The following is a 45,873-nucleotide window of genomic DNA, read 5'->3' as shown; positions in this document are numbered from 1 at the left end:
TTGATGCCCTCGGGGCTTTCGTAGCCGTAGGCAAGGCCGCCGATGGTGGTGGCCTCGCCGATGCCTTCGACGCCGTCGCTGCAGCGCAGGCGCAGCACCACCAGGGTTTGCTGCTGCATGGTGTGCATCGCCAGCTTGTGCGGGCGGATGGTTGGCAGGTCGACAATGATTGCGTCCAGCCGTTCGATGATCGGGCTTGTCATGCAAAAGCTCCAGTTCAGTCAGTAGAAGAGTCAAGCCGTCGCCACTTGCGCCTGGCGCCGGCCGCTGGCCAGGTGCACGGCCATGGCCAGCGCGGCGATCGCACCGGGGATGGCGAAGGCGATGAAATTGAGTTGCAGCGGCAGGTTGATGCCCATCAGCGCACCGCCGAGCAGCGGGCCGACGATGGCGCCGTTACGGCCTATTCCGGAGGCCCAGCCAAGGCCGGTGGAACGCACCGACAGGCCGTAGAGCTGGGCAGCACCGGCATACAGCAGGATCTGCGTACCGATGGTGGTGGCCCCGGCGATGAAGATCAGCAGGTAGAGAATGGGCATCGGGCTGTTGACGCCGAGCAGGCTGATCGACAGCGCCGCCGCGATGAAGAAGGCCACCTTGACCTTGACCAGGTTGTAGCGATCACCCAGCCAGCCGCCGAGAATTGCCCCGGCCATGCCGCCGAAGTTCAACGCCAGCAGGAACGACAGGCTCGACCCCAGGCTGTAGCCCGCGTTGGCCATCAGCTTTGGCAGCCATGAACTCAAGGCGTAGACCATCAGCAGGCAGCAGAAGAACGCCAGCCACAGGGCCAGGGTGCGGATCGCCAAGCCATTGCGGAACAATTCCAGCACCGAGGTGCCGCCACCTTTGCGATCGGTTGCCTGCAGCAGGTCGTCCGCTTGCACATCGCAGCCTGGGTCCAGGCGCTTGAGCAACTTGCGGGCGTCACCGGTCCGTCCCTGTCGCACCAGAAAGCCAATGGACTCTGGCAGGTAATAAAGGATGACCGGCAACAGCAGCAGCGGTACCGCCGCGGCAAAGAACATCGATTCCCAGCCAAAACGCGGCAGCATGAAGATACCGACACCTGCCGAGAGCATGCCGCCCAGGGAATAGCCGCTGAACATGATCGCCACCAGCGTGCTGCGCAGGCGTTTGGGTGCGTATTCGTTCATCAGCGCCACGGCATTGGGCATCAGGCCGCCGCAGCCGAGGCCGGCGATGAAGCGGTAGATGCCGAACTCACCGGGGCTGCTGGCAAAGCCGTTGAGGATGGTCGCCCCGGAGAACAAGGCGAAACAGATGGCGATCCCTTTCTTGCGCCCGATGCGATCGGCCAGGCTGCCGAACGCCAGGGCGCCGAACATCATGCCAAACAGCGCGTAGCTGCCCAGTGCGCCGGCCTGCAACGGGGTCAGGCCCCACTCTTTCATGATCACCGGCAGCACCACGCCGTAGATGAACAGGTCGTAGCCGTCGAATATCAACAGCAGGCCGCACAGGGCCATGATCAGCCAGTGAAAGGACGTGAAGCGGGCGTTGTCGATGATCGGGTGTACGTCAAGGGTTCGCATGGCATCTGTCTCTCTTGTTGTTGTTTTGGAGGAACGCTTTGCCTGGGGGCTTTGCATGGCGAGGGTTCAGCCGAGATCACCGCCCCCCACCGGCAAGGTCACGCCGGTGATGTAGGAGGCCTCGTCGGACGCCAGGAAGAGGATGGCGCCGACCTGCTCGTCGATGCTGCCGTAGCGGTGCATCAGGCTGCTCTGCAGGGTCTGGTCGACGATCTGCTGGTACCAGGCCTTGTCCTGCTCGCTCTGCTCGCTGTTGTTGCGCGGTACCCGGCGCGGTGGCGCCTCGGTGCCGCCGGGGGCGGTGGCGTTGACGCGGATGCCGCGGCCAGCGGTTTCGAAGGCCAGGCACGCGGTGAGTGCGTTGACCCCGCCCTTGGCCGCGCCGTAGGGCACGCGGTTGACGCCACGGGTAGCAATCGACGAGACGTTGACGATGGCGCCACTGCCGCGTTCGAGCATGTACGGCAGCGCGGCATGGCAGCACCACAGGGTCGGGAACAGCGAGCGGCGCACTTCGGCCTCGATCTGCTCCACTTCATAGTGCTCGAAGGGCTTGGCCCAGATGGTGCCGCCGACGTTGTTGACCAGGATGTCGAGGCGGCCGTAGGTTTCCACCGCCGTGGCCATGACCCGGGCGCAATCGGCATGCAGTTCAAGGTCGGCGGTGAGGGTCAGCATGCCCTCCCCGGCCAGCTCGTGGACCAGCTCGGAACGGTCCACCGCCACCACCTGCGCGCCTTCGGCCTTGAGCCGCCAGCACACGCCACGGCCAATGCCCTGGGCGGCGCCGGTGACCAGGGCAACCTTGCCTTGGAATCTGTTGTTCATAATCGATCTCCGCTTCTGCGCTTGGCCTTGTGGGAGCGGGTTCACCCGCGAATGCGGCCGACCGGACATCACGGCCGAACCTGCTGACCTCTTCGCGGGTAAACCTGCTGCCACAGGGTGGGCATATGGCTTCGGAATAAAAGGAGGCCACCGTCACCCGCACGATGCCGGCAGCCCCGAGGAAACTCAGGCCGCAGCCGCCGCGAACTTCTCGTAGTAGAAGTTCGCCGGGGTGATGCCCTGCTCGCGGATGTACTGGCTCACCGCCTCGACCATCGGTGGCGGGCCGCACAGGTACACATCGACATCGCCGTCATTGAGGTGCTGCGGCGCGATGTGCTGGGTCACGTAGCCCTTCTGCGGGTACTGGCTGTCGGGGTTGGCCACGCAGGCGCTGAAGGTGAAGTTGGGGATGCACGCGGCCAGTGCCTGCAGGCGGTCCAGCTCGACCAGGTCGAAATCGTTGGTGACCCCGTAGATCAGGTGCAGTGGGTGCTCGCTGCCCTGCTCGGCGATCTTCTCCAGCATCGCCGTGAACGGCGCCAGCCCGGTACCCCCGGCCAGCAGCAACAGCGGGCGCTGGATCGGCCGCAGGTAGAAGCTGCCCAGCGGGCCGGCCAGGCTCATGCTGTCGCCGGCCTTGGCCAGGCTGGTGAGGAAGCTGCTCATCAGGCCGCCCGGCACATTGCGGATCAGGAAGCTGACCTCGCCGTCCTTCTGCAGCGAGCTGAAGGAATAGGCGCGGCTCTGGTCGCTGCCCGGCACCTTGAGGTTGACGTATTGCCCCGGCAGGAACGCCAGGCGGCTCAATGCCTCGCCCTTGATCGACAAGGCGATGGTGCTGGCCGACAGCTGGCGCACATCGCTGATGGCCGCTTCGAAACTGGCCTGTTCGGTCTTGCACAGCTGCGACGAAGCCGGTATGCGCACCACGCAATCGCTTTCGGCGCGCATCTGGCAGGTCAGCACGTAGCCCTCGGCGATTTCGTCTGCGCTCAGGGCGTCTTCGATGAAGTTGTCGCCCAGGTCGTAACGCCCGGATTCGGCCTTGCACTTGCAGGTGCCGCAGGCGCCGTCACGGCAGTCCAGCGGGATGTTGATGCCCTGGCGGTAGGCGGCGTCGGCCACGGTCTCATGGCCGCTGGCCTCGATGAAGCGGGTGACCCCGTCTTCGAAATTAAGTGCGATCTGGAAGCTCATGTTGCACCTCGCGGGCGAGCCTGGCCGCGGCGCGCCAGTTGGCACACCGAGTGGCTCGCGTTACCTCGTATCAGATGTGGTAGATGTCGATGACCTGACGCACGTAGTCGTTCTTCAGCACCACCTTCTTGGCCTTGATCAGCGGCTGCTCGCCGCGCAGGTCGAGGGTGTAGAAGCTGGTACCGAAGTAGCTGTCGGTGGTCTTGTAGCGAAAGCTCAAGGTGTGCCAGTTGAAGCGCACCTGGCAGCTGCCTTCGCCCTGCTCGACAATCTCGATGTTGCTGATGTTGTGCGAGGTGCGGGTGTCCGGCACGGTCGCACTGGAGCGCTCGGTCTTGATGCGGAACACGCGGTCTTCGAGGCCGCCACGGTTGCCGTACCAGATCAGCGAGATTTCGCTCTGTGGGTCTTCGGTCAGGGTGTCGTCATCGTCCCAGGACGGCATCCAGAAGGTTGCGTCGCTGGCGTACAGTTCCAGCCACTGGTCCCACTGGGCATCGTCCAGGTAGCGCGCCTCGCGGTAGAGGAAGTCGCGCACGGTGTCATGCAGGCTCATTGCACGGCCTCCACGGGGATCAGTTGCTGTTCCTGTTCGAGGGCTTTGATCATGGTGTCCTGCCAGTACTTGTGCTGCAGCACGAACAAGCCTTCGTCCTCGGTGCGCACGCCCGACAGCAGCGGCTTGAGTTCGATTTCCTTCGCGGCCTCATCGGCGCCTTCGACCCAGTGCTGCGCGCCACGGGACATGTCGTTCCAGCCGGTGCCGCCGCCGTAGCCGGTCTGGCACGAACGGAACTCTTCCAGGTCATCCGGGGTGGCCATGCCACTGACGTTGAAGAAGTCTTCGTACTGGCGGATGCGCTTGGCCCGGGCATCGGCACTCTCGCCCTTCGGCGCGATGCAGTAGATGGTGATTTCGGTCTTGTTCACCGAAATCGGCCGGGCGATGCGGATCTGCGAGCTGAATTGGTCCATCAGGTAGACGTTGGGGTACAGGCACAGGTTGCGCGAGTTTTCGATCATCCAGTCGGCGCGGGCCTGGCCGAAGTCGGCGGCCAGCTGGTCGCGGCGCTCGAAGGCCGGGCGGTCTTCGGGGTTGGCCCAACGGGTCCACAGCAGCAGGTGGCCGTGGTCGAAGGAATAGAAGCCCCCTCCCTGCTTGGCCCAGGCGCCGGCGCTCATGGTCTTGATCTCGTCACCCGCTTCGCGCTGCTTGCGCTGGTTCTGGGTGGCGGCGTAGTTCCAGTGCACGGAGCTGACGTGGTAGCCGTCGGCGCCGTTCTCGGCGGTGAGTTTCCAGTTGCCCTCGTAGATGTACGAGCTGGCACCGCGCAGTACCTCCAGGCCTTCGGGGGACTGGTCGACGATCATGTCGATGATCTTCGCCGACTCGCCGAGGTGCTCGACCAGCGGCTTGACGCCGGCATTCAGGCTGCCGAACAGGAAGCCACGGTACGACTCGAAACGGGCGACCTTGGTCAGGTCGTGGGAGCCGTCGCAGTTGAAGCTGTCGGGGTAGCCGGCATTGCTCGGGTCTTTGACCTTGAGCAGCTTGCCACTGTTGTTGAAGGTCCAACCGTGGAACGGGCAGGTGTAGCTGGCGCGGTTGCCGCGCTTGTGCCGGCACAGCATGGCGCCGCGGTGGCTGCAGGCATTGAGGAAGGCATTGAGCTCCCCGTCCTTGTTGCGCGCGATGAAGATCGGCTGGCGCCCCATGGTCAGGGTGAGGAAGTCGTTCTTTTCGGGGATCTGGCTTTCGTGGGCCAGGTAGATCCAGTTGCCCTCGAAGATGTGCTTCATCTCCAGGTCGAACAGGCGCGGGTCAGTGAACATCTCGCGTTTGCAGCGATAGACGCCGGTTTCACGGTCGTCCTCAAGCATGGCATTGAGGTAGTCGAATCCCAGGGACATGGCCAGGGTCTCCATTGTTATTGTTCAGACCGGGTCAGGTTAGGGGTTGCCCTGGGGCGGCAATATCCATCGCGTGCAGAGTGCTATCCGTTTTGTGCAACGGATAGGTAAAAGCTTCGACATTAAACTATCGCCTGCGGCAAGAAACCTGACATAACTGCCAGGCGACGGCACGTTACCCAAGTCGTCTAATTGGGCAATTGCTCTCTACATGAGTTTGCCCCTATGACGATGTACTCAACTACCAAGCTCAGCCTGTATGCCTGTGCTGCATTTCTTTCAGGCTGCCTGGCCCATCCCGCACCCGAGATGAGGCACCAAGCAGAAATGGCTCCAGCACTCCCTCCCACACAGCTGGTCACCCCCCAACACCCGTTACGCGGCCTGCAGCGCGTGCTTCTGGTGATCGGACATTGGGACAACGGCGAGACTACAGACCCGGATGTTCAGTGGTCGCAGCTTTTCGGTGAAGATCCAGAGTCTTTGAAAAGCTGGGTCAAGGCCAGCTCTGAGGGCCAGCTTGAATTGCAACCTGTAAGTGTACCGGCCTCCATCCGAGAAGCAGGCACAGCAGCCGCTGCTGGAAACGCTCAGATGCTCATAGCCAATTTTGGTAAGCGCCCGCCGGGTAACTGCGATTACTCAGACATGCTGAGCCGTGCTCGGGAGGCAGCAACCGAGGCAGGTATTCAGACGTCTGCCTATGACTTTCTGTTCGTTGCAGTGAAATGCCAAGGTGGAGCGCTGGCCGACGTTCCAGGCCGAACCATTGTCACTTTTGGCCAAGGTGGAAGCCCTCATGTCTGGCGACATGAGTTCGGCCATAACCTGGGCACGAGCCACCCAGGCATGTATTACGACTGCCCGCTGATCGAGGGGATCATCCAGGCGCCGGACCACTGCACCGTCAGAAGCACCTACGACCCCGGAGATCCAACGGGAGGTGGTATCACCTACTACCCGGCCGTTACACGAATGTTCGCTGACTGGCTTGATAAATCGCGCTTTGCTGCGCTGACTGGCACAGGGCTCTATCGCCTGGCAAATCTGGGAGACGCTGGACCTCAGCTTTACCTCTATCGCAAACCCAGCGACAAACGATTCATAACGTTCGAGTATCGTCGCGACGATGAAACCCCGGAAAAGAGCGGCATTTGGGTAAGGTATTCGGCAATCGGCGGGAGCATCAAATCAACCCTGCTCAACGCACGGCCCAAGGCAAACGCCAGGGACCAGGCAGCACCTCAATTTACAGCAGGCCAGTTGTTTGAAGACAAAGTGGCACAATTGAAGGTGAAGGTTTGCACAACGGATGACGCTGCAACGCTTGCTGTGGCGATGAATTCAGCTGAATTGCCTGCCTGCAATAAAATTGCAGCGCCCGCTCTGCTTACACCTGCGCCAGGCGGTATCAGCACGACTTACCCCGTGTTTTCCGGTACCGGTATCCCAGGAGCTGAAATCAAGGTGGTTAAGAGCCAAGCGCCAGAAACTGTAATCGCAACTACCCAGGTTGACGCTCATGGCAATTGGAGTGTCTTGCCGTACAGTGAACTCCCTCAAGGCGGGTATTCTGTATCTGTCCGACAGCACATTGAAGACGCGGCTTCCAGTTGGAGTCCGAATGTTGCATTTACCATCGAAAAGCTTGAAACAATCCCCCAGCCACAGATTGAAGCGCCTGCTGTCGATACCGAAACGGGGCTTTATCCAATCATTTCAGGAACAGCCTTACCGGGTGCCATGGTTCGTGTGACCAGATCCCACGATCCGGGCGGGGCGCTGGGCAAGGCACAAGCCAACGCAAATGGCGAGTGGGCAGTCCCTCTGACCCAGTCATTGCCCGAAGGCAATTACTCAGTGTCGGCGACCCAGACGTTGGCTAACATGCAATCGGCGTGGTCCGCAAATCGCAGGTTCAAGGTGATCGCCGCCATAGAAGCACCGCTGATCACAGAGCCGCAAGCCAATGCGCAAACAGGTAACAGGCCTTTGATTTCCGGCACTGCACTGCCAGGCGCCATCGTGACGGTCTATCGGTCGAACCAGCCTGGTACTGTCTTGGGCTCTGCGTCTGTCGACGCATCGGGTTACTGGTCGATTCGCGTGCTTGACGCGCTGCCTAGCGGTGATTATTCGATCAGTTCCAGGCAGAACGTGCGCGGTAATCTCTCGGCTTTCAGCCTCAATGTCAGGTTCAAGATCGTCGATGACATGAATTGAACGTGGGTGGGCATCCGCGCCGAACGGATGCCCATTGCGACATAATCAGCCTTATTGAATTTAGTCATTGAACACCACCAGCCCCCTGAAGTAAGCTCGGGCTCATTCACTGGAGAGCAACATGCCGAACCACACCCGCAACCACGCCAACCACACCGGTCGCACCCTGCGCCCTGTGCTGGCCGTTGCCGGCTGCCAGGCTGCTGCCAGCTATTACTTTGGGTATTGGTTTAGCCACTAGGCGCCGATACCCCCACGGCGCCCACCTTCGAGGGGCCGCCGAACATGAGAATACTCAAACCCCCGGTCGGCTCCCCGACCGGGGGTTTTGCTTTTCAGGCCATTGCACTTTTACCGATTCAAACCGAGGACAGATTCATGAACTACGCCACTTATTACTCCGCAAACACCTATGCCTGGCGATTTAGCCAATCCCGTTCGGGCCAGCCTGCCGCCTCCGATCGGTCCCTCTCCGGTGGCAATGCTGCAGACAATCAATCAACGAATAGTCGAACACCTCGATAGGGCCGACCGCGCGGGCCAGAACCCGCCGTCCGCCCAGGGAACATACGCCATGCAAGCCTCGAACCTCGCTCTGCCCCTGACCCAACCGCATGCTGCCAACACCACCGTCAGCCAGCGCCTGCCCAGCCCGCACCTGCTCAAGCAGCAGATGCCACTGTCCAGCGAACTCGCCCACCAGGTCCATAGCCACCGCCAGGCTATCCGCGCCATCCTCGAAGGCCGCGATGAGCGCCTGCTGGTAGTCGTTGGCCCCTGCTCGATCCACGACCCCCGCTCGGCCCTGGAATACGCCGACCGCCTGGCCGCCCTAAGCCGTGACGTCGCTGACAAACTGCTGCTGGTGATGCGCGCCTACGTGGAAAAACCCCGCACCACGGTGGGCTGGAAAGGCCTGGCCTACGACCCGCACCTGGACGGTAGCGACGACATGCATGCCGGCATCGCCCTGTCCCGTGGCTTGATGCTGAGCATGATCGAACGCGGCCTGCCGATCGCCACCGAGTTGCTGCAACCGATGGCCGCCGGCTACTTCGACGACCTGCTGGGCTGGGCGGCGATTGGCGCTCGCACCACCGAATCGCAGATTCACCGGGAAATGGTCAGTGGCCTGGAACTGCCGGTGGGCTTCAAGAATGGCACCGACGGCGGTATCGGCATCGCCTGTGACGCCATGCGCAGCGCCGCGGCGCCGCACCGCCATTTCGGCATGGATGCGCAGGGCTACCCGGCCATCATCGAAACCCTGGGCAACCCGGACACCCACCTGGTGCTGCGCGGCGGCCACAAAGGCCCGAACCATGATGCCAGCAGCATCGCCCAGGCCCGTCAGGGCTTGGCCAAGGCCGGCTTGCAGGCCCGCATCATGGTCGACTGCAGCCATGCCAACAGCGGCAAGGACCCTGCCCGCCAGCCAGCGGTATTCGAGGACGTGCTGGCCCAACGCCTGGCCGGTGACCGCTCGATTGTCGGGGTCATGCTCGAAGGCCACCTGTTCGACGGTTGCCAGGCCCTGGGCAAGGGCGCGCTGAAATACGGCGTGTCGATCACCGATGGCTGCCTGGGCTGGAGCGCGACCGAAGCCCTGCTGCGCGAGGCCGCTGCACGTATGTGAAGTGCCTACAGCAAGCCTGGCGAGACATGACCCGATCAAGTGCGCTAGGCTTGCCGTTTTCACCCCCCAAGGAGTAGTACCCATGGCACGCGCCACCGCCCGTCACATCCTCGTTGCCAGCGAAGAGAAGTGCAACGAACTCAAAGCCCAGATCGAAGCCGGTGCCGACTTCGCTGAAATCGCCAAGGCCAACTCCACCTGCCCGTCCAGCCGCCAGGGCGGTGACCTGGGCTCGTTCGGCCCAGGCCAGATGGTCAAGGAATTCGACACCGTGGTGTTCAGCGCCCCGGTCAACACCGTACAGGGCCCGGTGAAGACCCAGTTCGGCTACCACCTGCTGGAAGTGACCAGCCGCCAGGACTAAGTCATCGCATCCGATGATTATCCCTGTGGGAGCGGGCTTGCCCGCGAATAGGCCTGAGCCGTCAGCACGGTTGCCTGGGCGGACTTATTCGCGGGCAAGCCCGCTCCCACAGGTCCTTCTGGGGATCTGGATGCTGTGCATGGGCTGGCTGGCCCAGGCCGCACCTACTCACGCTTTGACTGTTTACGGCGAAGCCCCCCGCTACGGCGAAAGCTTCCGCCACTTCGACTACGTCAACGCCGACGCCCCCAAAGGTGGCCTGATGCGCCGCTCGGCCATCGAAATCGGCCAGTTCGACCATATTCTGCCGTACATCGACAAAGGCATCGGCGTCAGCGAAGTCGATGGCTGGCTGTACGCGCCCCTGGCGCAACGCTCGTTCGACGAGCCTTATAGCGTCTACGGCCTGATTGCCCGGCGCATGGAACGTGGCCCGGATGACGCCTGGCTACGCTTCGAGATCGACCCCAAGGCGACCTTCGCCGATGGCAAGCCGGTGCGCGCCGAAGATGTGCGCTTCAGCTTCGACAAGCTGATGGCCGAAGGCAGCCTCAAGTACCGCACCCAGTTCGCCGATGTCGCCGGGGTCACGGTCGAAGGCCCGCGGCAGGTACGCTTCGACTTCAAGCAGCCACACGGCCGTACCCTGGCCCTGGACCTGGCCAGCCTGCCGGTACTGCCCGAGCACGACTGGGCCAACCGCGACTTCGTCAACGGCGCCGGCTTCGACAAGCCGGTCGGCAGCGGCCCGTATCGCATTGAGCGCATCGACAACGGCCGCAGCATCACCTTCGAACGCGACCCGAACTGGTGGGCCAAGGACCTGCCGGTCAATCGCGGGCGCTACAACTTCGAACACATCCGCATCGAATACTTCGGCGACACCGAAGTGGCGCGCCAGGTGCTCAAGGGTGGCGGCTACGACTACAACCGCGAGTTTTCCGCCACCGCCTACACTCTGGGCTACAACGGCGCACAGCTGGACGATGGCCGCCTGCAGCGCGCTCACCTCGGCCCGGCCAAGCCGCAGGCGGCCCAGGGCTTCGTGTTCAACCTGGACAGGCCACAGTTCAAGGACCGCCGTGTGCGTCAGGCGCTGGCCATGCTCTGGGACTTCGAGTGGAGCAACCGGCAGATGATGCGCAACATGTACATCCGCCAGCAGAGCGTGTTCTCCAACACGGCATTGGCCGCCCGCGCGCTGCCGGATGCAGGCGAGCTCAAGCTGCTCGAACCGCTGCGCGGTCGGGTGCCGGACGAAGTCTTCAACCAAGTCTTCACCGCGCCGGTCACCGATGGCTCGGGCATCATCCGCCCGCAACAACTGCAGGCGCTGGCCTTGTTGCAACAGGCCGGCTGGCACCCCGATGGCGATCGCCTGGTCAATGCCCAGGGCGAGCCGCTGGCATTCACCTTCCTCAACGGCCAGTCCGGCATGGAGCGTTTGCTGCTGCCGTGGAAGCGCAACCTGGCACAGATCGGCATCACCTTGAACATCCGCAACGTCGACTCGGCGCAGTATGTGAACCGGCTGATGGCCCGCGACTACGACATGATCGTCACCGGCTATTCGGTCACCCTGTCGCCGGGCGCCGAGCTGTACAACTACTTTGGTTCGGCCGCCGCCAACGACCCAGGTTCGAACAACCTGATGGTGCTCAAGGACCCGGTGGTGGACCAGCTGATCGACGGCCTGGTACGCGCCGACACCCAGGCCGACATGCTGCACCACGCCCATGCCCTGGACCGGGTGCTGCAATGGAACTACTACTGGATCCCCAACTATTACCCGCCGGGCAGCTCGACGGTGTGGTGGAACCGCTTTGGCCTGCCGAAAACCCAGCCCGCCTATGACGAAGGCCTGGACAGCTGGTGGGAAATCAGCCCGACGGCGCTGACCAACGCGCAGATGGCCGAACGACAGAAGGCCAAGCCATGACCAGCTACATCCTGCGGCGCCTGCTGCTGATCATCCCGACCTTGCTGGCGATCCTGCTGGTCAACTTCGCCATCGTCCAGGCCGCCCCCGGTGGCCCGGTCGAGCAGGCCGTGGCGCGGTTGCAGGGCCTCGGCGGTGGCGCGCCCGGCTCGCGGGTAGAGGTGGTACACGGCGAATCCCGTGCCACCCGCGGCCTGGACCCGAAGCTGATCGAGGAGATCAAACGCCAGTACGGCTTCGACAAGACAGCGCCAGAGCGCCTGTGGCTGATGCTCGGCCAGTACGCCCGGCTGGACTTCGGCCAGAGTTTTTTCCGCGGCGCCAAGGTCACCGACCTGATCCTCGACAAGCTGCCGGTGACCCTGTCGCTGGGCTTCTGGGCCACGCTGATCACCTACCTGGTGTCGATCCCGCTGGGCATCCGCAAGGCGGTACGCCATGGCAGCCGCTTCGATGCCTGGAGCAGCGCGCTGATCGTGGTCGGCTATGCCCTGCCCTCGTTCCTGTTCGCCTTGCTGCTGATCGTATTGTTCGCCGGTGGCACTTCGCTGAACTGGTTCCCGGTACGTGGCCTGGTCTCGGACGACTTCGACCAGCTCAGCCTGCTGGGCAAGGTCGCCGACTACTTCTGGCACCTGGTACTGCCCGTCGGCGCCCTGGTGATCGGTGGCTTTGCCACCCTCACCCTGCTGACCAAGAACGCCTTCCTCGATGAAATCTCCCGCCAGTACGTGGTCACCGCCCGCGCCAAGGGCCTCAGCGAACGCCGCGTGCTGTATGGGCACGTGCTGCGCAACGCGATGCTGCTGGTGCTGGCCGGGCTGCCGCAGGCGCTGATCACCGTGTTTTTCGCAGGCTCGCTGCTGATCGAGGTGATCTTCTCCCTCGACGGCCTTGGCCGCTTGAGCTACGAGGCGGCCGTGTCACGCGATTACCCGGTGGTGTTCGGCACGCTGTTCATCTTCACCCTGGCCGGCCTGCTATTCCGCCTGATCGGTGACCTGGCCTTCACCGTGCTCGATCCGCGCATCGACTTCGACTCGAGGGCACACTGATGCTGTCGCCAGTCTCGCGTCGTCGCCTGCTGCGCTTTCGCCGCAACCGCCTGGGCTGGGTGTCGCTGTGGCTGTTTGCCGGCGTGCTGCTGCTGAGCCTTTGCGCCGAACTGGTGGCCAACGACAAACCCCTGCTGCTGAGCTACAAAGGCGACTTGTACATGCCGGCGCTCAAGCGCTACAGCGAGCAGCAGTTCGGTGGCCAACTGCCGTTCCAGCCAGACTACCGCAGCGCCTATGTGCGCCAGCTGATCGAGGGCCAGGGCGGCTGGATGCTGTTCGCCCCCATCCCGTTCAGCGCCGACACCCCCAACTACGACCTGCTGGTGCCCACCCCCAGCCCACCTAGCGCGAGCAACTGGCTGGGCACCGACGACCAGGGCCGCGACGTGCTGGCGCGGGTGCTGTATGGCACCCGCACCTCGCTGTTGTTCGCCTTTGCCCTGACGCTGATCAGCGTGCTGATCGGTGTTGGCGCCGGCGCGCTGCAAGGCTATTACGGCGGCTGGGTGGACCTGTTCGGGCAACGCCTGCTGGAGGTGTGGTCGGGGCTGCCGGTGCTGTACCTGCTGATCATCCTCAGCGGCTTCGTCGAGCCGGACTTCTGGTGGCTGCTGGGGATCATGGCGCTGTTTTCGTGGTTGACCCTGGTGGATGTGGTGCGCGCCGAGTTTCTCCGTGGGCGCAACCTCGAGTACGTGAAGGCGGCCCGTGCACTGGGGTTGCCGGATACCCAGGTGATGCTGCGCCACGTGCTGCCCAACGCGATGAATGCGACGCTGACCTATGTGCCGTTCATGCTGACCGGGGCGATCACCACCTTGACCGCTCTGGACTTTCTTGGCTTCGGCATGCCCGCCGGCAGTGCCTCGCTGGGCGAGCTGGTGACTCAGGGCAAGCAGCATCTGGAGGCGCCCTGGCTGGGCTTTACCGCGTTTTTTGCACTCGCGGTGATCCTGTCGCTGCTGGTGTTCATCGGGGATGCCCTGCGCGAAGCGTTCGACCCCAGAGGATAGGTTCTCAGGCCCGGTCTCTTCGCGGGCAAGCCCGCTCCCACAGGATCGCCACAAAGCTGAAAAGTGTGGAATACCTGTGGGAGCGGGCTTGCCTGCGAAGAGGCCGGGCCTGCACTCACAAGATTCAGGTAGAAGAAGATGCACGACAGCGACAGCCTCAAGGACTACCCCCAGGTACGGCAACTGGCGATCCGCTCGCTGTTCGAGATCATCGAGCAGTCCAGCGAAGGCACGGTGATCGTCGACCGCGACGCTCGCATCGTCTGGATGAACGAGCGCTACGCCAGGCGTTTCGGCCTCACCGACGCCGCCAGCGCAATCGGCCAACCCTGCGAGGCGGTCATCCCGGGCAGCCTGATGCGTCAGGTGGTGAGCAATGGTCGGCCAATTCTGCTGGACATGCTCGACACCCCCAACGAGCCGCTGGTGGTGATGCGCCTGCCGATCCACGACGCCCAGGGTGCACTGATCGGCGCCATCGGCTTTGCCCTGTTCGAAGAGCTGCGCAGCCTGTCGCCCCTGCTCAAGCGCTATTCGAGCATGCAGCAGGAACTGGCCAGCACCCGTTCGCAATTGCGCGCACGCCAGGCCAAATACAGCTTCGCCCAGTTCGTCGGCAGCAGCCCGGCCAGCCTCGAGGCCAAGCGCCGCGCACGGCGCGGTGCAGGCAGCGATTCGCCGGTGCTGTTGCTGGGCGAGACCGGCACCGGCAAGGAGTTGCTGGCCCATGCCATCCACGCCGCCTCCGCGCGGGCACACAAGGCCTTCGTCAGCATCAACAGCGCAGCAATCCCCGAGACCTTGCTGGAAGCCGAATTCTTCGGCACCGCGCCCGGCGCCTTTACCGGGGCCGACCGCAAGGGCCGCAGCGGCAAGCTGCAACTGGCCGAGGGCGGCACGTTGTTCCTCGACGAAATCGGTGACATGCCCCTGGCGCTGCAGAGCAAGCTGCTGCGTGTGCTGCAGGAAAAGGAGTACGAACCGGTCGGCTCGAACCAGATGCTGCGCAGCGATGTGCGCATCATTGCCGCCACCTCCATCGACCTGCAGGCCGCCATGGCTCGGGGGGCGTTCCGTGCCGACCTGTACTACCGGCTGAATGTGCTGCCGATCGCGGTACCGCCGCTGCGCGAGCGGGTCGAGGACCTGCCGGCGTTGTGCGAAGCGATCCTGGCCGAACTGGGCAGCCAGTACGAACTGGAGCTCGATGCCCTGGCCTTGTTGGCGCGGCACGCGTGGCCGGGGAACATTCGCGAGCTGCGCAATGTGCTGGAGCGGGCGACATTGCTGACTGACCAGCCACGCCTGGGCGTAGCCGACCTGACGGCGGCGCTGGGGCCGTTGAGCCCGGTTGCGGGTCAGGAACAGCGGATGAGCTATCGTGAGGCGTGTGAACAGTTCGAGCGGCAGCTGATTGCCGGGGCGTTGGCCGAACAGGCGGGGAATGTGCCGGAAGCTGCCAAGGCGCTGGGGTTGGGGCGCTCGACCTTGTACAAGAAAATGGTAGCCCTTGGTCTCTGATTAGAGAATTTTGTTTCCGTTTGGAGATTATTGCGAGGGCTACGCCCTCGATCGCGGCTGAAGCCGCTCCTACAGGGTATCGCGGTCTCCTGTAGGAGCGGCTTCAGCCGCGATGGGCTGCAAAGCAGCCCCATGCAATCTCAAAATGTAGACACCGCTCATCACCAAACTTAATAATTCCTTTAAATTCAACTAGTTACATATTTGGCACGATTCCCGCTATCTCCCGGTCACCCATAACAACAAGACTCACCCAGGAGATCCACCCCGATGACCGTGCTCATCGCCCTCGCCGCCTTGGCCCTGCTGATGCTGGCCGCCTACCGCGGTTACAGCGTAATCCTCTTCGCCCCGATCGCCGCTCTCGGCGCCGTCCTGCTCACCGACCCGGCCGCAGTGGCCCCTGCGTTCACCGGGGTGTTCATGGAAAAAATGGTCGGCTTCATCAAGCTGTACTTCCCGGTGTTCCTGCTCGGCGCGGTGTTCGGCAAACTCATCGAACTGTCGGGCTTCTCGCGCTCGATCGTCGCCGCCGCCATCCGCCTGCTCGGTACCCGCCAGGCGATGCTGGTCATCGTGCTGGTCTGTGCCCTGCTCACCTACGGTGGCGTGTCGTTGTTCGTGGTGGTGTTCGCGGTGTATCCGTTCGCCGCCGAGATGTTCCGCCAAAGCGACATCCCCAAACGCCTGATCCCGGCGACCATCGCCCTGGGCGCGTTCTCGTTCACCATGGATGCCTTGCCCGGCACCCCGCAGATCCAGAACATCATCCCCAGCACCTTCTTCAACACCACCGCCTGGGCCGCGCCGTGGCTGGGCCTGATCGGCACGCTGTTCGTGTTCTGCAGCGGCATGCTTTACCTGCAGCGCCAACGCAACAAGGCTCAGCGAGCGGGTGAAGGCTACGGCAGCAACCTGCGCAACGAACCTGAGACGGCTGCCGACCTGGCCCTGCCCAACCCCTGGCTGGCCCTGTCGCCACTGGTGCTGGTGGGCGTGATGAACCTGCTGTTCACCCACTGGATCCCGCAGTGGTACGGCTCCAGCCACACCCTGCAGTTGCCCGGCATGAGCGCGCCGGTAAACAGTGACGTAGCCAAGCTCACAGCCATCTGGGCGGTGCAGGCCGCGCTGCTGGTAGGCATCCTGATGGTGCTGGTGTGCGCCTTCGGGGTGATCCGCGAACGCCTGGCCGAGGGCACCAAGAGCGCGGTCGGCGGCGCCCTGCTGGCGGCCATGAACACTGCGTCCGAGTACGGTTTTGGCGCGGTGATCGCCTCGCTGCCAGGTTTTCTGGTACTGGCTGATGCCTTGCGCGGCATTCCCAATCCGTTGGTCAACGAAGCGATCACCGTGACCCTGCTGGCCGGCATCACCGGCTCCGCTTCAGGTGGCATGAGCATCGCCCTGGCGGCGATGAGCGACAGCTTCATCGCCGCGGCCCACGCCGCCAACATTCCCCTCGAAGTGCTGCACCGGGTGGCCGCGATGGCCAGCGGCGGCATGGACACCCTGCCGCACAACGGCGCGGTGATCACCTTGCTGGCGGTGACCGGGCTGACCCACCGCGAAGCCTACAAGGACATTTTCGGTATTACCCTGATCAAGACCCTGGCGGTATTCGTGGTCATCGCCACCTTCTACGCCACCGGCATCGTCTAAGGAGTTTCTGCATGACTTTGAAAGGCAAGACTGCACTCGTCACCGGCTCCACCAGCGGCATCGGCTTGGGCATCGCCCAGGTGCTGGCCCGCGCCGGTGCCAACATCCTGCTCAATGGCTTCGGCGACCCGGCGGCGGCACTGGCGCAAATCGCCAGCCATGGCGTCAAGGTTGCCCACCACCCGGCGGACCTGTCCGATGTGGCGCAGATCGAAGCGCTGTTCGCGATGGCCGAGCGCGAGTTCGGTGGTGTCGACATCCTGGTCAGCAACGCCGGCATCCAGCACGTGGCGCCGGTGGAGCAGTTCCCGCTGGAGAGCTGGGACAAGATCATCGCCCTCAACCTCTCGGCCGTGTTCCATGGCACCCGCCTGGCCCTGCCGGGCATGCGCGCGCGCAACTGGGGGCGGATCATCAATATCGCTTCGGTGCACGGGCTGGTCGGTTCCACCGGCAAGGCGGCCTATGTGGCGGCCAAGCACGGCGTGGTCGGGTTGACCAAGGTGGTGGGGCTGGAAACCGCCACCAGCAACGTCACCTGCAATGCCATCTGCCCAGGCTGGGTGCTGACCCCGCTGGTGCAGAAACAGATCGACGATCGTGCCGCCAACGGCGTCGACCCACAGCAAGCACTGCACGATCTGCTGGCCGAGAAACAACCCTCGCTGGCCTTCGTCACGCCCGAGCACCTCGGTGAGCTGGTACTATTCTTGTGCAGCGAGGCCGGTAGCCAGGTTCGCGGAGCCGCCTGGAACGTCGATGGTGGCTGGTTGGCCCAGTGACTGGCGGCCTGGGCCTGGCAACGGTCTTGCACTCGTTCATCTGCAAGGAGGCCCTATGCGCCCAAACCCAATGACCGCGATCTTTGCCCTGACCCTGGCCGCCGCCGCTCCGGCGATGGCTGCCAGCCTCAAGGACGTCGCGCCCTATCCCGAGGCGGAAAAAGGCTTTACCCGGCAGGTCATCCACCTGCCGGCGCAAACCGATGAATCGGCCCACAAGCTGGAAATCCTGGCGGGCAAGACGCTGCAAGTGGACTGCAACCGCCAGCGCCTGGCCGGCAGCCTGCAAGAGCACACCCTGGAAGGCTGGGGCTACAGCTACTACCGCCTGGACAAGGTCGGTGGCCCGGCCAGCACCCTGATGGCCTGCCCGGATGGCAAGAAGACCCAGGCCTTCGTGCCGGTGGTCGGTGAAGGCTTCATGCTGCGCTACAACAGCAAGCTGCCGGTGGTGGTGTACGTGCCCAAGGGTGTCGAAGTGCGTTATCGCGTGTGGTCGGCGTCGCCTGACGTGCAAAGCGCTAAAGTGGAATAAGTAACCCCGAGGGCCTCGTCGTGGGGCCCTCGACCTCAAGCAGTATCGGGAGGTTCGGCATGAACGACGTGCTCTGGCGCCCCTCCACGGCGCAGATCGAAGCCAGCCGGATGGATGCCTTCCGCCGCCGGGTCAACCTGCGCTACAACCTGCAGCTCAACGACTATGCGGCCTTGCACCGCTGGAGCATCGAGCAGCGCGCGGCCTTCTGGCAAACCCTTGCCGACTATTTCCAGGTGGCCTGGCACACCCCGCCCAGCCAGATCCTCAGCGAAGGTGCGCTTATGCCTCAAGCCCGCTGGTTCAGCGGCGCCACCCTGAATTTCGCCGAACACCTGCTGCGTCGGCGTGACGACCGACCTGCACTGGTTTCTGTTCGCGAAGATGGCCAGCGGGTAGTCTTCACCCATGCCCGACTGGCCGCCGAAGTCGCGGGCCTGCAGAAGGCGTTCAAGGCCGCCGGCATCGAGCCCGGAGACCGCATCGCCGCCGTGATGCCCAACACCTGGCAGACCCTGGTGGCGATGCTCACCTGCAGCAGTCTTGGCGCGGTCTGGTCGACGTCTTCGCCAGAGTTCGGCCTGCACGGCATCATCGACCGGTTTGGCCAGATCGAACCGAAACTGCTGTTGGTCTGCGCCGGTTATCAATACGCCGGCAAGTCGATCGATCAGGTCGACAAGATCAACCAGGTCTGCGCCCAGCTTCCGGGGCTGCAGCAGTTGATCGTGGTGCCTTATACCCGCCCCCAGACCCAAGCGTCCGAATTCAACGCCGCCAAGGTCAGCCTGTGGGACGACTTCTACAAGGCCGGCGGCGAACCTTTATTTGCTTCGCTGCCATTCGACCACCCGCTGTACATCCTCTATTCCAGCGGCACCACCGGTGTGCCCAAGTGCATCGTCCACCGCGCCGGTGGCGTGCTGCTGCAGCACCTCAAGGAACACGGCCTGCACAACGACCTGAAGGCCGACGACGTACTGTTCTACTACACCACCTGTGGCTGGATGATGTGGAACTGGCTGGCCAGCGGCCTGGCCATCGGTGCCACCCTGGTGCTGTACGACGGCTCGCCATTCCACCCCGGCCCCGAGCGCCTGCTCGACCTGATCGACGCCGAACGCATCCAGGCCTTCGGCACCAGTGCCAAGTACCTGGCCGCGCTGGAGCAGCAAGGGCTGGAGCCTGCGCGCAGTCATAGGCTGGACAGCCTGCAACTGATCCTCTCCACCGGTTCGCCCTTGTCGCCCCACAGCTACGACTACGTGTACAGCAAGATCAAGGCCGACCTGTGCCTGGCGTCGATGTCCGGGGGTACCGATATCGTCTCGTGCTTCGTGCTCGGCAACCCGACCCTGCCGGTGCGCCGCGGCGAGATGGCCTGCAAGGGCCTGGGCATGGCGGTGGAGGTGTGGAACGAACAGGGCCAGCCGGTGCTCGATGAAAAAGGCGAGCTGGTCTGCACCCGCAACTTCCCGTCGATGCCCTTGGGCTTCTGGAACGACGACGACGGCAGTCGCTACCACAACGCCTATTTCAGCCAGTTCCCCGGGGTCTGGGCACAGGGCGACTACGCCGAGCAGCGCAGCAGCGGCGGCCTGCTGATACATGGCCGCTCCGATGCCGTGCTCAACCCGGGCGGTGTGCGGATCGGCACCGCAGAGATCTACCGCCAGGTGGAAAAGGTCGAAGAAGTGCTGGAAAGCGTGGCCATCGGCCAGGACTGGCACGGCGATGTGCGCGTGGTGCTGTTCGTGCGCCTGCGCGATGGCCTGCAACTGGACGACGCCCTGCGCCAGCGCATTCGCCAGGTGATCCGCCAGTACACCACGCCGCGCCATGTGCCGGCGGTGATCGCCCAGGTCAGCGACATCCCGCGCACCATCAGCGGCAAGCTGGTGGAACTGGCCATCCGCAATGTGGTGCACGGGCTGCCGGTGAAAAATACCGATGCCCTGGCCAACCCCCAGGCGCTGGAGCAGTTTCGTGACCGCACGGAGCTGCGTGATCAGGCATAATGGCGCCCTTTTTTTGCCCCGAAGCACAGGTGTCCCATGAAAGCTCAAGCCCGCCACATCCTGGTCAAGACCGCTGACGAAGCCGAAAAGCTCAAACAACGCATCGCCAACGGCGAAGCTTTCGATGTGCTGGCCAGGAAGTTCTCCATCTGCCCTTCGGGCAAGCGTGGCGGCGACCTCGGTGAAATCCGCCCCGGGCAGATGGTAGGCGCGATCGACCAGGTGATCTTCAAGAAGCCCCTGCGCGTGGTCCATGGCCCGATCAAGAGCAAGTTCGGCTTCCACCTGGTGCAGACCTTCTACCGCGACTGATAGCTACGGGCCACCTGACATTTTTGCCAGTTGTCCCTTGTTCGCGCATTACATACAACTCAGGCAGGGCCGAAACGGCACAAGAGATGCCGCCTCAGGTAGTGGTCCCTTCAAATGGACACGGAGACCTGCCGATGCGTTGCCCTCGCCTGCTGCTGCCTGCTGTTTTTTCTCTGCTCCCCTTGCCGCTGATCGTTCATGCCCAAGCCTTGGTGGTTTCGCCTGGCGATAACCTGGGCGCGATCGTGCAGACCTCAGCCATCGACGATTACAGGATGACCGGCGGGAGGGTGCAATCGCTCAACCAAGGGCAAGGCTACGACACGTTCTACATGGCTGGCGGGTGGATCGTCGTTGCATTCGAGGACGGCGACTACGCGATCTTCGCTGGCGGGCGTATTGGCCGGGTCGACCTCAAGCTGGCCAACAACTACTTCGCTATGTCCCAGGACCTTGGTATCGAGACCCGGATCGATGGCAATCTGGTCAGTGGTTTCGACAACGACATCATCATTTTTAGCGGCGGCACTATAGGTGGCAACATCAGCACCAGCGGCGGTACCGACGACATCACCATCAGCGGCGGCCTGTTAAAAGGCAATGTACTGGCCAGCACGGGAGACGACCGCTTCACCTGGACAGGCGGCCGCATTGGCGGCAAGGTCGATATGGGCCCAGGTGATGACCATGCAAGCATCGTTGGCCTCGACTCCGGCACGTTGGTCACCGTACTGGACGGAGGTCGCGGCAATGACAGCCTGGTATTCGAGAACAGCCAGGTCAATGGCGGAGCCCGGTATGTCAATTGGGAAGCAATCGGTCTGTTCGAAAACAGCCGCCTCACACTCGACGATACCTTGACCCTTGGTGATGGCACCCCTGAGCAACCTGGCAGCGGCACGGGTGACCTGCTCATTGACGGCAGCAGTACGCTGATATCCCGCCAGGGATCGATCAGCGCCATCAGCGAAGGGCAAAAGGCAACGCTGCACAGTGCAGGCACCATCGACTTGACGACGGGCAATGACGCCCTAGGCCACCTGACCATCCATGGCAACTACCAAGGTGACAATGGCCTGCTGCGGGTGAACAGCGTGCTCGCGGGCGACGGCGCGGCATCCGACCGGCTGGTGGTCAGCCAGGGCAGCATCAGCGGCAGCACGCGCCTGGAGGTCAACAACCTGGGTGGCAGCGGCGCCGCCACGCACCAGAACGGCATCCAGGTCGTCGAAGCCCGTGATGGCGCCACCAGCACCGCCACGGCCTTTGTGCAGACACAGACACTCTCTGTCGGTGCCTACGACTACCGGCTGTTCAAAGGCGGTGTGACCGCTGGCAGCGAAAACAGCTGGTACCTGCGCTCGACGCTGGTGGCAACCCCTGCCCCCCAAGCACCAGGCGAACCTCCGGTCGAGCCCGCAGCGACCCCGCCCGTGGCTGCGCCGGCCCCCGGCCAGGCCGAGCTGCCAGCCCCGGTGGCTGGCGTCAGCGTGCCTTTGTATCGACCAGAAGTACCGGTTTATGCCGCAGCCCCACGGGGTGCGGCGATCATTGCCCGTCAGGCCCTGGGCACCTTCCACCAGCGCCAGGGTGACCAACAGCTGCTGACCGGCCAAGGCGCCCTGCCCGCCAGCTGGGGCCAGGCCTACGGCGGCGCGCTGCGCGAGCAATGGAGCGGCACCGTAAGCCCGAGCCTGGACGGCAATCTGTATGGTTTCAAGGTGGGTCAGGACCTGTATGCCAAGCTCAGCGATAACGGCTATCGCCAGCATCTGGGCCTGTATGTCAGCCACAGCCGTCTGGATGCCGATGTCAAAGGCTTCGCGTTGGCAGTAGAGGACCGCAGCGTCGGTGACCTGAAGCTCGATGGCGACAGTGTCGGCGGCTACTGGACGCTGGTTGGCCCGCAAGGTTGGTACCTCGACAGCGTGCTGCAGTATACGAAACTCGATGGCCGCGCCCGTTCCGAGCGGGGTGACAAGCTGAACATCGACGGCCACGCCTGGACCGCATCGCTGGAGTCCGGCTACCCGATCAGCGTGTCCGAACGCTGGACCCTGGAGCCCCAAGCCCAGCTGATTGCCCAGAAAGTCTCGCTGGACAGCGCCAACGACAGCATCTCGCACGTCAGCCACAACGCTCAGATCGAGCTGACCGGCCGGCTCGGCGTGCGCCTTGAAGGTGCCTTCAGCGCCAGCAATGGCCGCCTGCTGCAACCCTATGCTCAGCTCAACCTATGGCACGGCGACGGCGGCCGCGACACCTTGACGTTCGATGGGGTGGACAAGATCAAGACCGATTACCGCTACACCTCGCTGCAGCTGGAAACCGGCCTGGTCGTCCAAGTCAGCGAGGCGCTGAGCCTGCATGGCGGCGTGCAGTACACGAGCAATCTGGACAGCCGCCAACAGGAAAGCAGTGCCGCAAACGTGGGCCTGCGCTTCAATTTCTAACGGCGCGCCGCCAGCAGGCCGAGGCCGGCGCAACCGAGCAGCGAGGCGCTGACCCGGTTGAACAGCCGGCGCGGGCCGGGCTGGCTGAACCAGCGCTGCATGTAGGCGCCCAGGCCTGAGTAAATGGCGATGGCCGCCCACTCAAGCAGCAGGAACAAAACGCCCAGCCAGAGGAACTGCTCGCTTACCGGGGTGGCGCTGCCGACCGTTACGAACTGGGGCAGGAAAGCGGTAAAGATCAGGATGGCTTTCGGGTTGCCCGCCGCTACCCAGAACTCCTGGCGCGCCAGGCGCCAGGTTCCGCGCGGGTGATCACTGGCCATCACGGCCTCGCCCACCGGGGCGCGCCACAGCTGCCAGGCGATGTAGAACAGGTACGCCGCACCCACCACCTTGATTGCCAGGAACAGGTATTCGCTGGTGTGCAGCACCACCGCCAGGCCCATGGCGGCCAGGGCGATCATGCCGCTGAAGGCGAGAATCCGCCCGCCACCGGCCACGCAGGCGGTGCGCAGGCCGTAGCGGCTGGCATTGTGCAGCGACAACAGGTTGTTCGGCCCCGGCGCCATGTTCAGGGCAAAGCAGGCAGGGATGAATAGCAACAGGCTCGACAGGTCCATTTTGTTCTCCAGGCAAATCAGACGCTACTGTCGATGCCAGGCGGGGGCCGGGTCAAGGTACAGCCAACGGCAAAAACTGTACGGTCAAGCGCCCGGCGCTGCTAAGCTGCCGAGCTGATCGAGGAACCCATCATGCCCACTGCCCGCTCCCAGCTCTGGCGCGACCCGGCACTGCCCTGGGTGGAAAGCCGCCGTGCCTGCCATAGCCGCGCCTGCTACAAGGCGCACAGTCACCCGACCTTCTCCATCGGCGCTGTGGATGCCGGCAGCAGCTGTTTCAGCGGCGCTGGTGACGGGCAAGAGCACCTGACGCCGGGCACCCTGGTGCTGGTGCCAGCGCAGCGGGTACATGCCTGCAACCCCGAACCCGGCCAAGCCTGGAGCTACCAGATGCTGCATGTGGATGCCGGCTGGCTGGCGCAGTTGCGCCTGGAGTCAGGGCTCGCAGCCGCCAGGCCGGGTGCCCCTGCGCGGATCAGCCGGGAACCGGCGCTGTACCGCGAATTCTGCGCATTGAACGACCTGCTCTTCTCGGCAGCGAGCAGCCGCGAAAAGGAAGCAGCGCTGGTGGCATTCCTCGGCGATCACGATTTTTCGGCGCAACCGGCATCGCTCGCAGCCCCCTCGCCTGCGCTGGAAATGCCGTCCTTGCGTGGGCTGATCGAACATATCGAAGCGCAAGACCTGGCGCACCTGAGCCTTGAGCAGCTGGCCGGGCAAGCGGGCCTTGGCCGCTATCAACTGATCCGCGCGTTTCGCGCCGCCACCGGGCTGACACCCCATGCCTACCTGCTCAACGCGCGGGTCAACCGTGGCCGGCTACTGCTGCGTGACGGGCTGGCGCTGGCCGACGTTGCCTACCAGCTGGGCTTTGCCGACCAGAGCCACTTCCAGCGGGTGTTCAAAGCCCATGTCGGGGTGACCCCGGGGCAGTACCGGCACGTGCAATAATCTTCAATACCGGCGCCAGGGCAGCAGCCCAGACTGCGGCTTTCCCCCCGAGAAAGCCCACCATGGAGCAGTTTTTGATCGTCGCCCTCGCCCACTTCCTCGCCCTGCTTTCGCCGGGGCCCGATTTCTTTCTGGTGGCCCGCACATCTGTCGCAGCGGGTTGGCGTGTGGCCAGCGGGGCCTGCCTGGGCATCGCCCTGGCCAATGGCCTGTTCATTGCCACGGCCTTCGCCGGCCTGGCCATCCTGCGCGAAGGCAGTGTGCTGTTCATCAGCTTGCAACTGGCCGGTGCCGGCTACCTGCTTTACATCGGCCAGCTATTCCTGCGCCATGCGGGTAGCAGCGAGCTGACGGCCGTTGCTGCGCAGGGTTTGGTCAAGGGTTGGTGGCGTGGCCTGGGCATGGGTTTTGTGTCCGGCGTGCTGAACCCCAAGAACGCGCTGTTCTATGCCAGCCTTGCCGGCATGGTGGCCAGCAGCAGCGCAGGCTGGAAGTGGCTCTACAGTGCCTGGATGTTCAGCATCGTGCTGCTGTGGGACCTGTTGGTGGCTGCAGCCATAGGCAACAGACGACTGCTGCGGCGCTTCGTGCGTGCCCTGCCGTGGCTGGAGCGGGCCTGCGGGGTCATGCTGATGGGGCTGGCCGGGGCACTGCTGATTCATCTGCTGCCGGGCTGACCAGACGCAGGCTGGCCAGGTCCATCAGGCTGAAATGGCCACTGGCCCAGCCGCCGGTGTCGAGGTGCCAGACATTGCCCAGCTGCTTGGCCCGCAACACAGGCGTATGCCCGACCAGCAAGGCGCGCAGCCCTGCCACGACCTCGGTGTTGCCGTCCTTCAGGCGCTGACGCGACCACTGGCAAACCTCGCGAACGCCCGCGTCGTCATCGAACAGCAGGCTATCGCGCAATGCCTGCCAGTCGTTGAAAGGGCTGTCGGCATGCAGCAGACCGATCAGGCCGGCGTGGGTCTGTACCTCCAAGGCAATCGGCAACTGCAGAAACTGTTCGACAAAGACCGCCTGCTCGCGCCTGGGCTTATCGATGAACCAGCCACCGCCCGCTGCACGGTACATGTCCAGATCCAGGCGCCCGCCACGCAGGTACGTGATCGCCAGCGATTCATGGTTGCCCTGCACCGCATGGAACCACGGCTGCTCCAGCCACCACAGGCATGCTTCACTGTGCGGGCCGCGGTCGACCAGGTCGCCGACGCTGAACAGCCGGTCCACTGCGGAGTCGAAACCCACTGCATCCAGGCATTGCTCCAGCCGCCGGAAATGACCATGGATATCGCCCACGGCCAAGTCACGCCCCTTGTTGTTGGCGGCTACCCGCCGAAACCGGCTCATTACAATGTTCCTCTGCTGGCGCGCCCTGGGCGGCGTAAAATGGAGCGACACGCAGCCCGCCCCCGGAGGTGCATCATGCGTAACGCTCTTGTGTGTGCCGTGCTCATGGCGCTGTCATTCAACAGCATGGCACAAGGCACCCCGCCTGCGCAGGTCGAGGTGCGTTTCGACCACCCGGAAAAATTCCGCGACGCCAGCCTCGATGGCCCAGGCTATGAACGCGGCGCCGACCCCTATGTGATGAAGACCCTGACCGTGTACCTGCAGAAGCTCGGCCAGCGCTACCTGCAGCCCGGCCAGCAGCTGGTCATCGACATTCGCGACATCGACCTGGCCGGCCGCTACGAGCCGTGGCACAGCCAGGCCTACGATGTGCGCTTCATGCGCGACATCACCTGGCCGACCATTGACCTGAGCTACACCCTGAGCCAGCCCGGCAAGCCCGACCAACAGGCCAAGGAGCGGGTCAGCGACAAGATGTACCTGAGCCGCCCAGGCCGGGCTTCTCACAGCAGCGACCGGCTGTATGCGGAAAAGGCCATGCTCGACGACTGGTTCCGTCAACGTTTTGGCCCGCACTCGACGTCCTGAAGCAACCCATTGCTGGTACAGGCGAGTGTGTCGGGGGTATGCTCGGCCTTTCGACCTGTACCAGGGATGGGACGCACCATGAAACTCTGTGCCGTACAACTGGCGTCGCGCAAAGGCGACCTGGCGGTCAACCTGGACCGCCATCTGCGCTGCATCGAGCAAGCCGCGGCACTGGGCGCCGAGCTGGTGGTGTTCCCGGAACTGTCGTTGACCGGTTACGAGCCGACCGTTGCACGCCAGGTGGCCCTGCCAGTGACTTCTGCCCGCCTCGGGCCCTTGCAGGCGCTTTGTGATGAGCTGGCAATCAGCGTGGCCGTGGGGCTGCCATTGCCGACCGCCGAAGGCATTCGCATCGGCATGCCCATTCTGCGCCCAGGCCTGCCACCCCTGGCGTACGCCAAGCAGCGCCTGCATGACGATGAACGGCCGTTCTTCACGGCCGGTGATCAACCACTGGTGTTCGAAGCAGGGACACTGCAGATCGCTCCGGCCATCTGCTATGAGTCGATGTTCATCGAACATGCCGAGCAGGCCCATGCGCAAGGTGCCGAGCTGTATCTGGTCAGCGTGGCCAAGACCGCCAAAGGCATGCGCGAAGGCAACGAGCATTACCCGGAGGTGGCACGCACCCTGGGCATGCCGGTATTGCTGGCCAACTGCGTGGGGCCGGCCGACAACTTCATTGGCGCCGGGGGTTCAGCAGCCTGGGACAGCCAGGGCAACCTGCTGGCAGCGCTGGATGACAAGGCTGAAGGCCTGATTCTGCTGGATACCGCCGGCAACCTCGCATTCGGCGTGCCGCTGGCTGCTTCTGCTACCTGAAGTCATGCCTGTACTGGCCCTTTCGCGGGCAAGCCCGCTGCCACAGGACTACCACAGGTTTGCAGGGGTGGTGATCCTGTGGGAGCGGGCTTGCCCGCGAAGAGGCCGGTGAAGGCAAATCACAGGTCCAGGGCCAGGCTCTGCCGCCCTTCCAGCGCCAGCAGATACTGCTTGGCCGGCAAACCACCGGCAAACCCGGTCAGGCTCCCGGACGCACCAATCACCCGGTGACACGGGGCAATGATCGAGATCGGGTTGCGCCCGTTGGCCGCGCCCACTGCCCGCACGGCACTGGGGTTGCCGATCTGCCGGGCGATGTCGCTGTAGCTGCGGGTCTGGCCAAAGGGAATGGTCAGCAAGGCCGCCCACACCTGGCGTTGGAACTCGGTTCCGGCAAAGTCCAGTTCCAGCTCGAAATGCTGCCGCGTGCCGGCGAAGTACTCGCCCAGTTGGCGGGCCGTTTCGCACAGCATCGGGTGGCGGTCATCGCGGTGCAACTCGCCCAGCCGCACGCGGTTCTCGCGCTCCTCCTCCCACAACACGGCGGCAAGCCGCTCGCCGCGTGCCACCAGGGTCAGGGTGCCGACCGGAGACGACATGAACGTAAAGGCGCTGGACATCGGAATTCCCTACGGCTAACCAGTTTCAGCGCACTTTAACGTCGCCCGCCGCCTGCCGCACCCGCTTTCTTGCGCCGGTTATTCGGTGAGCAGTGCCTGCCTGATCAGCTTCTTGTCAACCTTGCCCACGCTGGTTTTCGGGATCTGCTCTACACAACGCACCTGCCGCGGAATCGCCCACTTGTTCAGCTGGCCGCTGGCGACAAAAGGCTGTAGATGCTCGGCCAGTGCTGCGGCCTCCAGTGGCCGGCCATCGCGGCACACCAGCAATGCCAACGGCTGCTCGCCCCACTGTGGGTCCGGTACGCCGATCACTGCCACTGCCTCGACGGCCGGGTGCTGGCTGATCAGGCTTTCCAGCTCGACCGAGCTGATCCACTCGCCGCCGGTCTTGATCACATCCTTGATCCGGTCGCGGATGCGCACCACGCCGCCCGCGTCGATGCAGGCCAGGTCACCGGTATGCAGCCAGCCATCGCGCCACAGCGCGGCGCCTTGCTCCGCCTCCTTGAGGTAACCCTGGGTCAACCATGGCGCGCGAACCACCACTTCACCCAGGCGTTCACCATCGTGCGGCACGTCCAGGCCGGCGTCATCGACGATACGCAGGTCGACCAGCACGATCGGCACGCCGGCGTTTATGCGCAGCGGCACCTGCTCGGCCACCGGCAACGTCAGGTCCTGCGCGCTCAGGCGGGTGACGCTGAGCAGCGGGCAGCTTTCCGACATGCCATAGCCGCAATGCACACGAATGCCGCGATGGCTGGCCCGTTGCGCCAGCCCGACGGTCAATGCGCTGCCGCCGAGCAGCATCTTCCAGCCGACCAGGTCGGTACGCCGGCCCTCGTCGCTGTCGAGCATCATCTGCAGCACGGTCGGCACGCAGTGCGAGAAGGTCACGCCCTCCTCCCGGTACAGCCGCACCAGGCGGTTGGGCTCGTAGCGCCCCGGGTAGACCTGCTTGATGCCCAGCGCCGTGGCCACATAAGGCACGCCCCAGGCATGCACATGGAACATCGGCGTGATCGGCATGTACACGTCGCCCTCACGCAACAGGGGCTCGGCGCCGCAGGCAGCCAGGGTTGCCTGCTCGGCCAAGGTGTGCAGCACCAACTGGCGATGGCTGAAGTACACACCCTTGGGGTGGCCGGTGGTACCGGTGGTGTAGAACAGCGTCGCCAGGGAATGCTCGTCGAAATCGGGGAAGTCGAAGCTGGCGCAAGCCGCGCTCAGCAGTGCCTCGTACTCGCCCAGCGTGGGCAGTGTCGGCTGGTCACAGGCGCCATCGCTGAGGCGGATGAAGCCTTGCACGGTTGGCAAATCCTCGCGCAGCTGCGCCATCAGCGGCAGGAAGTCGTCATGCACCAGCACCAGCCGGTCTTCGGCATGGTTCATGGTATAGCGGACCTGCTCGGCCGACAGCCGCACGTTGACGGTATGCAACACCGCGCCGAGCATCGGCACGGCGAAGAAGCACTCCAGGGCGCGGTGGCTGTCCCAGTCGAGCAAGGCGACGGTGTCGCCAGGCCTGACCCCGGCCTCGGTGAGCACGTTGGCCAGGCGCTGGATACGTTCGACCAGCGTCGTGTAGCTGTAGCGCAACTGGTCGGCGTAGACGATTTCCTGGTTCGGCTGGTAGCGCACGCCAGACAACAGCAGGCGCTTGATCAGCAGCGGGTAGCCGTAGGCCTGGTCGGCGGCTGGCATGATACGGGTGGTGGTCATCGCGGCATCCTTCACAGCAGGTCGGCATCGAGCAGGTACAGGCTGCTGCTACCCGCCTTGACGCTGGCACTCAGCGAGTGGATGCGCGGCAGCAGGCGTGCGTAGTAGAACCTCGCGGTGGCCAGTTTGCTCTGGTGGAACGGCTCAGGTTGCGCCGTGTTCAGGGCGACTTCGGCCATGCGTGCCCAGAGGTAGGCATAGAGCGTGTAACCGAACACCTGCAGGTATTCCACCGAGGCGGCACCGATCTCCCGAGGGTCGCCCTGGCCACGGTCGAGGACCCAGGCGGTCAGTTCGTCGAGGTTGTGCATGGCCGCCAGCAACGGCGTGCCGAATTCGGCAGGCAACGTTGCGGCGTACGCGCTGATCTCTGCTGACAACTGGCGATACGCCTGGCCACCGTCGCCCAGCAGTTTGCGCCCCACCAGGTCGAGGGCCTGGATGCCGTTGGCACCTTCGTAGATCTGGGTGATGCGGCAATCGCGAATCAACTGTTCCTGGCCCCATTCACGGATGTAACCGTGGCCACCGAACACCTGCTGGCCATGCACGGTTGTTTCCAGCCCCATGTCGGTGAGAAAGGCCTTGGCCACCGGGGTCAGCAACGCCACCTTGGCCTCGGCCAGGCGGCGGGCGCCGGCATCCTCGCTGTACTTGGCCAGGTCCAGCTGCAGCGCCACGTAGGTGGAGAATGCCCGCCCGCCTTCGTTCAGGGCCTTCATGGTCAGCAGCATGCGCCGCACATCCGGGTGCACGATGATCGGGTCGGCAGCCTGCCCCGGCACCTCGGCGCCGCTCGGGGCGCGGCCCTGCTGGCGGTCACGGGCATAGGCGATGGCATTCTGGTAGGAGCGCTCGCCCAGGGCCAGGCCCTGGATACCCACGCCCAGGCGCTCGTAGTTCATCATGGTGAACATGGCATTGAGGCCCTTGTTCGGCTCGCCGACCAGGTAACCGATGGCGCCGTCGAAGTTCATCACGCAGGTGGCCGAGGCCTTGATGCCCATCTTGTGCTCGATCGAGCCGCAGCTGACGGCATTGGCCTCGCCCAGCGCGCCATCGTCGTCGACCAGCACTTTGGGCACCAGGAACAGGGAAATGCCCTTGGCACCGGCGGGTGCGTCGGGCAAGCGGGCCAGCACCAGGTGGATGATGTTCTCGGTCAGGTCCTGTTCACCGCCGGTAATGAAGATCTTGGTGCCGCTGACCCGGTAACGGCCATCGGCCGCCGGTTCCGCGCGGGTGCGCAGCAGGCCCAGGTCGGTGCCGCAGTGCGGCTCGGTCAGGCACATCGAGCCGGTCCAGCGCCCTTCGTACATCGCTGGCAGGTAACGGGCCTTGAGCGGTTCGCTGGCGTGGTTGAGCAGCGACAGGCACGCGCCTGCGGTGAGCATCGGGTACAGGCCAAACGACAGGTTGGCAGCGTTGAGCATCTCTTCGAGCTGGGCACCGATCACCTTCGGCATGCCCATGCCGCCGTACTCCGGCGCGCCAGCGACCCCCACCCAGCCATCTTCGGCAAACGCCCGGTAGGCGTCGGCAAAGCCATCCGGGGTGGTCACGCGGCCGTCTTCCCAGCGGCAACCCTGTTCATCACCTGTGCGGTTGAGCGGCGCCACCACCTCGGCAATCAGCTTGCCGGCCTGTTCGAGCACGGCCCGGGCAGTGTCGGCGTCGACCTGCTCGGCCAGTGCCGGGGTCTGCGCCCACCAGGCCGGGATATCGAACACTTCGTTGAACAGGAAATCCATGTCGCGCAGTGGCGGAAGGTAATCAGACATGAGGCGAACACTCGGTTTCTTGGGTTGACGTACGTGACGCGGCACGGGCCCGGCTCGCCGCCGGGGCGCCATGGCCGCGCAGGAGGAAGTGCGACAGCGCCGGGATCAGCACCAGCGCGCCGAGCATGTTCCAGAGGAACATGAAGGTCAGCAGCAGGCCCATGTCGGCCTGGAACTTGATCGGCGACCAGGCCCAACCGACCACGCCGGCGGCCAGGGTGATGCCCACCAGCCCGACCACGCGCCCGGTGAACGCCACGGCCTTCTGGTAGGCCTGGGCCAGCGGCAGGCCGGCGCGCTGGTGATGCAGCTGCACGCTGAGCAGGTACAACGCGTAGTCGACGCCAATGCCCACACCCAGGGCGATCACCGGCAAGGTGGCGACCTTGACGCCGATGCCCATGGCCACCATCAGCGCTTCGCACAGCAGCGAGGTGAGCATCAGCGGCAGGATCGCCACCAGGGTGGCGCGCCAGCTGCGGAAGGTGAACAGGCAGAACAGGGTGACAGCCAGGTACACCAGCAACAGCATGCGGTGGTTGGCTTCGCGCACGACGATATTGGTGGCGGCCTCGATACCGGCGCTGCCGGCGGCCAGCAGGAACTGGCGTTCCTCGCCGCTGTTGGCCTGGGCGAAGCGCTCGGCGGTGGCGGCGACCTGCGCCAGGGTGTCGGCGCGGTGGTCCTTGAGGTAGGCGATCACCGGCATCAGCGAGCAGTCGTTGTTGAACAGCTCCGGGGTGTTGACCGAAGCCTGCTGGGCCGCGTAGTTGAGCACGTCCTGGTTGCGCTGCAGGCTGTTCAGGCGCGGGTTGCCCTCGTAGGTGCCGGCGGTGATCTGGCGCACCGCGTTGGCCAGCGACAAGGTGGTCTGCACCCCGGGCAGCTGCTGCAGCTCCCAGGCCAGGCGGTCGGCCAGCACCAGCGTCTGGTAGCGCAGGCAGCCTTCCGGCGGCGTCTTGACCATCACCGCGAAGGTGTCGCTGCTCAGTGCGTAGTGGCGGGTGATGAAGGCGTTGTCGCGGTTGTAGCGCGAGTCGGCGCGCAGCTCCGGGGCACCGCTGTCGAGGTCGCCGATCTTTAGTTGCAGGCTGCCCCACACCCCGACGGCGGCCAGGGCCACGGCCACCAGCAAGGCGCCCGTGGCCCACTTGCGCTCGGTGAAGCGGTCGAGCAGGTCCCACAAGCGGCCAAAGCCACGGTGCTGCGCCGCGCGGGCATCGATGTACAACGCGCGCTCGGCAGCCTTGCGGCCCACGCCGACATACGACAGCGCCACCGGCATCAGCAGCAGCGAGGTGAAGATCAGCACCGCCACGCCGATGCTGGCGGTGATGGCCAGGTCCTGGATCACCGGGATATCGATCAGCATCAGCACGGCAAAGCCTACGGCGTCCGCCAGCAGCGCGGTGACCCCGGCCACGAACAGGCGGCGGAAGGTGTAGCGTGCGGCGATCTGCCGGTGGGTGCCACGGCCGATGTCCTGGAGGATGCCGTTCATCTTCTGCGCGGCGTGCGAGACGCCGATGGCGAAGATCAGGAACGGCACCAGGATCGAGTACGGGTCGATGGCATAGCCCAGCCAGGCGACGATGCCCAGCTGCCAGACCACCGCTGTCAGCGAACACAGCACCACCAGCAAGGTGCTGCGCACGCAGCGGGTGTACAGGTAGATGATCACCAGGCTGGTGACCACGGCCAAGGCAAAGAACGCCATCACCTGGATCAGCCCGTCGATCAGGTCGCCCATCAACTTGGCGAAGCCGATCACGTGTATCTGATACTGGCCGCTGGCCTGGTACTGGCTGCGCAGGTGCTCGAGCTTTTGCGAGAAGGCGTGGTAGTCGATGCCTTTGCCGGTGGCCGAATCCTGATCCAGCAGCGGCACGATCAGCATGCTCGACTTGAAGTCGCGGGCCACCAGGCTGCCGACGATGTTGGCGCGCTCGATGTTCTGGCGCAGCTGCTCGATGTCGGCAGCCCCGCCCTGGTAGCCATCGGGCATCACCGGGCCGCCCTGGAAGCCTTGTTCGGTGACCTCGGTCCAGCGCACTGCCGGGCTCCACAGCGATTTCATCCAGGCGCGGTCGACGCCGTCACTGAGGAACAGCTCGTCGTTGATCTGGCGCAGGGTCTGCAGGTAGTCGGGGTCGAAGATGTCGCCGCGGGTGTTCTCCACCACCACCCGCACCGAGTTGCCCAGGCCGCGCAGCGACGGGCGGTTTTCCAGGTAGTTCTGAATGTAGGGGTGGCTCTGCGGCAGCATCTTCTCGAAGCTGGGGCGCAGTTCCAGGCGGGTCAGTGCCATGTAGCCCAGCACCAGGGTGGTCAGGAGCATGCACAGCACAAAGGCCAGGCGATGGTTGAACACCAGGCGCTCCAGGCGATTGCCCGAACGGGGGTCGAAGTCGGCGAGGTTGTGGATCACCGGCAGTGGGTCTTGGCGGATATCGGCCATCAGGGTCTTCTCTCGTCGAAGGTGCGCACGCCCCGCTCGCCCACCAGCACCAGCCCGGTAGCGGCGGTGCTGGCAAGCGCGGTCACCGGGCCGCGTGTGGCTTGTGGCTGCGGGCTGAAGCTGGCGCCGCCATCGCGGCTGAGCAGCAGGTCGCCAGCCTGGCTGGCCAGCCAGACATCGCCGGCAGCCGTGAGGCTCGCGGCCGTCAGGCTGGTCTGCACGCCACTGCTGACCGGCTGCCATTGCTGGCCGCCGTCGGTGCTGCGGTAGGCATTGCCACGCAAGCCGTAGATCACCAGCAGCCCGGGTTTGCCCACGGCTCCGAACAAGGTGCCGGCATAGGGCGTCGGCACCTGGGTGAAGCGCTCACCAGCGGCATCCAGCTTGAGCAAAAGGCCCTGCTCGCCGGTGATGTACAGCGCCTCACCAACCGGCGCCAGGCTGGTCAGGTGCAAGCCTTGCGGGTTGTCGCTGTGGTCCTGCCACGGCAACCAGTGCTGGCCGCCGTCCTCGGTGCGCAGCAACAGGTTGAACAGGCCTACGGCATAGCCATGCTGGTCATCGCTGAACCACACATCGAGCAAGGTGCTGTCGCTGCCGTCGGCCAGCGCACGCCCATCGAGCTGCTTTTCCCAGTGCTGGCCACCGTCACGGCTGTGCAGCACCACACCGTCGTTACCCACCGCCCAACCCTGCTCGGCGGTGGCGAAGCTGACGGCATTGAGGTCGGCACTGACCGGCACCTGGGCCTGCTGCCAGTGCGCGCCCTGGTCGTCGGAATACAGGATGTGCCCACGCGGGCCCACCGCCACCAGGCGCTCACCGGCCCGGGTCACATCCCGCAGCGCACTGCTGGCGGCCAATGCACTGGGCATCGCCGGTAGGTCCAGCACGTCGGTGAAAGGCGCTGCCTGGGCCGCGCCTTGCAGCGCAACCCAGCACAGCATCGCCACGCTGCATCGTTTGAAGACAGACATTGCGAACCTCTGCGCCATGCGCTCAGCGGATGCCGTTGCCGGCCAGAGATTCAGGCGACCACTGGGCCTTGGACAGCGGGTCGATGTAGCGGATACCGCCATAGGCACCGACCACGCCGTTGAGGTTGTAGGTGCCGCCGACCAGGTCGTAGATCATGAACGGCGTGGCGTCCGGGGTCTGCTTGTCGTAGCTCTGGGTCAGGAAGGCGAACGAGCCACGGTACAGCTGGCCGCGGGCGTCGTACTGGTCGGAGGCCAGGGCGACCCAGCTGTCCTCGTCGAGGTAGAAGCGGCGCTTGTGATAGATGTGCCGCGCACCGCCCTTGAGCTTGCCTTCCACCACCCACACACGGTGTTTTTCCCAGCGCACGAACTGCGGGGCAAGGTGGTTGGGGGTGATCAGCTGCTTGACGTCGGTGTTGTAGGTCAGCTGGTAGGTGTTGTACGGCACGTACATTTCCTGCTTGCCGACCAGGGTCCAGTCGTAGCGGTCGAGGGCGCCGTTGAAGACGAACACGTCATCGTAGGTGCCGGAGCCCGAGGTGCCTGGGTTGGGCGTGTCGTAGGCCAGATTCGGCGCCAGCTTGACCCGGCGCTGCCCAGGCAGGTACTGCCAGGCGCTGCGCGGCTGCACCAGCGGGTTGGCGGCATCGCGCAGCATCATTGCTTCGCCGGCGCGGCGGGCGGGGCCGGTGTACACCAGTTTCATCTGGTAGTACGTGTCCTTGGCGCCGATGGGCTTGTTCATGTCTTCGTAGATCGGGTAACTGATGTTGGCCTGGCCGGTGGTCGACAGCGTGGGCTTGCCGGCCGCATCGACGTTCCACGAATCGTACTTGGCGGTCATGCTCACGCCCTGATAGCGCAGCAGGAAGTTCCACATCGCCTCGGCGCCGTTCTGCGGGATCGGGAACGGGATGCCCGGCAGCACGTTGTTCACGGCGGTGCCACCCTCCTGGCTGTTGGCGCCGGTGGCGTTCTTCAGGGTGTTGTCCAGCACCGCCTGGGGCAGCGCGACGCTGCGGTGGGTCGGGTAGACATCGACGCGCATGGTCGGGAAGCGCTTGAGCAGCTCAAGGGTGGTGGCCGTCAGTTGGGCCTTGTACTGCTCGGCGTTCTTGCCATCGATGACCAACAGCGGTTTGTCGCTGGCGAAAGGGTCGGGGCGCATGCTGGCGCCGCTCTGGTAGCTGGCGGGCGGCGTCAGCAGGCCGCCCTGGTAGGCCGGGATCGAACCATCGGCGTTGGCGGCCTTTTCCGCGCCCAGGGTGGTCAGGCTCTTGCCCAGCTTGGCAGCCTGGTCAGGGGATACCGCGGCGTGGGCCGCGTTGAAGGCAGCCAGCGACAGGCACGTGGCCAACAGGGTGTTCACGTAGTTCATGATTGTTGTTTTCCTGTGAAGTCTGTGGGGGACAGGTCTCAGAACGTGGTCTTGAGGGTCAGGTACAGGGCGCCACGGTCTTCGGTGGTGGCACCACCGCCGGAGAAGGAGGCATAGCCGCCGCCGTAGCAGGTGTAGTCCTGTTCGCCGTCGAGGGCGTTCGGCGTGCTGCCGTCGGTTTGTCCATCCTTGCAGGACTGGGTCTTGCCGAAGCTGTCGACGTACTTGAGGTCGACGAAGTACTGGTTGTAGATGGCGGCGCTGACGCCGACCGCATAGTTGCCGGTGTCCTTGGCACCGCCGCCCTGCACCGGCGACACCCCGTCGATGCCGACGTTGACCGACAGTGGCAGGCTCAGGTCCATGCCTGGCAGCACCTGGAACCAGGTGGGCGTGAAGTTGACGGCGATGCCCCAGTTGTCGCGGGTCGGCTGGTCGATGCCGCGGTAGCTGCGCTTGCCCTTGTACAAGGCCTCGTTGTGGCCATCGAGCTTGAGCAGGTTGCTGTAGAACAGCTCGCCGAGCAGGGTCGCCGAGTCGAACAGCGGCGTGTTGCCGATGGTCATCAGGCCGTTGAGGGTCCAGTGCAGGGTTTCGCCGGTGGCGCTCAGGCTGTCGCCGTCCTTGGGCACGTCGTAGATCACCCCGCTGCTCGCCAGGCGTGGCGGCAGCAGGCCGAAGCCGCCACCCAGGCCAGCGGTGCCAGGGGCGCTGACGATGGCCGGGATGCTCGCCAGGGGCATGTGGTGGCGAATGTTGAGGTCGCTGCCGACGCTGACGCCGCCGATGTCCTTGGACAGGCTCAGGCCATAGATGTCGATGTCGTCGGCATAGGCGAACTGGTAGGTGGTGCTCTGCAGCGAGTTGTACAGGTTGCCGACGGCCCCCTGGCGGCTGCCGGGCGGGTTGCCGAACGGGCCCCTGGCCACGGTCATGCCACGGGCATCGAGCCAGGCCTGGGGCAGGATCTCGGAGGTCTTGCGGTAGTAGAAGCCCAGGGTGCCACCGAGCCACTCGGGCGACCACTTGGCCATGACGCCCCAGTCGCCGCTGTTGCGCGGGGTAAGGTCGTCGCCTCGGCGGATGGTGGTGAGCGCACCACGCACCGGGATCAGCCCGGGGGTGCCGGTGTGGCCAAGCAGGAAGCTCTGGGCGCCCTCGCCCACCACGTCGGAGCCGCCATAGTAAGTGCCGGCCTCAGGCAGGCGCGCGGCATCCCAGTCGAAGAAGTACTGCGCGCCCAGGGTCAGTTCGGGGTTGACCATGAACGACGTGGACAACTGGTTGCGCGGTACGAACAGTTCCTTGGCTTCGGTACCGGGTGAAGCCGCCAGCTTGGCCAGGTCCAGCCCGGACTGGCCGTAGCTCAGCGAGTGCACCGGGTTGAGCAGGGTTTCACCCCAGAACAGGTTGTGCTGGCCGACTTTGGCGCTGACCTGCGACTGCTCGCCCACCTCGCGGCTGAAGAACACGAAGGCATCCAGCACTTCGCCTGACGGGCCGCTGTAGTAGCGCTGGGCATAGTTGCTCAGGTGGGGGCTGCCCAGTGGCACGCCGGTGCCCGGCAGGCCGTTGAGGCTGGGGTTGATGCCGGACTGGTCACCGTTGCCGTTGACGAACGGGTTGCTGTTGGAGCCGGTGTTGTCATACGCCTTGTCGTACCAGCTGGCGGTGCTGACACGAAAGCCGGTGTTGCCCTGGTAGACCACGTCCAGCTCGGTCAGCAGGTCGACCCGATTGGTGACCGTGGTGCCGGCCTTGCGGAAGTTGTAATCACCGTCGTTGCTGTTGGGCGTGCCCAGCATGCGTTTGTCGGCACTTTCGGTGCGTACGCCATAGTTGTACTTGACCGTGTTGTCGAAGCGCACGGCCCAGTCTTCGCTACCGGTGGTGACTTCGATGGCGTGCGCGCCGGGCAGGCTGAGCAGGCTGATGGCGCAGGCGAGCAGGCAGCGCTGTGGCTTCACAGCACGGTGAATGCGGTGTTCTGGCATTGCGATGACTCCACTTATTGTTCTTGTTGTATTGGGCCGCCCGTCATCTGCGGGCTTGGCCTGGGCATCCGTGCGCGGTTGGCGGATCAGTGGTCCAGGCGGCGAATCAGGTTTTCGGCCAGCGGCCAGGGGCCGAAGCCGGCTGCCGGGTTGAGGTGGCCGACCGCGCCCAGGGCGACCAGCTCGCTGCCCCAGGCCTGGGCCATGGCACCGGCGGCGTCGAAACTGGCCAGGTGGTCGTTGCTGCTGGCAGCGACGATGCTGGGGAATGGCAGCGGCGCCATCGGCAAGGGCGACCAGCCCTGCTCGGCCAGACGTTGCGGGCTGGGGTAATGGGCCGGCCACTGGGCGTCCAGGTCAGGCGGTGCGGCCAGCAATGCGCCCTTGATCGGCCGCTGGTAGCGGGCCGCCCAGTGAGCCACCATCAACACGCCAGCGCTGTGCGCCACCAGCACCACCTCACCGTCGATCTGCTCCAGCTCGCGCTGGATGGCTTCGACACGGGCGTTGCAGCTGAGCCCGTCGACCTGCAGCGGTGGCACGCTGCGGACCTTGGCCAGGCGCGCTTCGAGCAGGGTTTGCCAATGCTCGCTGACATGATCGCGCAGGCCGGGGATGATCAGCACGGTGGCGGCGGTTTGCAGTTTTTCCACGTCGGAACCTCGTTTTGCATCGGGGCTTGGATCGGGTACGAGGTTCACAGTAATGAGGGGGCTCGGCGGGTGCTTCACATTGCGCGTCAGTGGCTTTTCATTTGATGACAAGGCGCTGTTGCGGGCTTGTGCTTCTCAATTGATGACACGCAGGCTATAAATCACAGACCGCCTGACGGAAAACAATAAAAATGCCCGCCCTAGTCCGTGCCGCCAGCCTGACCAATTACCTCGAAGTGTCCCGCCATGTGGGCCTGAACCCCAACGCCCTGCTCGCCCAGGTCGGCCTCAGCGCCGCCCTGCTCGACGACCCCAACCGGCGTATTCCGGCGGCCAACGTGATAACCCTGCTGGAAGAGTCGGCCCGTGCCAGCGGTTGCGAAACCTTCGGCCTGCGCATGGCCGAATCGCGCCAGCTCTCGGACTTCGGCGAGATCAGCCTGCTGCTCAGCCACCAGCGCAACCTGCGTGATGCCCTGGAAGTGATCGTGCAGTATCGCCACCTGCTCAACGATGCGCTGGCCATCCACGTCGAGGAAGCCGGCAAGACCGTCATCATTCGCGAAGAAGTGATCAATGAACGGGCGCCGTGCAGCCGCCAGGCCACCGAGCTTGCCATCGGCGTGATGCTGCGCCTGTGTGCGGCGCTGCTGGGTGCCCAGTGGCACCCGATCAGCGCCAACTTCACCCATGCCGCACCCGCCGACCTGGCCATCCACCGGCGTATCTTCGGCTGCAAGCTGGTGTTCGGCAGCGAGTTCAACGGCATCGTCTGCCCCGCTGCCGACCTCGACAGCGCCAGCCCCCAGGCCAACGAGGCCATGGCGCGCCTGGCGCGGCGCTACCTGGACACGCTGCCGGCCGGCGGCACGCCGTCACTGGAACTGGAGCTGCGCAAGACCATCTACCTGCTGCTGCCCATGGGCCGCGCCACCATCGAGCAGGTGGCGCAGACCCAAGGCATGAATGTGCGCACGCTGCAACGGCGCCTGGAAGAAGACGGGCTGACCTTCAAGGACATGATCAACACCGTGCGCCGCGACCTGGTGATGCGCTACCTGGAAAACCCCAGCTATTCGCTGGGGCGCATCGCCGACATGCTCGGTTACTCGATGCCCAGTTCGTTCACCCGCTGGTTCATCGCCCAGTTCGGCATGCCGCCGGCCAGCTGGCGGGCACAGCATGCCGAACAGGCGCCTTAGAGGCCCCAGTGCATCAGCGCCAGCACCAGCAAAACGAGGAACACGCTTTCCCCTACCATCAGCGCGATGGGCTTGAGCCCCACTGAAGCCAAGGCCTTGAGCTGGGTCTTCATGCCCAGGGCGCTGATGGCCACCACCAGGCAGCCACGCGACAGGTCATTGATGCCGCCCTGTACTGCCACAGGCACCCAGCCGGTGCTGTTGACGCAGGCCAGCAGCACGAAGCCGACGGCGAACCATGGCAGCAATGGTGGGCGCTGGCCACTGGCATCCAGGCCCTGACGGCGGGTGATCATCGCCGCGCAGACGATCACCGGCAGCAACATGGCCACGCGCATCAGCTTGACCACCGTGGCGATGTCGCCGGTTTCGGTGGACATGCTGTAACCGGCACCGACCACCTGGGCGACGTCGTGGATGGTGGCCCCGAGGAATACCCCGGCCTGCCCCGGCGACAGATGCAACCCATTGGCAATCATCGGGTAGAGGATCATCGCCAGGGTCGACAACGCCGACACGCCAATCACCGTGAACAGCGTGGCGTGTTCCTTGCGCGGGTGCTGGGGCAACGCCGCCGCCAGCGCCAATGCCGCAGAGGCGCCGCAGATGGCCGTGGCACCGCCGGTCAACAGGCCGAACAACCGGGAAAAACCCAGCGCCTTGGCTGCAATCACCGACACCACGATGGTCACCAGCACCAGGATGACCACCAGCGCCACTGGCCTCCAGCCAAGGCTGGCGATCTGGCCGAGGGTAATGCGCATGCCCAGCAGGGCCACCCCCAGGCGCAGCACGCCGCGGGCAGTGAACTCGATGCCAGCCTTGCACGGTCCGTCGACGGCCAGGAAGTTCAGGGCCATGCCCAGCAACAAGGCAAACAGCATCACCGGCGCCGCATAGTGCTCACTGAGAAAGCTCGCCGCCGCGCCCACGATCAGGCTGACCGCGATGCCTGGGGCCAATGCGCGAATGCGGTGCTGCGCCGCCGTGATCGCCAGCGTGCTCATTGCCCGCCCTCCTCGTTGCCCAGCACGATGTACACCTGCTGGCCCTGGCATTCGACCGGGTAGCTGTTGACCTTCAGCGCCCTGGAGTTGAGCAGGTAGCCGCTGGCCAGGTCGAAGCGCAGGCCATGGGCGCAGCACTGGATGACCCGGCCCTCCAGGCGCCCGCCGCACAGCGAAGCGCCCTGGTGCGGGCAACTGTCGTCGATCGCGTACAGGGTATCGGCCACATTGAACACGGCCAGGCTCTTGCCGTGGCTTTGCACCAGCACACGCCCGTTGCGCTCGGGGACCTGGCTCGCGGCCAGGGCGATCCGCCGGGTCATGCCGGCACCTGCACTTGCAAGGCTTCGAGCATGGCCGCGAACAGCACATCGGCCGGTTGCGCGCCAGCGATCAGGCGGCCCTCATTGAAGCGAAAACGCGGCACCGCGCTGCCCGCGCGCCCGGCACCGTCGAGGAACGGGCTGCCATCGTCACGCAGGCAGTCGACCACTTGCGCCGCCTGCAACCCGCAGGACTGGGCAATGGCAAGCAGTGTCCGGCTGTCGCCCAGGTCACGCCCCTGATGAAAGTAGGCAATGAACAACTGTGCCAGCAAGGTTTCAAGCCGCCTGGCGCCAAGCAGGCCGGATGCACGTTGCAACAGGCGGTGGGCATTGGCGGTATTGGGCATGCGGCGGATGCGCGTGAAGTCGATGTCTTCGCCGACCACGCTGGCCGCTGCACGCACCTGCGCCTGGCGCTCGCGCACGGCCTGCTCGCTACCCAGCCGCTGCACATAGAACGCGTGGAATGGCACGCCATTGGCCGGCAGGCCAGGCAGCAGTTGCACGCCGCGCCACTGCAGGTCCACCTGCACCTGCGGCTGTTCGCGCTGCAACAGCAACAAAGCGGCCTGCAATTGCCGCTGACCAATCAGGCACCACGGGCAAATGAAATCGAATAACACTTCAACCGATAACGTCTGTTTCACGAACTCAACTCCTCGGTACGGCTGACCGATGCTTGCAGACGCTCCATGTCGCGGTGGTAATGGCGTTTGCCGATGAAGAACACGGCGGCAGCGGCGATGCTCACCAGCGGCACCAGCTGGAACGCAGCGTGCAAACCGATCAGGTCAGACACCCGTCCGGTGATCAGCGGGCCGGTGGCCAGGCCCAACAGGTTGTTGGCCAGGGTCAGGGTGGCGAACGCCGTGCCATGCACGGCGGCGTGGGTCAGGTTGGCGACCATGGCGCTGGACGGGCCATTGGTGCCGACGGCGATCATCATGCCCAGGCAGATCAGCACCAGTTGCGCGGTGCCCACCGGCAGCGCAAAGGCCAGCGACAGCAGCAGGCAACTGCCCAGGCAATAGCCGATGGCCAGGCTGATCTTGCGGTCCGGGCGCTGCCTGCCCAGGCGGTCGCAGAGCATCGCGCAGAGGATCGTGCCGATGCCGCTGCACAGCACGATCACTGCGGCAATGGCCCCGGCGCGATCAGTGCCCATGGCGTAGTAACGGTTCAGGTAGCTGGGCATCCAGACGATCACCGTGCCACCGACGAACAGTTGCAGGCCGCTGCCGATGTACGCGGCGATCACCGAGCGCGAGCCATACAAGGTGCGCAGCGGGCGACTCGCCTTCAGCTGCGCCTGTTCGGCGCAGTTGGCGGTGATGCGGGCTTCCTTGACGATCAGCGGGTACAGCAGCGCCAGCACCAGGCCAAACAGCGCCATGCCGGCGAACGCCCAGCGCCAGCCCAGGTGCTGGGCCAGGACACCGCCCAGGGCCATGCCCAGCACCGAGCCGAACATGCCACCGGCCATGAAGGCGCCGGCCAGGGTCGAGCGCATGTCGCGGGGGAACACCGCCACCACCACGGCAATGCCGACGCTGCCGTAGGCGGCCTCGCCGACACCCACCAGGAAGCGCGCGATGAACATCTGCGGGTAGTTTTCTGCCAGGGCGCAGCCCAGGGTCGCCAGGCTCCACAGCACGGCCATCAGTACCAGGCTGCGGACCCGGCCGAAGCGGTCGGCCAGCAAGGACAACGGGAAGGTCAGCAGGCCGACCATCAGCGCGACAATGCCACTGAGCAGGCCGAGCTGGCTGTCGCTAAGGGCCCACTCGCCCTTGAGCAGCGGGAACACGGCATTGAGCACCTGGCGCGACATGTAGTCGGAGATCAACAGGCCGAAGGTCAGGGCGAAGACGACCCAGGCATAGCGCCGGGGGACGCTGTGCAAGGTGTCGGTGCCGGGTGCCTGGGCACTGGCGAGATAGGTGGCCATGGTGCCTCCTCGGGGTATCTGGCGTGGGGTTGTTCTTGTTTTTATGGATACAGCCAAAAATCATTACTGCCTGTTCTGGCCTCTTCGCGGGCAAGCCCGCTCCCACAGTTACTGCACAGGCCTGAGTGATGTGCAGAGCCTGTGGGAGCGGGCTTGTCCCGCGAAGAGGCCAGTCCTGCTTTGTCAGGCCCGCTGCGGCACGCCCTTCTGACCCTGCTGGCGATTCGGCGCCATGCCGTTGGCCTTGAGCGTCTGCTCGATGCTGGTGTACTGCTCGCCAATGCGGTAAATGGCCCGGGCCTCTTTGCCGTTGGCCACTTCCCGGCCCAGTTCATGGGCCACGCGCACGGTCTGCTGGATCTGCTGCACCGAGCCGAAGCGCTTGCCGTGCTGGTCGATGATGGTGTCTTCGTTGCCGCAGCGCGGGTGCAGGCCCATGGCCAGGGCCATGGTGTTGAACGGCAACACGTTCTTGAGCAACGACTCGGCCGTCAGCGTGCAGCCATCTGGCGCGCGGTGGATGAAGTTGAAGAAGTTGAACGGGTTGGGCCCATCAAATCCGCCACCGATGCCGATCCAGGTCAGGTTCAGCGGGCCCATGTAGTCGCCACGGCGAACGATGCGCTCGAGGGTTTCCAGGGCATGCATGCCGGTCAGCTGGAAATGCGGCTGGATGCCACTGGCCTGCAACCGGCGCAGGTGTTCGCGGACCCAGGCCGGGCCGGCAGGCACGGTCATCTCGCTGTAGGCGGCGTGGATCGCCGGGTGAGCCAGGGAGGTGCCTTCCAGGTACTGCGGGTACAGCAGCTCCATGATGTTCATCTGCGTGGTGTTGATTGCCACGGTCACCTGGTCGGGGCGCGGCGTCAGCTCGGCGAGCATGTGCCGGGTGTCGTCGGACAGCCACTTGGCCGCCTCACCCTCGCCTTCGGGGGCGAAGGAAATCGAGCCGCCGACCTGGATGATCATGTCCGGCACCGCTTCACGCACACCGGCGATCAGTTCGTTGAACTTGGACAGGCGCTTGGAGCCTTTGCCGTCCAGTTCGCGCACATGCAAGTGCAGCACGGTGGCACCGGCTTCGTAGCAATCGACGGCCTTCTGCACCTGCTCATCCATGGTCAGCGGGATGTCTTCGGGGAAGTCCTCGGGCATCCATTCCGGGCCGTACGGGGCGACGGTGATCACCACCTTTTCCATGTTTTCCGGGTGCAACGAATCATCGAAGAATTGCATGCAGTAGTCCTCGCTATTGTTATTGTGCTGTGCGCCGCGCGCCTGAGTGTGCGGCGGGTGAATCAGAAGGTGCGGCTGCCCTTGATCCCCGCGCGCTCCATCTTGCGATGGCACGGTGGGTAGTCCATGACCGCGTAATGCTGGGTGCTGTGGTTGTCCCAGATCGCCACGCTGTTGGGCTTCCAGCGCCAGCGCACCTGGTACTCGGGCAGGTAGGCCTGGCTGACCAGGTAGCGCAGCAAGTCGGCGGCACCGGGGTTGGCGTCCTGGCCGAAGCGCACGCGCTGGGGGGTGTGGTAGTTGCTGAAGTGGGTGGTGAAGGCGTTGACGAACAGTACCTGCTCGCCGGTTTCCGGGTGGGTGCGCACCACCGGGTGCTCGGCGTCGGGGAACTGCGCCTTGAGCGCCAGGCGCTTGTCGATCGGCATGGCGGCGCCGAAGCTGGCTTCGATGCTGTGGCGTGCGCGCAGGCCTTCGACCTTGGCTTTCACGTCGGCGGGCAGGTTCTCATAGGCCAGCACCATGTTTGCCCACATGGTGTCACCGCCCACCGGCGGGCACTCGACGCAGCGCAGCACGCAGCCCATGGGCGGCGCTTCGCGCCAGGTGGCGTCGGTGTGCCAGGCGTTTTCATAGCGGTCGTTGGGCTGGTCGGGGCGTTTGTAGATCTGCACCAGGCCAGGGTGCTCCGGGTCGCTGCCGGCCACCGGGTGATCTTCCAGCTCGCCAAAGCGCCGGGCAAAGGCCACGTGTTCGGCACGGCTGAAGTGCTGGTCGCGCAGGAACAGCACACGGTGCCTGAGCAACTGCGCGCGCAGCTGCTCGAACAGGTCGTCGTCATGGATCGCGTCAGCCAGGTTGACGCCGCTTATCTCGGCACCGATCGCACAGGTCAGTTGTTCGATGTGCATGCTGTTGCCCTCTTCAGATGACGAAGATCGACGAGCCGGTGGTCCTGCGCGCTTCCAGGTCGCGATGGGCCTGGACGGCGTCCTGCAGGGCATAGTGCTGGTTGATCTCGATACGGATGCGGCCGCTGCTGACGTGGTCGAACAGCTCGCCGGCCAGGTCGGCCTTTTCCGCAGGGTCGGCAATGAAGTCGGCCAGTGCCGGGCGGGTCAGCTGCAGCGAACCCTTGATCGCCAGCAACTGGGGATCGAACGGCGCAATGGTGCCCGAGGCGGTCCCCACGCAGACCATCAGGCCACGGCGCTTGAGCG

40 protein-coding genes and 1 pseudogene (1 of these 41 running past the window's edge) are annotated in these 45,873 nt (G+C 64.7%); 18 read left to right on the top strand and 23 right to left on the bottom strand.

From position 1 onward, the window contains the following. The 6 genes and pseudogenes from ACIPZ5_RS11140 to benA form a co-directional block, all read right to left on the bottom strand. A pseudogene (locus tag ACIPZ5_RS11140) lies at positions 1-203 on the bottom strand (muconate cycloisomerase); the annotation flags it as partial. Positions 204-233: 30 nt separating this feature from the next. Continuing rightward, entirely contained in the window at positions 234-1,556 is a 1,323-nt protein-coding gene (locus ACIPZ5_RS11135; protein WP_313713130.1) for an aromatic acid/H+ symport family MFS transporter, read from the bottom strand. A gap of 66 nt (positions 1,557-1,622) precedes the next feature. Then, positions 1,623-2,384 (bottom strand): 1,6-dihydroxycyclohexa-2,4-diene-1-carboxylate dehydrogenase, encoded by a 762-nt coding sequence (locus ACIPZ5_RS11130; protein WP_261940017.1) that lies wholly within the window; start codon positions 2,382-2,384, stop codon positions 1,623-1,625. A gap of 186 nt (positions 2,385-2,570) precedes the next feature. Continuing rightward, positions 2,571-3,584, bottom strand: coding sequence for a benzoate 1,2-dioxygenase electron transfer component BenC (gene benC / locus ACIPZ5_RS11125; RefSeq protein WP_400808588.1), 1,014 nt, complete (start codon positions 3,582-3,584; stop codon positions 2,571-2,573). A gap of 70 nt (positions 3,585-3,654) precedes the next feature. Further along, positions 3,655-4,140 (bottom strand): benzoate 1,2-dioxygenase small subunit, encoded by a 486-nt coding sequence (gene benB / locus ACIPZ5_RS11120; RefSeq protein WP_261940019.1) that lies wholly within the window; start codon positions 4,138-4,140, stop codon positions 3,655-3,657. Further along, positions 4,137-5,495 carry a benzoate 1,2-dioxygenase large subunit gene (gene benA / locus ACIPZ5_RS11115; RefSeq protein WP_400808586.1) on the bottom strand — a complete coding sequence of 453 codons (1,359 nt, stop codon included), beginning with the start codon at positions 5,493-5,495 and terminating at the stop codon, positions 4,137-4,139. The genes benB and benA overlap by 4 nt, the downstream gene beginning before the upstream one ends. Positions 5,496-5,720: 225 nt before the next feature. Between benA and ACIPZ5_RS11110 the strand changes: the two genes are divergently transcribed. From ACIPZ5_RS11110 to ACIPZ5_RS11050, 13 genes are all read left to right on the top strand, one after another. Next, positions 5,721-7,718 (top strand): hypothetical protein, encoded by a 1,998-nt coding sequence (locus tag ACIPZ5_RS11110; RefSeq protein ID WP_400808584.1) that lies wholly within the window; start codon positions 5,721-5,723, stop codon positions 7,716-7,718. Positions 7,719-8,292: 574 nt separating this feature from the next. Further along, positions 8,293-9,354: a 3-deoxy-7-phosphoheptulonate synthase gene (locus ACIPZ5_RS11105; RefSeq protein WP_400808580.1), complete on the top strand. Its 1,062-nt coding sequence runs from the start codon at positions 8,293-8,295 to the stop codon at positions 9,352-9,354. Positions 9,355-9,436: 82 nt separating this feature from the next. Then, a complete protein-coding gene (locus tag ACIPZ5_RS11100) occupies positions 9,437-9,718 on the top strand; it encodes a peptidylprolyl isomerase (protein WP_261940021.1) in 282 nt (93 codons plus the stop codon). A gap of 13 nt (positions 9,719-9,731) precedes the next feature. Then, a complete protein-coding gene (locus ACIPZ5_RS11095; RefSeq protein ID WP_400808577.1) occupies positions 9,732-11,657 on the top strand; it encodes an extracellular solute-binding protein in 1,926 nt (641 codons plus the stop codon). After that, a complete protein-coding gene (locus ACIPZ5_RS11090; protein ID WP_261940023.1) occupies positions 11,654-12,712 on the top strand; it encodes a microcin C ABC transporter permease YejB in 1,059 nt (352 codons plus the stop codon). Before ACIPZ5_RS11095 ends, ACIPZ5_RS11090 begins: the two co-directional genes overlap by 4 nt. After that, complete coding sequence (locus ACIPZ5_RS11085) at positions 12,712-13,728, top strand: ABC transporter permease (protein ID WP_261940024.1); 1,017 nt, start codon at positions 12,712-12,714, stop codon at positions 13,726-13,728. The genes ACIPZ5_RS11090 and ACIPZ5_RS11085 overlap by 1 nt, the downstream gene beginning before the upstream one ends. A 138-nt stretch (positions 13,729-13,866) precedes the next feature. Then, on the top strand, positions 13,867-15,249 hold the full coding sequence (locus ACIPZ5_RS11080) for a sigma-54 interaction domain-containing protein (protein ID WP_400808574.1): 1,383 nt from the start codon (positions 13,867-13,869) through the stop codon (positions 15,247-15,249). A 270-nt stretch (positions 15,250-15,519) separates the two neighbouring features. Beyond that, positions 15,520-16,911 carry a GntP family permease gene (locus ACIPZ5_RS11075; protein ID WP_400808573.1) on the top strand — a complete coding sequence of 464 codons (1,392 nt, stop codon included), beginning with the start codon at positions 15,520-15,522 and terminating at the stop codon, positions 16,909-16,911. A gap of 11 nt (positions 16,912-16,922) precedes the next feature. Continuing rightward, on the top strand, positions 16,923-17,693 hold the full coding sequence (hbdH, locus tag ACIPZ5_RS11070; RefSeq protein WP_400808571.1) for a 3-hydroxybutyrate dehydrogenase: 771 nt from the start codon (positions 16,923-16,925) through the stop codon (positions 17,691-17,693). Between the two features lie 55 nt (positions 17,694-17,748). Further along, positions 17,749-18,228 carry a serine protease inhibitor ecotin gene (gene eco, locus ACIPZ5_RS11065; RefSeq protein ID WP_400808569.1) on the top strand — a complete coding sequence of 160 codons (480 nt, stop codon included), beginning with the start codon at positions 17,749-17,751 and terminating at the stop codon, positions 18,226-18,228. Between the two features lie 59 nt (positions 18,229-18,287). Further along, positions 18,288-20,246, top strand: coding sequence for an acetoacetate--CoA ligase (locus ACIPZ5_RS11060; RefSeq protein WP_400808567.1), 1,959 nt, complete (start codon positions 18,288-18,290; stop codon positions 20,244-20,246). A 36-nt stretch (positions 20,247-20,282) separates the two neighbouring features. Beyond that, positions 20,283-20,558: a peptidylprolyl isomerase gene (locus ACIPZ5_RS11055; RefSeq protein WP_261940030.1), complete on the top strand. Its 276-nt coding sequence runs from the start codon at positions 20,283-20,285 to the stop codon at positions 20,556-20,558. A 134-nt stretch (positions 20,559-20,692) separates the two neighbouring features. Further along, on the top strand, positions 20,693-23,011 hold the full coding sequence (locus ACIPZ5_RS11050; protein ID WP_400808565.1) for an autotransporter outer membrane beta-barrel domain-containing protein: 2,319 nt from the start codon (positions 20,693-20,695) through the stop codon (positions 23,009-23,011). Here ACIPZ5_RS11050 and ACIPZ5_RS11045 read toward each other — a convergent pair. After that, a complete protein-coding gene (locus ACIPZ5_RS11045) occupies positions 23,008-23,631 on the bottom strand; it encodes a LysE family translocator (RefSeq protein WP_261940031.1) in 624 nt (207 codons plus the stop codon). The genes ACIPZ5_RS11050 and ACIPZ5_RS11045 overlap by 4 nt on opposite strands. Positions 23,632-23,763: 132 nt before the next feature. Here ACIPZ5_RS11045 and ACIPZ5_RS11040 point away from each other — a divergent pair, with 132 nt between their 5' ends. Together ACIPZ5_RS11040 and ACIPZ5_RS11035 are read left to right on the top strand one after the other, a co-directional pair. Continuing rightward, positions 23,764-24,582: an AraC family transcriptional regulator gene (locus tag ACIPZ5_RS11040; protein ID WP_400808562.1), complete on the top strand. Its 819-nt coding sequence runs from the start codon at positions 23,764-23,766 to the stop codon at positions 24,580-24,582. Positions 24,583-24,644: 62 nt separating this feature from the next. After that, positions 24,645-25,259: a LysE family translocator gene (locus ACIPZ5_RS11035; protein ID WP_400808559.1), complete on the top strand. Its 615-nt coding sequence runs from the start codon at positions 24,645-24,647 to the stop codon at positions 25,257-25,259. Here ACIPZ5_RS11035 and ACIPZ5_RS11030 read toward each other — a convergent pair. Continuing rightward, the gene (locus ACIPZ5_RS11030; RefSeq protein WP_400808557.1) at positions 25,207-25,932 is read right to left on the bottom strand and encodes a metallophosphoesterase; all 726 of its coding nucleotides are present in this window, start codon (positions 25,930-25,932) and stop codon (positions 25,207-25,209) included. The two genes, ACIPZ5_RS11035 and ACIPZ5_RS11030, sit on opposite strands and share 53 nt — an antisense overlap. Positions 25,933-26,007: 75 nt before the next feature. Here ACIPZ5_RS11030 and ACIPZ5_RS11025 point away from each other — a divergent pair, with 75 nt between their 5' ends. Then, positions 26,008-26,523: a DUF3016 domain-containing protein gene (locus tag ACIPZ5_RS11025; protein WP_261940035.1), complete on the top strand. Its 516-nt coding sequence runs from the start codon at positions 26,008-26,010 to the stop codon at positions 26,521-26,523. A gap of 78 nt (positions 26,524-26,601) precedes the next feature. Next, positions 26,602-27,345 (top strand): carbon-nitrogen hydrolase family protein, encoded by a 744-nt coding sequence (locus ACIPZ5_RS11020; RefSeq protein ID WP_400808555.1) that lies wholly within the window; start codon positions 26,602-26,604, stop codon positions 27,343-27,345. A gap of 119 nt (positions 27,346-27,464) precedes the next feature. Here the strand turns inward: ACIPZ5_RS11020 and ACIPZ5_RS11015 are convergent, their stop codons facing one another. From ACIPZ5_RS11015 to ACIPZ5_RS10980, 8 genes are all read right to left on the bottom strand, one after another. After that, positions 27,465-27,965 (bottom strand): methylated-DNA--[protein]-cysteine S-methyltransferase, encoded by a 501-nt coding sequence (locus tag ACIPZ5_RS11015; protein ID WP_400808553.1) that lies wholly within the window; start codon positions 27,963-27,965, stop codon positions 27,465-27,467. Positions 27,966-28,043: 78 nt separating this feature from the next. Next, positions 28,044-29,690: a fatty acid--CoA ligase gene (locus tag ACIPZ5_RS11010; RefSeq protein ID WP_400808550.1), complete on the bottom strand. Its 1,647-nt coding sequence runs from the start codon at positions 29,688-29,690 to the stop codon at positions 28,044-28,046. An 11-nt stretch (positions 29,691-29,701) separates the two neighbouring features. Then, positions 29,702-31,471, bottom strand: a complete 1,770-nt coding sequence (locus tag ACIPZ5_RS11005; protein ID WP_400808547.1) for an acyl-CoA dehydrogenase C-terminal domain-containing protein — start codon at positions 31,469-31,471, stop codon at positions 29,702-29,704. Continuing rightward, positions 31,464-33,929: an RND family transporter gene (locus tag ACIPZ5_RS11000; RefSeq protein ID WP_400808545.1), complete on the bottom strand. Its 2,466-nt coding sequence runs from the start codon at positions 33,927-33,929 to the stop codon at positions 31,464-31,466. The genes ACIPZ5_RS11005 and ACIPZ5_RS11000 overlap by 8 nt, the downstream gene beginning before the upstream one ends. Further along, the gene (locus tag ACIPZ5_RS10995) at positions 33,929-34,906 is read right to left on the bottom strand and encodes a YCF48-related protein (RefSeq protein ID WP_261940041.1); all 978 of its coding nucleotides are present in this window, start codon (positions 34,904-34,906) and stop codon (positions 33,929-33,931) included. Before ACIPZ5_RS10995 ends, ACIPZ5_RS11000 begins: the two co-directional genes overlap by 1 nt. Positions 34,907-34,928: 22 nt before the next feature. Further along, positions 34,929-36,287, bottom strand: coding sequence for a DUF1329 domain-containing protein (locus ACIPZ5_RS10990; protein ID WP_400808543.1), 1,359 nt, complete (start codon positions 36,285-36,287; stop codon positions 34,929-34,931). 38 nt (positions 36,288-36,325) lie between these two features. Continuing rightward, on the bottom strand, positions 36,326-38,281 hold the full coding sequence (locus ACIPZ5_RS10985; RefSeq protein ID WP_400808540.1) for a DUF1302 domain-containing protein: 1,956 nt from the start codon (positions 38,279-38,281) through the stop codon (positions 36,326-36,328). 86 nt (positions 38,282-38,367) lie between these two features. Then, entirely contained in the window at positions 38,368-38,934 is a 567-nt protein-coding gene (locus tag ACIPZ5_RS10980) for an alpha/beta hydrolase (protein WP_313713152.1), read from the bottom strand. Positions 38,935-39,125: 191 nt separating this feature from the next. Here ACIPZ5_RS10980 and ACIPZ5_RS10975 point away from each other — a divergent pair, with 191 nt between their 5' ends. Continuing rightward, a complete protein-coding gene (locus tag ACIPZ5_RS10975; RefSeq protein ID WP_400808537.1) occupies positions 39,126-40,136 on the top strand; it encodes an AraC family transcriptional regulator in 1,011 nt (336 codons plus the stop codon). Here ACIPZ5_RS10975 and ACIPZ5_RS10970 read toward each other — a convergent pair. The 7 genes from ACIPZ5_RS10970 to ACIPZ5_RS10940 all read right to left on the bottom strand — a co-directional run. After that, positions 40,133-41,143, bottom strand: coding sequence for a YeiH family protein (locus ACIPZ5_RS10970; RefSeq protein ID WP_400808535.1), 1,011 nt, complete (start codon positions 41,141-41,143; stop codon positions 40,133-40,135). The two genes, ACIPZ5_RS10975 and ACIPZ5_RS10970, sit on opposite strands and share 4 nt — an antisense overlap. After that, entirely contained in the window at positions 41,140-41,466 is a 327-nt protein-coding gene (locus tag ACIPZ5_RS10965) for a Rieske 2Fe-2S domain-containing protein (RefSeq protein WP_261940047.1), read from the bottom strand. Before ACIPZ5_RS10965 ends, ACIPZ5_RS10970 begins: the two co-directional genes overlap by 4 nt. After that, entirely contained in the window at positions 41,463-42,116 is a 654-nt protein-coding gene (locus tag ACIPZ5_RS10960) for a DsbA family protein (protein WP_400808532.1), read from the bottom strand. The genes ACIPZ5_RS10965 and ACIPZ5_RS10960 overlap by 4 nt, the downstream gene beginning before the upstream one ends. Beyond that, complete coding sequence (locus ACIPZ5_RS10955) at positions 42,113-43,417, bottom strand: MFS transporter (protein ID WP_400808529.1); 1,305 nt, start codon at positions 43,415-43,417, stop codon at positions 42,113-42,115. Before ACIPZ5_RS10955 ends, ACIPZ5_RS10960 begins: the two co-directional genes overlap by 4 nt. A 183-nt stretch (positions 43,418-43,600) precedes the next feature. Further along, on the bottom strand, positions 43,601-44,653 hold the full coding sequence (locus ACIPZ5_RS10950; RefSeq protein WP_400808526.1) for a 3-keto-5-aminohexanoate cleavage protein: 1,053 nt from the start codon (positions 44,651-44,653) through the stop codon (positions 43,601-43,603). 62 nt (positions 44,654-44,715) lie between these two features. After that, positions 44,716-45,564, bottom strand: coding sequence for a TauD/TfdA dioxygenase family protein (locus ACIPZ5_RS10945; protein WP_400808524.1), 849 nt, complete (start codon positions 45,562-45,564; stop codon positions 44,716-44,718). A 13-nt stretch (positions 45,565-45,577) separates the two neighbouring features. Beyond that, positions 45,578-45,873, bottom strand: the 3' portion of a protein-coding gene (locus ACIPZ5_RS10940) for a quinone oxidoreductase (RefSeq protein WP_261940052.1). 685 nt of this gene lie beyond the right edge of the window; only the last 296 of its 981 coding nucleotides appear in the window; the start codon falls outside the window, past its right edge; its stop codon occupies positions 45,578-45,580.

The sequence above is a fragment of the Pseudomonas sp. NPDC089428 genome (genome assembly GCF_044749325.1).
GTDB lineage: Bacteria > Pseudomonadota > Gammaproteobacteria > Pseudomonadales > Pseudomonadaceae > Aquipseudomonas.
The sequence above is the reverse complement of the archived record's forward strand: the minus strand, read 5'-3'. Positions and strand labels throughout refer to the sequence as shown.

What these genes read in the sequence shown, in the direction of transcription:
- ACIPZ5_RS11060 (WP_400808567.1), top strand. Translation starts at nt 18,288, where the DNA reads ATGAACGACGTGCTCTGGCGCCCCTCCACGGCGCAGATCGAAGCCAGC.
- benB (WP_261940019.1), bottom strand. Translation starts at nt 4,140, where the DNA reads ATGAGCCTGCATGACACCGTGCGCGACTTCCTCTACCGCGAGGCGCGC.
- ACIPZ5_RS10995 (WP_261940041.1), bottom strand. Translation starts at nt 34,906, where the DNA reads ATGTCTGTCTTCAAACGATGCAGCGTGGCGATGCTGTGCTGGGTTGCG.
- ACIPZ5_RS10955 (WP_400808529.1), bottom strand. Translation starts at nt 43,417, where the DNA reads ATGGCCACCTATCTCGCCAGTGCCCAGGCACCCGGCACCGACACCTTG.
- ACIPZ5_RS11130 (WP_261940017.1), bottom strand. Translation starts at nt 2,384, where the DNA reads ATGAACAACAGATTCCAAGGCAAGGTTGCCCTGGTCACCGGCGCCGCC.
- ACIPZ5_RS11000 (WP_400808545.1), bottom strand. Translation starts at nt 33,929, where the DNA reads ATGGCCGATATCCGCCAAGACCCACTGCCGGTGATCCACAACCTCGCC.
- ACIPZ5_RS11045 (WP_261940031.1), bottom strand. Translation starts at nt 23,631, where the DNA reads ATGGACCTGTCGAGCCTGTTGCTATTCATCCCTGCCTGCTTTGCCCTG.
- ACIPZ5_RS11080 (WP_400808574.1), top strand. Translation starts at nt 13,867, where the DNA reads ATGCACGACAGCGACAGCCTCAAGGACTACCCCCAGGTACGGCAACTG.
- ACIPZ5_RS10985 (WP_400808540.1), bottom strand. Translation starts at nt 38,281, where the DNA reads ATGCCAGAACACCGCATTCACCGTGCTGTGAAGCCACAGCGCTGCCTG.
- benC (WP_400808588.1), bottom strand. Translation starts at nt 3,584, where the DNA reads ATGAGCTTCCAGATCGCACTTAATTTCGAAGACGGGGTCACCCGCTTC.
- ACIPZ5_RS11040 (WP_400808562.1), top strand. Translation starts at nt 23,764, where the DNA reads ATGCCCACTGCCCGCTCCCAGCTCTGGCGCGACCCGGCACTGCCCTGG.
- ACIPZ5_RS10945 (WP_400808524.1), bottom strand. Translation starts at nt 45,564, where the DNA reads ATGCACATCGAACAACTGACCTGTGCGATCGGTGCCGAGATAAGCGGC.
- ACIPZ5_RS11030 (WP_400808557.1), bottom strand. Translation starts at nt 25,932, where the DNA reads ATGAGCCGGTTTCGGCGGGTAGCCGCCAACAACAAGGGGCGTGACTTG.
- ACIPZ5_RS11035 (WP_400808559.1), top strand. Translation starts at nt 24,645, where the DNA reads ATGGAGCAGTTTTTGATCGTCGCCCTCGCCCACTTCCTCGCCCTGCTT.
- hbdH (WP_400808571.1), top strand. Translation starts at nt 16,923, where the DNA reads ATGACTTTGAAAGGCAAGACTGCACTCGTCACCGGCTCCACCAGCGGC.
- ACIPZ5_RS11050 (WP_400808565.1), top strand. Translation starts at nt 20,693, where the DNA reads ATGCGTTGCCCTCGCCTGCTGCTGCCTGCTGTTTTTTCTCTGCTCCCC.
- ACIPZ5_RS10990 (WP_400808543.1), bottom strand. Translation starts at nt 36,287, where the DNA reads ATGAACTACGTGAACACCCTGTTGGCCACGTGCCTGTCGCTGGCTGCC.
- ACIPZ5_RS11105 (WP_400808580.1), top strand. Translation starts at nt 8,293, where the DNA reads ATGCAAGCCTCGAACCTCGCTCTGCCCCTGACCCAACCGCATGCTGCC.
- ACIPZ5_RS11075 (WP_400808573.1), top strand. Translation starts at nt 15,520, where the DNA reads ATGACCGTGCTCATCGCCCTCGCCGCCTTGGCCCTGCTGATGCTGGCC.
- ACIPZ5_RS11085 (WP_261940024.1), top strand. Translation starts at nt 12,712, where the DNA reads ATGCTGTCGCCAGTCTCGCGTCGTCGCCTGCTGCGCTTTCGCCGCAAC.
- ACIPZ5_RS11100 (WP_261940021.1), top strand. Translation starts at nt 9,437, where the DNA reads ATGGCACGCGCCACCGCCCGTCACATCCTCGTTGCCAGCGAAGAGAAG.
- ACIPZ5_RS10970 (WP_400808535.1), bottom strand. Translation starts at nt 41,143, where the DNA reads ATGAGCACGCTGGCGATCACGGCGGCGCAGCACCGCATTCGCGCATTG.
- ACIPZ5_RS11110 (WP_400808584.1), top strand. Translation starts at nt 5,721, where the DNA reads ATGACGATGTACTCAACTACCAAGCTCAGCCTGTATGCCTGTGCTGCA.
- ACIPZ5_RS11005 (WP_400808547.1), bottom strand. Translation starts at nt 31,471, where the DNA reads ATGTCTGATTACCTTCCGCCACTGCGCGACATGGATTTCCTGTTCAAC.
- ACIPZ5_RS10965 (WP_261940047.1), bottom strand. Translation starts at nt 41,466, where the DNA reads ATGACCCGGCGGATCGCCCTGGCCGCGAGCCAGGTCCCCGAGCGCAAC.
- ACIPZ5_RS11090 (WP_261940023.1), top strand. Translation starts at nt 11,654, where the DNA reads ATGACCAGCTACATCCTGCGGCGCCTGCTGCTGATCATCCCGACCTTG.
- ACIPZ5_RS11095 (WP_400808577.1), top strand. Translation starts at nt 9,732, where the DNA reads ATGATTATCCCTGTGGGAGCGGGCTTGCCCGCGAATAGGCCTGAGCCG.
- benA (WP_400808586.1), bottom strand. Translation starts at nt 5,495, where the DNA reads ATGTCCCTGGGATTCGACTACCTCAATGCCATGCTTGAGGACGACCGT.
- ACIPZ5_RS10975 (WP_400808537.1), top strand. Translation starts at nt 39,126, where the DNA reads ATGCCCGCCCTAGTCCGTGCCGCCAGCCTGACCAATTACCTCGAAGTG.
- eco (WP_400808569.1), top strand. Translation starts at nt 17,749, where the DNA reads ATGCGCCCAAACCCAATGACCGCGATCTTTGCCCTGACCCTGGCCGCC.
- ACIPZ5_RS11135 (WP_313713130.1), bottom strand. Translation starts at nt 1,556, where the DNA reads ATGCGAACCCTTGACGTACACCCGATCATCGACAACGCCCGCTTCACG.
- ACIPZ5_RS11020 (WP_400808555.1), top strand. Translation starts at nt 26,602, where the DNA reads ATGAAACTCTGTGCCGTACAACTGGCGTCGCGCAAAGGCGACCTGGCG.
- ACIPZ5_RS11055 (WP_261940030.1), top strand. Translation starts at nt 20,283, where the DNA reads ATGAAAGCTCAAGCCCGCCACATCCTGGTCAAGACCGCTGACGAAGCC.
- ACIPZ5_RS11015 (WP_400808553.1), bottom strand. Translation starts at nt 27,965, where the DNA reads ATGTCCAGCGCCTTTACGTTCATGTCGTCTCCGGTCGGCACCCTGACC.
- ACIPZ5_RS11010 (WP_400808550.1), bottom strand. Translation starts at nt 29,690, where the DNA reads ATGACCACCACCCGTATCATGCCAGCCGCCGACCAGGCCTACGGCTAC.
- ACIPZ5_RS10950 (WP_400808526.1), bottom strand. Translation starts at nt 44,653, where the DNA reads ATGCAATTCTTCGATGATTCGTTGCACCCGGAAAACATGGAAAAGGTG.
- ACIPZ5_RS11025 (WP_261940035.1), top strand. Translation starts at nt 26,008, where the DNA reads ATGCGTAACGCTCTTGTGTGTGCCGTGCTCATGGCGCTGTCATTCAAC.